Here is a 51,619-nt window from a genome sequence, read left to right on the forward strand (position 1 = left end):
GCATCTGCGTTCCGGCGCGCCAGGTCTCGACCTTGGCGGCAACCACGCCGAGCGCGCATAGCATCGCAGCCATGCAGCACAGATGCATCTTCGGCCTAGATCGCGTGGCGAGAGCACAAAATGCAGCCAACGCCACAATGGCGATTGGCTGGGCGAAGCCCGGCTCGCTGGCCAGCGAGAAATAGACAATGACCCCGGCGGCCAGGAAGACCGGCACCAGCAGGAAGGCAACGCCACGGTCGAGTTCCGTGCCGGCGGCCACGGCAACGCTGCGGCGGATTGCGGACCATGACGGACGGCGGAGCAGCCTGCGCAGACGGATGGCGGTTCCAGGCACGGCGACAGGCGCCGATGCTACGTCATCCGGCGCCAAAGGCAGAATGCCGGGGCTCAGTTCCAGCAGCGCAACGGGCATCGGCTCGGCATAGGGAGTATCGGCAAACAGCGACCGTTCGCTGACGCTTGCTTCAGCGCCCTCGCCTTGATCCTCGCCCCGGCCACGTCCAGCCATCGGGTCTGCCCCTTGCGCCCCAGACCCCCTATGCTACATGAACGCGCAAAGCGCGAAAGTCCGCGCGATCATGCCTCGCTTTTCCAGAATCCCTGAGAGTTCCATGCCCGACAAGGTCGTCACCCGTTTTGCCCCCTCGCCCACCGGCTATCTGCACATCGGTGGCGCGCGCACGGCGCTGTTCAACTGGCTCTACGCCAAGCACACCGGCGGCACGATGGCGCTGCGCATCGAGGACACCGACCGCGAACGCTCCAGCGCTGCGGCAACCCAGGCCATTCTGGATGGGTTGACCTGGCTCGGCCTGTCCTGGGACGGCGAGGCCGTCTCACAGTTCGAGCGCGCGCCGCGCCACCGCGAGGTGGCCGAGGAGTTGGTGCGCCTGGGCAAGGCTTATTACGCCTATGAGACACCCGCAGAGCTTGAGGCGATGCGCGAGGCTGCCCGCGCCAAGAGCCTGCCGCCGCGCTACAATGGCGCGTGGCGCGACCGCGACCCCTCACAGGCGCCCGCCGGCGTCAAGGGCGCCATTCGCATCAAGGCGCCGATCTCGGGCGAGACCGTGGTGCATGACCGCGTGCAGGGCGAGGTGCGCTTCCCCAACAAGGATCTCGACGATTTCATCATCCTGCGTTCGGACGGTGTTCCGACCTACATGCATGCCGTCGTTGTCGACGACCATGACATGGGAGTCACCCACATCATCCGCGGCGACGACCACCTGACCAATGCGGCGCGCCAGACGGTGATCTACCACGCCATGGGCTGGGACGTGCCGTCCATGTCGCACATCCCGCTGATCCATGGCGCCGACGGCGCCAAGCTGTCGAAGCGGCATGGCGCGCTCGGCGTCGAGGCCTACCGTGCCATGGGCTATCTACCTGAGGCGCTGCTCAACTATCTGGCACGGCTCGGCTGGAGCCATGGCGACGACGAGGTGATGTCGATCAAGGACATGATCGCCTGGTTCGATATTGGCGACGTCAACAAGGGCGCGGCGCGCTTCGACTTCGCCAAGCTCGATGCGCTGAACGGCGTGCATATGCGCAAGATGGACGACGTTCAGCTGCTCGACATCTTCGTCGCCACTTTGCCCTATCTCGAAGGCGGCCCTGCGCTTGCCGCCCGCCTCGACGACACCAGGAAAGCGCAGCTGCTGGCCGCGCTGCCTGGCCTGAAGGAGCGCGCCAAGACGCTGGTGGAACTGGTCGATGGCGCCGGCTTCCTGTTCGTCAAGCGGCCGCTGCCGGTCGACGAGAAGGCGGCGGCACTTCTCAGTGCCGATGCGCGTACGATCCTGCGCGGCGCGCACGCGGCCTTGCAGACCGTTTCCGGCGAATGGACGGCCGCTGCGGCGGAAGCCGCCGTGCGCGAGTTCGCGACGGCCGGTGGCCACAAGCTCGGCGCCGTGGCCCAGCCGCTGAGAGCGGCGCTTACCGGCCGCAGCACCTCGCCCGGCGTTTTCGACGTGCTTGCCGTGCTCGGCCGCGAGGAAAGCCTGGCGCGGATTGCGGATCAAATCGATTAGGAGCGAACTGGCCCAAGAAGATTGGCATTGAAAGGCGCGTTTCGCAGTGCAACATTAGGCCCTGGCCCAATCTGGCACGCACCTCCCAAAATGCGGTGGCGAGTTCGCGCATTCCGGTGATTTCGACGTGTCGTTTGCAGGACTTGCCTTGCCGGCATAAGGAAGATGAAGGAGTTTGAGAATGAGCGAAGCTGCGACAAAACTGGACACCGGCAGCAAGACGCATCCGTCGACTGCCACGCTCGAACTGGCCGGCAAGACGCACGAACTCAAGGTGCGAAGCGGGTCGGTCGGGCCTGACGTCATCGATATCGGTGCGCTCTACAACACCACCGGCGCCTTTACCTACGACCCCGGCTTTACCTCGACGGCAAGCTGCGAGTCGGCGATCACCTTCATCGACGGCGATGCCGGCATCCTGCTGCACCGCGGCTACCCGATCGACCAGCTGGCCGAACATGGCGACTTCCTCGAAGTCTGCTACCTCCTGCTTTACGGCGAACTGCCGACCAAGGCGCAGAAGGACGATTTCGACTACAGGGTGACGCGCCACACCATGGTGCACGAGCAGATGTCGCGCTTCTTTACCGGCTTTCGCCGCGACGCGCACCCGATGGCTGTGATGTGCGGCGTGGTCGGCGCGCTGTCGGCCTTCTATCACGACTCCACCGACATTTCGGACCCATATCAGCGCATGGTCGCCTCGATGCGACTGATCGCCAAGATGCCGACCATCGCGGCGATGGCCTACAAATACCATATCGGCCAGCCCTTCATTTACCCGAAGAACGAGCTGAACTTCGCCGCCAACTTCCTGCATATGTGCTTTGCTGTGCCGTGCGAGGAATACAAGATCAACCCGGTGCTGGCGCGCGCCATGGAGCGCATCTTCATCCTGCATGCCGACCACGAGCAGAACGCCTCGACCTCGACGGTGCGTCTCGCCGGCTCGTCGGGCGCCAACCCGTTCGCCTGCATCGCCGCCGGCATCGCCTGCCTGTGGGGCCCGGCGCATGGCGGCGCCAACGAGGCGGCGCTCAACATGCTGGGTGAGATCGGCCATGTCGACCACATCCCGGAGTTCATCGCCCGCGCCAAGGACAAGAACGACCCGTTCCGGCTGATGGGCTTTGGCCACCGTGTCTACAAGAACTACGACCCGCGCGCGAAAATCATGCAGAAGACGGCGCATGAGGTGCTGGGCGAGCTCGGTATCAAGGACGATCCGCTGCTCGACATCGCCATGGAGCTGGAAAAGATCGCGCTGACCGATTCCTACTTCATCGAGAAGAAGCTCTACCCGAACGTCGACTTCTATTCAGGCATCACGCTGAAGGCGCTGGGCTTCCCCACCACCATGTTCACCGTGCTGTTCGCGGTCGCCCGCACCGTCGGCTGGATCGCGCAGTGGAAGGAAATGATCGAGGATCCGCACCAGAAGATCGGCCGCCCGCGCCAGCTCTATACCGGCGCGCCGGAACGCGACTACGTGCCGATCGCAAAGCGCTGATCGAGGCCGCATCCGGCTTTGCCAATGACAATGCAAAAGCGCCCGCAAGGGCGCTTTTTAGTTGGAGTGACGAAGCTTGATGTGGCGAAGAACGACATCCGCCGCGATATCGCCCGAGGGTTTGTCGGTCGCCATGCGCCGTGCAACCTCGGCAAAGCCGTCCTTTTGCCAGGTGCGATAGGCTGTGTCTGAAAACAGACCCTCGACTTGCCGCGCCAGATAGCGCGGTCGCACATATTGGTTGTAGTGCTCCGGCACGATCGCCTGGTCGGCGATCAGATTGGGCAAGGCGGCGCTCCATACCGTGACCAGCCCCTGGACCATGCGCATCACCGGATCGAGCCGGTAGCAGGAGATCATCGGCACACCAGACAGCGCCAGTTCCAGCGATACCGTTCCCGAAGCAATCAGCGCCGCATCGGCCTTGCCGAAGGCCTGCCATTTGCGCTCGGCATCGAGGATGATCTCAGGCTTTTCATCCCAGCGCGCCACCGATGTTTTGACCAGATCAGCGACATGCGGCACCGTGGGCAACAGCAGACGCAGGCGGTGTCCGCGCGCGCGCAGCGCCGAGACCGTCTGGCCGAACGGTTCTATAAGCCGGCTCACCTCGCCGCGCCGCGAGCCGGGCAGAACGAGCAGCGTCTTGACGCGGTCACCCGAGAGATTGCGCGGCTGGGCTTGCGCCCTCGCCGCGCCAAGCACACCCGGATCGTGCGTGAGACGATGTCCGACATAGGTACCGGGCGGACCGCCGAGGCGGCTCAACTCCTTCACCTCGAAAGGCAGGATGCACAAGATGTGGTCGACATAGGGCTTCATCGCCACCGCCCTGCCCGGCCGCCATGCCCAGACACTCGGGCAGACATAGTGGATGATCGGGATGGAAGGATCGGCAGCGCGGACTTTCTTGGCGACGCGCAGCGAAAAATCCGGGCTGTCGATGGTGATCAGACAGTCGGGTTTCTCGGCAGCGACCGCACTTGCCGTCTGGCTGATGCGCCGCATCAGGCGCGGCAGATCGCGCAGGATGGCGCTGAGCCCCATCAGCGCGATCTCGGCCCCGTCGAACAGCGGCACCAGCCCGAGCGCCTGCAGATGCCGTCCGCCAATGCCGACCAGCCTGATATCGCGCCCGGTCTTGCGCTTCAGCGACTGGACAATGTCTGCGCCCAACAGGTCACCGGACTCTTCGCCGGCGACGATGGCGATCTTCAGCGGCTTCTCAGCTGCCATGGCCAGGCTCCGCGGCCGGCAGGCCATACACGAATAGCCCAAGCGCGTTGGCGCGCGCGACAACGACGGGACCTTCGAGGATCAGCGAACGGCCGGCCTCGACGGCAATACCGGCAAGCCCGGCGGCGTGTGCTGCCTCGACCGTCTGGGGGCCGATGGACGGCAGATCGGCGCGCAGTTCCTGGCCGGGTTTGGCGCATTTGACCAGGACGCCGCGCGTCTTGCCGGCGAGCCTGCCATGGCCGCGCAGCTGCTGCGTCCGCTCGAGCAGTCCATGGGTGCCCTCGACGCCTTCCAAAGCGATCGCGCGGCCGCCTATCGCAATCGCCGCCTGGCCGATGTCGAGTGCGCCGATGGCCTTTGCCGCTGCATGTGCCGCTTCGATATCGCGCCAGTCGGACTTTCGCGGCACTGCCTTGGTCAGCGGCCCTTCTGCCGCCACGAGCCGGGGCACGACCTCGTGCGCGCCGACAACCTTGACGCCGCGCGCCTCCAGGCCGCGGGTCAATATCTTCAACAGGCCGTCATCGCCGCGCGCAAGCGCCATGGCGAGGGAGGGCATCAGCGCCACCAGCCCAAGGCTCGGGCGCATGTCGACCAGCCGCGGCCGGCGCCTGATCTCGCCGGCAAGCACCAGATGGGTGATCCGTCGCCGCCTCAACAACGGGACCAGCGAGCCGACGTCTTCCAGCGCGAGGCTTTCATGCTCGTAGACGGTGAGGTCGGGCTGACGGTCGGCCTGACCTTCGACCAGGATGATGACGGGCGGATGTCCAGCCTCTGCCAGGCCGGCGGCAACTTCGACCGGCAGGCTGCCGCCGCCGGCAACGATGCCAACCCTGGCGTCCGGCGCGAGATCGAGGCCTGCCGAGGTGGCCTCAGCCTGCGTCATCGGCATCATCGCCGTCGCCACTTCCAAGCGACGGGACGGCAAAATGCCGCTTGCCGCGACTGGTAATGAAATCGATGATTTTCATGGCGGTCGGCGACGAGGCGAACTCGGCCTTGGCGAATTCGATGTTCTCGCCGACGGTGCGGGAGCGGTCGAAGATCGTCTTGTAAGCCTTGCGTAGCAAGTAGATTTCAGCGCGCGGCAACCCAGCGCGCTTGAGGCCGATGATGTTAAGCCCACGCAGGCTGGCGCGGTTGCCCACGGCAATGGCGTAGGGAATGACATCGCCGACAAACGCCGAGCAGCCGCCGAGAAAGGCGTTGTCGCCAACACGTACGAACTGATGAACGGCGCTGAGGCCGCCAATATAGACGTTGTCACCGATCTCGCAGTGTCCGCCGAGCGTTGCGCCATTGGCGAAGGTTGCGTTTTTGCCGACGACGCAATCGTGAGCGATATGGGCATAGGCAAGGAAATTGCCATTGTCGCCAATGGTCGTCTCGCCGCGGCTGGAATCGGTGCCGAGATGCATGGTCACGCCTTCGCGGATCGTGCAGTTCTGGCCGATGACCAATGTGGTGCGGCCGCCCTTGTGCTTGGTGTTTTGTGGCGGCCCTCCCAGTGTCGCCATCGGATAAACCTTGGTCCCGGCGCCGATGGTGGTCGCACCCAGCACCGAGACATGGCTGACCAGTTCGACGCGGTCACCGATAACGGCGTCAGTGCCGACATAGCAGAAAGGCCCGATGGAGGCGCCTTCGCCGATTTGGGCACCGGCCTCGATAACGGCCGAGGAATGGATTGAAGTCTGTATTTTCATAAGCATTTCGAACCGTCAGCCGGTAACCATCATTGCCGAGATCTCGGCTTCGGCGGCCTTTGCGCCTTCCACCATGGCCTCGCAGGCGAATTTTAGCAGGTTGCCGCGCATCTTGATTTTCTTGACGTGGATCTTCAGCTGGTCGCCCGGAACGACCGGCTTGCGGAATTTCGCGTTGTCGATGGTCAGGAAATAGACCAGTGACGGCTTTTCCGTGTTGAGGCTGCGAATGCAGATCGCACCAGCCGTCTGGGCCATGGCCTCGACGATCAGCACGCCCGGCATCACCGGCTGGTCAGGGAAATGGCCCTGGAAATGCGGCTCATTGATGGTCACGTTCTTGATGCCGATGGCCGAGTCGTTGCCATCGATTTCGACGATTCTATCGATCATCAGGAAGGGATAGCGATGCGGCAAAAGCTTCATCAAACCCAATATATCGACCGCTTCGAGCGTCGCCGGCACCATCTCAGCTACTTCCCCCCTCGCCCTGCTTGCGCGTCCTGGCGAGCTTGCGCAGCATGGCGATCTCGCGCATGGCTTCCGCCATCGGCTGCGCCGGATAGCCTCCCCAGATCTCGCCCGCCGGCACGTTGCTCATAAACCCGCTTCTCGCCGCAAGCTTGGCTCCCGATCCTATGGTCAAATGATCGGCAAGGCCAACGCCGCCGCCCATGGTGACACCATCGCCGACGACGACGGAGCCGGAGATACCCGAAAGCCCTGCTATAATGCAATTGCGGCCGATGCGAACGTTATGGGCGATCTGCACCAGATTGTCGATCTTGGTGCCCTGGCCGATGACCGTATCCGACATGGCGCCGCGATCGACGGTCGTGTTCGATCCGATTTCAACATCGTCCTGGATGATGACACGGCCGATCTGCGGCACACGCTCGGGCCCTTTGGCACCGCCGACGAACCCGAACCCGTCCTGGCCGATGCGGGCGCCGCCATGGATGATGACGCGGTTGCCGATCAGCGCATATTGGACGCTGACGCCTGGACCAATATAGCCGTCGCGGCCGATCTGGCAGGAAGGGCCGATAACGGCGTGGGGCGCAATGACGGTTCCGCTGCCGATGGAAGCGCGCGGGCCGATGACTGCTCCGGCCTCGATGATGGCACCGGCCTCGACATGCGCCGACGCATCGACGTGAGCCTGCGGCGAGACACCGGTTTCGCTGGTCATCGGTCCCGGAGTGGCCGCCGTCGGGAACAGCAGCCGGCCGACCATGGCGAAAGCCTGTTGCGGTCGAGGATGGACCAGAACCGCAATGCCGGCCGGCGCCTTGGCGGCGAATTCGCTGGGACAAAGCACTGCCGCCGCCTTCAGCGACTGCATCAGCGCGAAATTGCGCTTGCCGTCGACGAAGACGAGCGCACCCTCGCCGCCTTCACTGGCTGGCGCCAGGGCGTCGATCGATATGTGGGCAAGGTCGGAATCGACAAGCGACGCGCCGGTCAGATTCGCGACTTCGCCAGCCGTATACCGGCGTGATGGCGCGAAGAACACCGGATCGGTCATTCCAGAAGCAATATCCAGCTAGGTCGGATCAATTCACTCCCGAACCCCAACGGCCCGGAAGCATCGTTACCCGCGCATTAGAAGCGGCTCGACATGCCGAAGTTGAACTCCTGCACGTCGTCGGTCTTTTCCTTCTTGACGGGCATCGCGTAGTCAATGCGGATCGGGCCGAAAGGCGATGACCACAACAAGCCGACACCAACCGAGGCGCGCAGCTTCATGTCAGTTGAGGTTTGGGTGACACCAGCGGTGTCAATCGCGCTGCCATACAGTGTAGCGGCATCTGCAAACACGGCTCCGCGCAAACCAAAGCTTTCCGGAATGACCGGTACCGGGAACTGCATCTCCGCCGAGGCATTGAAATAAGTAGTGCCGCCGAGATGGTCACCCGTTGCAATATCCGCAGGACCGATACCACCATACTCGAAGCCGCGGATCATGCGGTCGCTGCTCTGGAACTGATCGAAGATACGCAGGCCGTCATCGCCATAGCCGGCAATATGGCCAGCGCCGCCTGAGATCAGGCCGACCAGATCCAGCTGTTCGGACAAGGTCTGGTAGACAGTGCCGCGACCCGTAACTTTGACGAATTTGGCATCACCACCAAGGCCGGCCACTTCCACACCCGTGGTGGCATAGATGCCCTCATGCGGGCTCTTCATGTCGTCGATGGTGTTGTAAACCAGCCCAAGGCTGACCGACGACTTGATCCACGGGCTATCGTCAATTCCCTCGACGATCGCCGGAGATATGTCGCAGTCGGCGTCGGGAACGCCATCGTGAGGTGTGTCGTCGCAACCGTCGTCGAGCTTGTACTTCTCCTGGGCGATATTGTACGCCAGCTGGGTCGAGATATTGTCGGTGATCGGTAGACCGAAGCGAACGGTCGCGCCCAGCGTCTCGCTGTCATACTTGGAGTAGTTTCGCGTCTGTTGGTAGATGTCAAAGCCCGCTGCGATGCGCCGCCCGAGGAAATAGGGCTCAGTGAAGGAGAGGCTGTAGTCGCGCGAATTCTTGCCGCCACCGGCCGAGACCTTGATGTACTGGCCGCGACCGAGGAAGTTGCGCTCCGCGATCGATCCTTCGACGGACGGACCTGCGGTCTCGCCACCGGTCGAATAACCGGCGCCGACCGAGAACTCGCCGGTCGACTTCTCGACCACGTCAACCACGAGCACGACCTGATCGGGTTCGGATCCCGGAACGGTCGAGATGTCGACTTTCTCAAAATAATCCAGCGCTTCCAGCCGCTTCTTCGCACGCTGGATCAAAACCTGGTTGAAGGCGTCGCCTTCACTGACGTCGAATTCGCGCCGAATGACATAGTCGCGCGTGCGATCGTTGCCGCGGATCTCGATGCGCTCGATATACGCCTTGGTGCCCTGGTCGATCGTATAGACAACCGAAATTGTGTGATTTTCGAAATTACGGTCGCCGCGCGGCGTGACCTGGGCGAAGGCATAGCCCGAACCCGCGACCGTCTCGGTCAGCGCGATGATGGTGTCCTCGACATCCTTGGCGTTGTAGACGTCGCCCTTGTGGGTCTGGACCACCGATTCCAGCGACTTCGAGTCGACCTCGGGAATGGTGCTCTCGACACTGACGTCGCCGAACGTATAGCGGTCGCCTTCCTGCACGGTGATGGTGACCGTGTACTGGTTGGTGGTGTCGTCGAGCTCGCCGACAGCGGAGACCACCTGGAAGTCGGCATAGCCGTGATTGTAGTAGAAACGACGCAGCGTCTCCTGGTCGGCGCGCAGCTTGTCCTCGTCATAGACGTCGTCGCGCAGCACAAAGGACAAGATACTCGAGCGCTTGGTGGCGATGACGTCGGACAAACGGCGGCTCGAATAGGCGCTGTTGCCGACGAAATTGACCGCAGCGATCTTGGTGCGACCGCCTTCGTTGATGTTGAAGACCACGTTTACCCGGTTGTCGCCGAGATCCATGATCTGCGTTGTGACGGCGGCATCGTCACGGCCGATACGCCTGTAGGCGGCCTTCACCGCCTCGACATCGGAATCCAGCGTTGCCTGGGAGAAGGTGCCACGCGGCTTCAACTGCACCGCAATTGCCAGGGCATTGTCCTTGAGCTTCTTGTTGCCCTGGAACAGCACCTGGTTGACGACCTGATATTCTGCGACCTTGACCACCAGCGTCGAGCCGACCTGGTTGATCTGGACGTCGGAGAACAACCCGGTGCCGAACAGCGCCTTGACCGCATCGTCGATATCGGCGCTGGAAAACGCCTTGCCGGGCTTGATCGTGATGTAATTGCGAATGGTGTCGGCGTCGACACGCTGGTTACCGCTGACCTCGACTCTCGAGACAACGGCCGCCTGCGCCGCAGATGTGGCAACGAACTGCACTGCGAGCGCGCCTGGCACAACCAGAGCGGCGGACATAGCCACCGCGGACGCGGCGCTCAAAAACTTGGATGCTGCCTTCATCGGGCTTTTGTACCTTTTCTCGAAGTCCCCACGGCGAGAAAACCGGACGTGCGGTAATTTCCCCTACCGTATTAACCGGATTTTCCCTACACGCAAGGCTTCTGGTTAATTTGTAATTACTTAACCCTGATGCGTGGCTTTCGCGTCACGCATACCCCCGTGCATGGTAAACGGCGTCTCAACATTGCCCGTGCCGAAGCCGAATTTCTTCATGATTTCAGCACCCAAACAGATCGTTCCAGAAAACGAAGCCCATAAATCCCAGCACCAGAAAGAGGCCGGCCCGGTACCCCATCTCCATCATCCGCTCCGATACCGGACGTCGGAAAACGGCTTCGATGGCGTAGAACAGGAGATGGCCGCCGTCGAGGGGGGGAATCGGCAAAAGGTTCAGAATTCCGATCCCGACTGACAGCAAAGCAACAAGTTGCACCAGCCATTCGAAGCCAAGTTTGGCCGCCTGCCCCGACATCTTGGCGATCTTGATCGGGCCGCCCAGCTGGCATTTGTCCTCGCGGCCGACAACGAAACGTTGCAGGAAGTGACCAGTGCCCTGAATGGCCTGCCCCGTCTGCTCAACCGCTGCACCGAGCGCGCCAATCGGGCTATAGGTGATCACCCTTGGCTGGCCGAGTTCCTTGTTGTTGACGACGCCGATGACGGCCACCCTGGTTTTGTTGCCCAGCGCGTCCTGCTGTTCCATCAACTCCGGCGTCGCGGTGACGGTGATCTCCTTGCCATCGCGCAGCATGGTGAAGGTGAGCGAGTCGCCGGCGCGGCCCTGCACAAGGCGCTGGACGTCGGCGAAGGTCTCAACCTTGCTGCCGTTGACGGAGACGAATCGATCGCCGGGCAAAATGCCGGCCTTTTCCGCCGGGCTACCGGCGGTGACTTGAGCCACCATCGGCTCCAGCACCGGGCGGCCATAGAGAGAAAACATCACGGTGAAGACGGCGATGGTCAAAAGGAAGTTGAACAGCGGCCCGGCAAACACCGTGGCCGCGCGTTTCCAGATCGGCCGGGTGTGGAAGGCAACTTCGCGTTCGGCATCGGTCAGCTTCTCCAGCCCTTCCGTGCCGGGCTGGCTCGACGTGACGCTCATGTCGCCGACGAATTTGACATAGCCGCCGAGCGGTATGGCGCAGAGCTTCCAGCGCGTGCCGTGGCTGTCGTTGAAGCCGAAAAGCTCGGGGCCGAAGCCGATCGAGAAAGCTTTTACGCCGATGCCGCACCAGCGGCCGACGAGATAGTGGCCCATTTCGTGAACGAAGACGACGACGGTCAGCACGAACAGAAACGGCACCAGCGTGCCGAGGACAAAGCCTTCCGTGCTGAAAAACGCGTGAAGAATCTCGTTCAAGTCGTGCCCTCAAAATTCACCCACGGCGAAAAGGTGACGCCGCGACTGTGACATCAATCCAGGCGAATCCGTGGCGCGCGCCATTTCTTCGCCGTTAAATACCGCTCAAGCCGGAAACAGCCCCTGCGCCGGATGATCGGCGCCCGCCGAAATCCAGCCGATGACGTATAGGGCGAAAGCCGCCGCGACAAGCCCGTCCACTCTGTCCATGACGCCGCCGTGCCCCGGTATCAATGCGCTGGAATCCTTACGGCCGTGGCGGCGCTTGACCCAGGATTCGAAGAGGTCGCCAGCCTGGGCAACAATCGACAACACCAACGCGACCAAAGCAAGCACGCCAAGATTGCCGGCCCCGGCGGCGGCAGCCAGAAGCACGCCGGCGACCACGCCGCCGACAGCACCGCCAAGTGCGCCGCTCTGCGTCTTGCCGGGCGATATCGATGGAGCGAGCTTGGGACCGCCGACGGCGCGGCCGACGAAATACGCAAAGATGTCGGTCGCCCAGACCACGGCGAACAGAAACAGGATCGCCACCAGGCCGGAACGGTCGCCGTCGCGCAGCAGCGCCAGCGACAGGCCCGACAGCGCCGCGTAGGCAAGGCCGGCGGCATCCCATTGCGCGGCTGCGCGCATGCGTGCGCCGACCGCCGCGACGACGACCATCGCCACGACAAGAAACAGCAGCCACGACGCCGGCACGCCGGCGACAAGGGCGCCGACGAAAACCAGAAGCAACGCTTCCGGAACGAATCCGAGGGCCGCACCGGCCGCAGGGCGCGACATGCGCGCCCACTCATAGAAGATGACCGCCACTATTCCCGCGCAAAGCAAGCGGAACCACAGCCCGCCCAACCAGGTCAAGCCAAGCGCCATCGCGGCCAGCACCAGCGCCGAAACGATGCGAAGCTGAAGATTGTTCATCCCGCCGCCGGTCACGAGGCGGCGACGTCTTGGGCGGTAAGCCCGCCAAAACGGCGCTCGCGGCCAGCAAAATCGCGCAGTGCGTCGGCCAGGTGCTCGCGGCTGAAATCGGGCCAGTAGCAAGGCAGGAAGACCAGTTCGCTGTAGGCGGCCTGCCACAAAAGGAAGTTCGACAGCCGAAGTTCGCCGCTGGTGCGAATGACCAGCTCCGGATCGGGAATGCCCGCGGTGTCGAGGGCGCCGGCAAAACTGTCTGCCCCGATCGCGTCGCTGTCGATCTCGCCGCGCGCCACTGCGGCCGCGAGCTTGCGCGCCGTGCGCACGATCTCGTCACGACCGCCATAGTTGAAGGCGATGACCAGCGTCAGCGCTTCATTGCGGGCGGTCAGCGATTCGGCCTCCTCCAGCAGGCCCCTGATGTCCGGCTGCAGCCCTGCCCTGTCACCGATTATTCTGACGCGCACGCCGCTCTGGTGCAGATCGGCCAGATCGCGGCGGATAAACAGCTTCAAAAGCCCCATCAGATCGCTGACTTCGGATTTGGGCCGCGACCAGTTCTCCGACGAAAAGGCGTAGACGGTCAGGAAGGAAATGCCGAGACCGGGTGCTGCGCGCACCGTCTTGCGCAGCGCCTCGACGCCGGCGCGATGGCCGGCAAGCCGCGGCATGCCGCGCGCCTTGGCCCAGCGTCCGTTTCCATCCATGATGATCGCGACATGCGCGGGCGTTGCCATAGTCTCGCTTTCGGGCCGGTGTAGGCCGACCCTAAACCTGCATGATTTCAGCTTCCTTATCGGAAAGCAGGTGGTCGATGGTGCTGATCGTCTCGTCGGTCAGCTTCTGGACCTGATCGGAGCGCTTGCGCTGATCGTCCTCGCTGATGTCGCCGTCCTTTTCCGCTTTCTTCAAGAAGTCCATGCCGTCGCGGCGGACATGGCGCACCGCAACGCGGGCGTTCTCGGCATAACCGTGCGAAATCTTGACCAGTTCCTTGCGGCGTTGCTCGTTGAGTTCAGGCAGCGGAATCCGCAGATTCGTACCATCGACGATCGGATTGAAGCCGAGATTGGATTCTCTGATGGCACGGTCGACAGCGCCGACCATCGACTTGTCCCAGACCGAAACCGAAATCATGCGCGGCTCCGGCACCGACACGTTCGCCACCTGGTTGATCGGCATGGCGGTGCCATAGGCCTGGACCTGGATCGCGTCGAGCAGATTGCTGGAGGCACGGCCGGTGCGCAGCGAAGCCAGATCGTGCTTGAACGCAGCAATCGCGCCGTCCATGCGCCGCTTGAGGTCGTCGAACTCACCACTCATCTTGGTCTCCTCGACCCGTTTGATCCGGGTTCACTGCTTAGGGCCCGTGTTTAAGCCCGCTTTGGAAAAACTGATCCCCTTTTCCGGAGAGTATATACTCCGGATCACTCGTCGGCGACGATCGTGCAACGGCCGCCGCCCCTCAGAATATCGCCGAAACCACCCTTTTCGTGGATCGAATAGACGATTATCGGGATGTTGTTTTCGCGCGCAAGTGCAATTGCGGCGGTATCCATGATCGAAAGCCCCTTGTTGATGACCTCGGCATGGCTGATGCGCTCAAAGCGGGTCGCATCCGGATCCTTCTTGGGATCGGCCGAATAGACACCGTCGACCTGGGTGCCTTTGAACAAGGCGTCGGCGCCGATCTCGGCGGCGCGCAGGGCTGCGGCCGAATCGGTGGTGAAGAACGGATTGCCGGTGCCGCCGGCGAAAATGACGACCTTGCCCTGGTTCATATAGGCGGTGGCCTGGCGCTGGGAAAAGCTTTCGCACAGTTCAGGCATGGCGATCGCCGACAGCACGACGGCGTCGACGCCGATCTTGTTCAGCGAAGTGCGCAGCGCCAGCGAGTTTATGACCGTGGCTAGCATGCCCATATGGTCGCCGGTGACGCGATCGCCGCCCTTGGACGCCACAGCCACGCCGCGAAAGATGTTGCCGCCGCCGATGACGACGCCGACCTCGATGCCGAGCGCGCGGGCTTCGGCGATGTCAGCCGCGATGCGGTCGACGACCGAGACATCGATGCCGAAATGCTGCTCGCCCATCAACGCTTCGCCCGACGCTTTCAGCAAGACACGTCGATAGAGGGGCTTTGCCGTCATCTGGACCTCGTCATTTTGCGTGTGGCGCGCCTGGGCAGGCCACCCCCGCGCGGGCGGCGCCGCTGGCGCGATGCCGAGTTCCGATACACGAAGGGCGCCGCGATGTCACGCGGCGCCCCATGCCCAATTCCGCCTCCCTCGTCGCGCTCCGTCAGTTGCTGGTGATGCTGACGGCGTCACCTTCGATCAGCAGCGGCGGCGCATAGAAGGGCGGCTTGTCGCCGGTCACGGCGCTGCCGGTAACACGAGCCTGGATCTCGGAACCGAAAAAGGAATAGGGGAAGGGCGGCGGCGTCTTGCTGACCGTATCCAGCCGCGCGCGAAGCTCGGCGGGAATCTCGAAATCCAGCGCCGCCAGATTGTCCTGCAGCTGCCCCAGTTTCGTGGCGCCAAGGATAACCGAGGCGATGCCCGGCTGCGTTGCCACCCAGTTGACCGCGACCTGAGCCATGCTGTGTCCGAGCTCGGCGGCGACCTTTTCGAGCTCCGCCACGATCGCCCAGTTGCGCTCAGAAAATTTCTGGAAGCCCGGATGGGTGGTGTTGCGAAAGCCGTCGAGGCGGCCGGCGTTGCCATCCTGCACCGGTCGGTATTTGCCGCTGAGCAGGCCGCTGGCCAGCGGGCTCCACACCATGATGCCGGCGCCATGGCGGGTGCCGAACGGCACGAATTCATGCTCGATCGAACGCTCCGCCAGCGAATATTCGAGCTGCAGGGCCGACACCGGCTCATAGCCGCGCAACTCGGCGATCGTTTGCGCGCGACCCGCATACCAGGCCGGCACATCGGACAGGCCGACATGGCGAATTTTGCCCGCACGCACGAGATCGTCCATCGTGCGCATGACCTCCTCGGCCGGCGTCAGCCGATCCCATACATGCAGGAGATAGAGGTCGATATAGTCGGTGCCCAACCGTTTCAGCGAGGCGTCGACGGCGCGCAAAATGTTCTTGCGGCCGTTGCCGCCGCCATTCGGGTTGCCAGGTTCCGCGTTGAAGGCGAATTTTGTGGCGATCACCGCACTGTCGCGCAAGCCCCGCTCGGCGATGAATTCGCCGAGCCAGGTTTCGGCGGTGCCACCGGTATAGAGGTCGGCGGTGTCGAAGAAATTACCACCGGCGTCGACATAAGCGTCGACCATGGCACGTGCCGTCTCCCTGTCCGCGCCCCAGCCCCATTCGGTGCCGAAGGTCATGGTTCCCAGCGCCAGCCGGCTGACCCGCAAGCCGCTGTTGCCGAGGGTGTAATAGGTCATGGTCATGGCGTGATTCCGATCCTGATTCTCTTGATGCCGGCTCACTGGCCGGGCGTGGTCTTGACCCAGGGATTGCCGCGCTCATGCGTGGCGCGGAAAATGAAGCCGTCGACCTTCCAGCCGGTGCCGGAGCGGACGAGACGGTGCTCGTAGGTGCCCCAGACTTCCCAGAGCGGGTCGCCATTGCCTTCCATCCGGTTCCAGGCATAGCCGTTGGAGGAGACGGTGGCCGCATCCGCTTCAAGCACCACCTGATGGTTGGTGCGCAGATGCAGGCTCGTCTTGCTGCCCCGGAGGTTGCCGGCCCAGGTGGCGATCACATCGTCGGAGGGGATGGTCGCCGCGGGCTGTCCCGACAGGCTGCTAAAGTCGACGGTAACACGGTCGGCGAAATAGGAACGCGCAAGCTTCCAGTCCTGCGCATCGACGGCACGGTCAATGGCGTCGGCGATGCGGATGACGGCGCGTTCGTCGGCGAGCGCGCGCCAGCCGGACGGCTCGGCGCCACCGGCATCGGCCGGCGCCAGGGCCAAGCCTGCCGCGAAGGTTAGTTGTTTCAAGGCGTTCATGTTTTTCTCCGCGCATCTGCCCACCGCCGATGTGTTGGCGACAATATGGTCCGCCACGCTGGCATCGGTAAGATTGCATTGTTTGCAAAGACTATGCGATATCATGCATGAATGGATCGCGCCCTGCTGAGCCATCTGCCTGTTGTCATTGCCGTCGCCCGGCGCGGCGGCTTCGCGCTTGCAGCGGCCGAACTCGGCATGAGCCCGTCCGCGGTCAGCCACGCCGTTCGCCTCGTGGAGGAGCGTATCGGCCAGCCGCTGTTTGCGCGCACGACGCGCAGCGTCTCATTGACGGAAGCCGGCAAGGTGCTGGTGGAGACGGCGGCCCCTGCCCTTCAGGACATTGCCGAGCGGATGGATCGCATCCGCGCCATCAGGGGCCGGCCCTCAGGCCTGCTCAGGCTCAACGTTCCCAACATCGCGATCCCACTTGCCGTCACGCCTGTGGTCGCGGCGCTGGCGGAGCGTTATCCGGATGTGACGGTCGAATTGCTTACCGACCAGGGCCTCATCGACATTGTTGGCGAGGGTTTCGACGCCGGCATCCGGCTGGGCGAAATGATCGCGCAAGACATGGTCACGGTCCGGCTGACGCAACCGTTCAAGGCCATCATCGTCGCCTCTCCCGCCTATGTCGGCCGGCATGGCCGCCCACGCGGCGTGGCCGATCTCGCGAACCATAATTGCATCGGCTACCGCCTCGTCCGCTCCGGCGCGCTTTATCGCTGGGACCTGACCGAGGATGGCAAGGATGTCGTGGTCGAGACGAAGGGCACCGTCATCGTTACGGATTCTCTGGCCGCGATCGACCTTGCGCTTGCCGGTGTCGGGCTGACCTATGTGTTCGAACCGCTGGTGCGCGCGGAGTTGGCCGCTGGCCGCCTTGTTCAGATCCTGCCGCAGACGGCAATCGAAGAGCCAGGCCTCTTCCTTTACTTCCCGCGCCGCGCATCGATGGCGCCGAAGCTCAGGGCCTTCATCGATACGGCACAAGAAATCGGCCGGGCATCCTTGCGGACACCCGGCCGAGTTGCCTGAGCTGAGAAGCCCCTTCAGGGGCTATTTCCAAGGATTATTTCTTCACCGCAGCCGCGACTTCCGCCGCGAAATCGGTCTCTTCCTTTTCGATGCCTTCGCCGAGCGCAAAACGCAGATAGGCGGAGATCTTGGCCGGGGCGCCGATTTCCTTCTCGGCATCCTTCAGCGCCTTCTCGACAGTGATGTCGGGATTGAGCACGAAGGCCTGCTTCAGGAGCACGACTTCCTCGTAGAACTTGCGCAGGCGGCCCTCGACCATCTTTTCGATGATCGCTTCCGGCTTGCCGGACTGGCGTGCCTGATCGGAGAAGATCGCCTTTTCGCGCTCGATCAGCGCCGGATCGACTTCCTCGACGGTCAGCGCGACCGGATTGGAGTTCGCGACATGCATGGCGACATGGCGGCCAAACGCGTTTGCGGCCTCCACGTTGCCCGTGGTTTCGATGGCAACCAGCACGCCGAGCTTGCCGAGACCGTCAGCGACCTTGTTATGCACATAGTTCGCCACGACGCCGTGCGCGACCGAGAGCTTGGTCGAGCGGCGGAAGCTCATGTTCTCGCCGATGGTGCCGACCGCGTCCTTGATGGTGTCGGCGACCGACTTGTCGGAACCCGGATACTTCGCGGCCGCCACGGCTTCGGTAGCGCCATAGGCAAGCGCAACCTTGGCAACGTTGGTGACGATCTCCTGGAAAGCGGCGTTGCGAGCAACGAAATCGGTCTCGGAGTTGACCTCGACAATGGCGGCCTCGCGCAGGCCGGCATCGACGCCGATCAGGCCTTCGGCGGCGGTGCGGCCGGCCTTCTTGTCGGCCTTGGAGATGCCCTTCTTGCGCAGCCAGTCGACGGCCTCTTCCATGTTGCCGTTGGTCTCGGTCAACGCCGCCTTGCAGTCCATCATGCCCGCGCCGGTCAAGTCGCGGAGTTCTTTGACCTGTGCAGCCGAAATGCTCATTGTCGCCTCTTTGTTTTAAATACACCGACGCACCACCGGTACTCGGTGATGCGTCTGCTTTGTTTTATGCATGTCGTCATCCCAAAACCGCTGCGCACTTTTGGGCGACATGCATTAGCGTGCCAAAATATTAGAAAGATGAAGGCCGGGACCGGCCTCCGCTATCAGGCTTCCGGGGTCTCGGCCGCCGGGGTCGGATCGAGCGCCGGCTCTACCGGAGCCTCGACCGAGGCGCCGATGTCGACGCCGAGCGCGCCCTGCTGGCGAGCGATTCCGTCGATCGCAGCCTTGGCGATCAAATCGCAATAGAGCTGGATGGCGCGGGCCGCATCGTCGTTGCCGGGGATCGGGAAGTCGATTTTGTCCGGATCGCAGTTCGAATCGATGATGGCGACGACCGGGATGCCGAGGCGCTTGGCCTCGAGGATGGCGATCGCTTCCTTGTTGGTGTCGATGACGAACATCAGGTCGGGCGTTGAGCCCATATCCTTGATGCCGCCGAGCGCCTTGTCGAGCTTCTCGCGCTCGCGGTCGAGGTTGAGGCGTTCCTTCTTGGTCAGGCCCTGAGCCTCACCCGCCAGCATCTCGTCGAGCTTGCGCAGGCGCTGGATCGAATTCGAGATCGTCTTCCAGTTGGTCAGCATGCCGCCGAGCCAACGCGAGTTGACGTAGTACTGGGCCGAACGCTGCGCCGCGTCAGCGACGATGTCCGACGCCTGGCGCTTGGTGCCGACGAACAGCACGCGGCCGCCCTTGGCGACGGTGTCGGAAACCTGCTTCAGCGCCTGGTGCAGCAAAGGCACCGTCTGCGAGAGGTCGATGATGTGGATGTTGTTGCGGGCGCCGTAGATGTAGGGCGCCATTTTCGGGTTCCAGCGGTGGGTCTGGTGGCCGAAGTGAATGCCAGCTTCCAAAAGCTGGCGCATGCTGAAATCAGGCAGTGCCATTCTTAGTTCCTTTTCCGGTTAGCCTCCACGGACACAGGCATTTTTGGACTTTGTCCTCGAACGCCACCGGAGGTTTCAGCCGGATTTCTCCCGGGCAGACACCAAAGTCCGTGTGTGGAATGAGCGCGCATATAGAGGGGAAGTGCTGCAAACGCAAGCGGTGAGGCGCGTTAGCGCTTAGCGTGCGGCAATCAGCGCTCCGGTGCCGATCATGGCACTGCCGGCAAACCGGTTCATCAGCCGCATGCGTTTGGGTGTCCTGAACCAGCCGGATGCCCTGCCCGCCAGCGCGGCGTAGGTGCCCATGGTGAGGATGTTGACGCTGACGACGACAGCCACCACCAGCACGCCATCGGCAAATGTCATGGTGTCGAGGTTGAGAATGAGGGGCATGATCGAAGCATGGAACAGAATCGCCTTCGGGTTTCCAAGCGCCACGGACGCGCCAAGCAGGAATGACCGCGACAATCTGGCTTGAGGCATCGCCTGCGCGATCGATTGCGCGGCGGCGGCCCGCCACATCCTGACGCCGAGAAAGATCAGGTAAGCCGCACCGGCATATTTCAAGGCGAGAAACACCCATTCGAAAGTCTGGGCCAGCGCCACCAGTCCAAGCAGCGCCAAGGTAACCAGAACCGCATCGCCAGCGGCTATGCCAATTCCGGCGACGAAGGCGCGCAGGAAGCCGCGCGATACGCCGTTGGTGATTACCGTGAACATCGCCGGACCCGGCGTTGCAGCGGCAAGCGTGATGGCAAGGCAATACGCCAGGAATGCCGTTAAAGTCACGATCGGCCCTTTCCGTTGGGTACCCGCACGCGCCGGAAGATCGCGACGATCTCCTCGCGGCTGCATTCGATGGCGCCGAGCCGCACCGCGCGGTCGCGCTCGAAGCCGGTTATGTCATAGTGCGGAGCCGATGTCTTGGGCGGTCCCTGGTAGGACGAACGCTTGACGCCAAGCTCGGTGGCGAAACGATGCAGTTCGTCGGTATCGTCGGCCATCAGGTGGCACCAGCGATGGCCGGCCCACTTCCAGATCGCTGCATCGACATAAACCGCCATCAAGCCTGCCGTGGCCAGCTCCATCCTGTTGCTATTTCGAGACCGGGCAGGGCTTGGTCTGGTCGAACAGCGACAAGTTGACCAGCTTGCCGGTCATCGAGAACTCGCCATAGTCCATGGTAAGGTCGCGGGTGATGCCGTTCTCATGCAGCTTGAAGCTGATGCGGTATTCCGGCACCTCTTCGCCCGATTTGTCGGTCTCGTCGAAATAGGCGATGTCTACTGGCCAGTATTTGTCGCCGGCAAGCTTGGCAAGCGCCGGCGCTTCGGGGTCGGCCTTGTCGCCCTCGGTCTTCTTGCCGACGATGACGGTGGTGGTCATCACCTTGTTGGCGTCCTCCGAACCGTCGAACAGGCTGGTTTCGTAGAAATTCTCACCCTTTTCGGCCTTGCCGATCAGCTCGACCAGATGCTGGGTCGGGAACTGGGTGGCGGCAAGTTCGAGGCTGTTTTTCTCGGGCTTGTCGATGTCGACCTTGAGGCCCTTGGTCTCTTTGGTGGCCGTGCCCTTGACCTCCTTGTCGAGGTTCTGGTCGGAGAAGGATTTGGTCACGAACGAAAAGGTCTTGCCTTCGGCGTCCTCAAAGGTGGTCGTCTGCTGGTCTGTCAACTTCGTACCGTCGGCGGTGACGATCTGGGTGACGAAGCGGAATTTCACCGTGTAACCCTCGCAGGACGAGCCATTGAACTCGTAGACCATGCGGCCGGTGATGCCGGTGATTCCCGAGCGGTCCGAGGCCTTGTCGAGGGTAAGATCATAGACGGCTCGATGCGCCTGCAGCGCCGGCACGGCAAAGGCGGGAGCCACCGAGAAGATCGCCGGCCACAGGACGGCATGGAAGGCAAGGCGCGTTGCGCGCATATGGGGCTCCGATCGTCGCGGCTGATGGCAGGCCGCAGGTAAAGATGGTCCAGCTTAAAAAAAGTCGTGGCGGAAGCGAGGCAAAAATAGCAATTTCGGCCCCGGCCAGCGCGGCGTCTCCAAGCAATAGGGAAATACCATGAGTGAAACAATCGAAAAGCGGCTAAGCGATCTCGGCGTGACGTTACCGGCCGCCGCGGCGCCCGCCGCGAACTATGTGCCCTATTGCAGGTCCGGCAATCTTTTGTTCACCGCCGGGCAGCTGCCACTCAAGGACGGCAAGCTGCAGGCAAGCGGCCTGCTCGGCCGCGACATCGACACGGCAGCCGGCAAGGAAGGTGCAAAATACTGCGCAATCAACATCTTGGCGCAGGCCAAGGCGGCGCTTGGCGATCTCGAAAAGATCCAGCGTCTGGTCAAGATCACCGTCTTCGTCGCATCGGTGCCGGATTTCGTCGAGCAGCATCTGGTCGCCAACGGCGCCTCCGATTTCCTGGTCGCCGTCCTTGGCGAACGCGGCAAGCATGCCCGCTCAGCCGTCGGCACCGCCTCGCTGCCGCTTAATGCCGCAGTGGAAATCGAAGCCGTCTTCGAAGTCGCATAAGCAGGGACTGAGCGATGACCGACCTTTCCTGGCTGACTGCCCGCCCCGTGGCGCATCGCGGCCTTCACGACATGAACAAGATGCGCTGGGAGAACACGCTCTCGGCCTTCACTGCTGCCGCCGAGCGCGGCTACGCGATCGAGTGCGACGTGCATTTGTCGTCCGACCGCGTTCCCGTCATCATGCATGATGGCGACCTCAAACGGCTGACCGGTCAGGACGGCTTTGTCTGGCAGCGCACGGCGGCGGAACTGGCGGCGCTAAGGATCGGCGGTACCAAGGACCATGTGCCGACGCTGCAGGAAGCGCTCGACCTTGTCGACGGCCGCGTGCCGATGGTTGTCGAACTGAAGGGCGTGCCCGGCTATGACGAGGGGCTGGTGGCCAGCGTCGGCAATATGCTCAGACGCTACAAGGGCAAAGCCGCGATCATGTCGTTCGACCACTGGCTGGTCCGCGATTTCCCCAAGGACGCGCCTGGCATTCCTGGCGGGCTGACGGCCTATGGCAGGGATAACCAACTGATCGAGGCCCATTTCGCCATGCTGGCACATGACCTTGCCTTCACCTCCTATGCCGCGGGCGATTTGCCGAATCCGTTCGTCAGCTTCGTGCGCGAAAAGTTGAAAATGCCCGTCATCACCTGGACGGTGCACGACCAGCCGGCGGTCGATCTCACCTTCAAATACGCAGACCAGATGACGTTCGAAGGGTTCGAACCCGATCTGGTCAAAGTCGCCTGACACAAGTGCCTGAAACGTGACTTGTAGCGGCCCGGACAGAGCTTAAATAAGGCTCATGGATCAAGGTGACGAAGGCGATGGGCAAACGGCGAATGCGGAGTTTTCCATCCGCATCGCCGCCGGCATCGGCGCCTTCACCTGCGATGAGTGGAACGGCTTTGGCGGCACCACGCGCGGCGATGCAGAAACCAGCTACAACCCTCTCGTTTCCTTTGCTTTTTTAAGTGCGCTCGAGGATTCCGGCTGCGCCGTTCGGCGCACCGGCTGGCAGGGCCATCATCTTCGGCTGGAGAATGCGCAAGGCAGGCTGCTAGGCGCGGTGCCTTGCTATCTCAAATCGCACAGCCAGGGCGAATATGTCTTCGACCATGGCTGGTCGGATGCTTTCGAGCGCGCCGGTGGCCGTTACTACCCAAAACTGCAGTGCGCCGTGCCGTTCTCCCCGGTCACCGGCCCACGCCTGCTGGTCAGCAGGGGCGAGGACAACGCTACTGTTAAAGCCGGTCTCGCGGCAGGCCTGAAGGCGCTGACGGAAAAGCTCGGTGTCTCGTCCGCGCACGTCACTTTTGCGCAAGAAAGTGATATCGAGACGCTGGAGGCGGCGGGCTTTCTGCATCGCACCGACCAGCAGTTCCACTTCTTCAACGAAGGCTTTTCGACCTATGATGACTTCCTTGCCACGCTGGCGTCGCGCAAGCGCAAGGCGATGAAGAAGGAGCGTCGTGAGGCGCTCGCAAACGATATCTCGATCGACCGGCTGACCGGCAAAGACCTGACCGAAAAGGCCTGGGATGATTTGTTTGCCTTCTACATGGACACTGGCAGCCGCAAATGGGGCCGCCCCTATCTCAACCGCAAGTTCTTCTCGCTGATCGGCGAGCGCATGGCCGACGATATCCTGCTGGTCATGGCCAAGCGCAATGGCCGCTATATCGCCGGCGCCATCAACTTCATCGGCTCCGACGCGCTTTACGGGCGCAATTGGGGTTGCATTGAGGACCACCCGTTCCTGCATTTCGAAGTCTGCTATCATCAGGCGATCGACTTCGCCATCGAGCGCAAGCTGAAGGTGGTCGAAGCGGGCGCGCAAGGCGAGCACAAGCTGGCGCGTGGCTACCGTCCCGTGACCATGCATTCGGCGCACTACATCGCACATCCCGGCCTGCGCAATGCGGTGGCCGACTATCTCCGGCGCGAACGGCGCGAAGTCGAGCGGATGGGCGAAATTCTGGAAGAACATACGCCGTTCCGCAAGGATCTTGAGGAGTAGCAGTCTGTCGTCCCGGGTGCGACTTGATCCGGTCTTCACCACCCGTGCCGCTTTGCTAGACGACGACCCGATCGTCTATTTCGACCGCCTCTCGACGAAAAAGCGGCACTTCCATCGAGCGCTGGTCCAAGCCGCGATGGTCGATCTCGCCTGACCGACTTGCCGGTCCGGGACAGCTTCGCTACACCGGGAGCATACTCCCGGAGTAACGCCATGACCGAGGCTTACGACCCCAGCAATATCTTCGCAAAGATCCTGCGCGGCGAAATTCCCTCGCACCATGTCTACGAGGATGACGCGGTGGTCGCCTTCATGGATGTCATGCCGCAAGGGCCCGGGCACACGCTGGTGGTGCCTAAGGCGGCGTCGCGCAATCTGCTCGATGCCGATCCGTCGACGTTCGGCGCGCTGTTCACGGTCGTCCAGAAGGTGGCGCTGGCGGTCAAAAGAGCTTTCGGCGCCGACGGCGTCACCATCCTGCAGTTCAACGAACCGGCCTCTGGGCAGACCGTCTATCACCTGCACGTCCATGTCATCCCGCGGTTCGAAGGCATCGCGCTGAAGCCGCATACGGGACAGATGGAGAAGCCCGAAGTCCTGGCCGAGAACGCAGGCAAGATCCGGGCAGTGCTGAACGGTTGAAGCTGGGTTGCCTTAAGGCGATGGGCTCGGCGATGGTGGTGCTTTTCGCGCTTTATGCAACGCGCCGCTCTCGGTTGGTTGGCCTGTTGATGTGGGCATACGCCGCCATCATCATGATCGGTTCAGTTGTCCTTGGCTGGCACTATGCCATGGATGGCTACGCGAGCGTGCTGATCTCGATCGCCATATGGAAGGCGTGCGGTCGTGTCCTGGCTCGCTTCGCACCCGACGGCGCTACCGCCTGACCTCAAGGCGCCCTGTTTCGGCAAACCGGCCAGCCAACGAAAAAAGCCCCGTTGCCGGGGCTTTTCTTTGTTTTTCGAGCCTGTCAGCCCTTGCGTGGCAGTTGCGGCACCAGGCTGCGCTTGCCGCCATCCTTGCCTTTGGGCTCAGGCTTCTGCGCCACCGCCTTCTTGGCGACCGGCTTCTTGGCCACCGCCTTGCGGGGTTTCGGCGCCTCCGCCTCTTCCGGCTCCTGCTTCGGCTGCACCGGCGCTTCGTCGGCCAGCGATTCGAGCTTCAGGCCGGTTTCGCCGGTTTCCTTCTTCTCGACGGTGACCCGCACCGTGCCGCCCTTCTTGAGCTTGCCGAACAGCACCTCGTCGGCCAACGGCTTCTTGATGTGCTCCTGGATGACCCGGCCGAGCGGCCGCGCACCCATGCGCTCATCATAGCCCTTGTCGGCGAGCCAGGCGATCGCGTCCGGCGACAGGTCGAAGGTGACACCACGCTCGGAGAGCTGGGCCTCGAGCTGCATGACGAACTTCTGCACCACCTGATGGATGACCGGCACCGGCAGCGAGCCGAACGGGATGATCGCATCGAGACGGTTGCGGAATTCCGGCGTGAACAGCCGGTTAATCGCCTCGACATCGTCGCCTTCGCGCTTGGTCGAGCCGAAACCGATCGCCGCGCGCTGCGCATCGGATGCGCCCGCATTGGTGGTCATGATCAGGATGACATTGCGGAAGTCGATCTGCTTGCCGTTGTGGTCGGTCAGCTTGCCGTGGTCCATGACCTGCAACAGGATGTTGAACAGGTCCGGATGCGCCTTCTCCACCTCGTCGAGCAGCAGCACGCAGTGCGGATGCTGGTCGACGCCGTCGGTCAACAGGCCGCCCTGATCGAAGCCGACATAGCCGGGAGGCGCGCCGATCAGCCGCGAGACGGTGTGGCGTTCCATATATTCCGACATGTCGAAGCGGATCAGCTCAACGCCGAGCGAGGCGGCGAGCTGCTTGGCCACTTCGGTCTTGCCGACGCCGGTCGGGCCCGAGAACAGGTAAGAGCCGATCGGCTTTTCCGGTTCGCGCAGGCCGGCACGCGCCAGCTTGATCGCCGAGGTCAGCGCGGTGATCGCGGTGTCCTGGCCGTAGACGACGCGCTTCAGCTCGACATCGAGGCCTTGCAGCACCTTCTCGTCGTCGGCCGAAACCGTCTTCGGCGGGATGCGGGCCATGGTGGCGATCGTCGCTTCGATCTCCTTGATGCCGATGGTCTTCTTGCGCTTGGCTTCCGGCACCAGCATCTGCGAAGCGCCGGTCTCGTCGATCACGTCGATCGCCTTGTCCGGCAGCTTGCGGTCGTTGATGTAGCGCGCCGACAGCTCCACCGAGGCCTTGATCGCCTCGTTGGTGAACTTCACCTTGTGGAATTCCTCATAATAGGGCTTGAGGCCCTTCATGATCTCGATGGCGTCCTCGACGGTCGGTTCGTTGACGTCGATCTTCTGGAAGCGCCGCACCAGAGCGCGGTCCTTCTCGAAGAACTGGCGGAACTCCTTGTAGGTGGTCGAGCCAATGCAACGGATGGCACCCGAAGACAGCGCCGGCTTCAACAGGTTCGACGCATCCATGGCGCCGCCCGAGGTTGCGCCGGCACCGATGACGGTGTGGATCTCGTCGATGAACAGCACGGCGCCCGGATAGTCCTCGAGCTCCTTGACGACCTGCTTCAGCCGCTCTTCGAAATCGCCGCGATAGCGGGTGCCGGCCAAAAGCGTGCCCATGTCGAGCGCGAAGATGGTGGCGTCCTGCAGCACTTCCGGCACATCGCCTTCGACGATGCGCTTGGCCAGACCTTCGGCAATCGCCGTCTTGCCGACGCCGGGATCGCCGACATAGAGAGGGTTGTTCTTGGAGCGGCGGCACAGCACCTGGATGGTGCGGTTGATCTCGCTCTCGCGGCCGATCAGCGGATCGATCTTGCCGGCCTTGGCCTTGTTGTTGAGGTTGACGCAATAAGCCGTCAGCGCATCCTGCTGCTGCTTCTTCTTGCCACCTTCCTCCTGCGGCTCGGCGCCGTTCTGGCCGCCCTGCTCGTCATCGGCGCCGCGCGGCGAGCGCGTCTCCGAAGCTCCGGGGCGCTTGGCGATGCCATGCGATATGTAGTTGACCGCGTCGTAACGGGTCATCTGCTGTTCCTGCAGGAAATAGGCGGCATGGCTCTCGCGCTCGGCAAAGATGGCGACGAGCACGTTTGCGCCGGACACTTCCTCGCGGCCCGACGACTGCACATGGATCACTGCGCGCTGGATGACGCGCTGGAAGCCGGCGGTCGGCTTGGAATCCTCATCGTAACCGGTGACGAGGTTGTCGAGCTCGGTGTCGATATAGGTGAGAACGGTGTGCTTCAGCTCGTCGAGATCGACGTTGCAGGCGCGCATGACTGCGGCCGCCTCGGTGTCGTCGATGAGCGCGAGCAGCAGGTGTTCAAGGGTTGCATATTCATGGTGCCGCTCATTGGCGAGCGTCAGCGCCTGGTGAAGCGCCTTTTCCAGGCCTTGGGAGAAAGCCGGCATGTTACCTCACTTCTTCTCCATCACGCATTGCAGCGGATGCTGATTCTGTCGGGCGAAATCCATGACCTGGGACACTTTGGTCTCGGCCACCTCGAATGTATAGACCCCGCACTCGCCCACTCCATGATTATGAACATGAAGCATGATGCGTGTGGCGGCTTCGCGGTCCTTTTGAAAAAAACGCTCCAGGACGTGAACCACGAACTCCATGGGCGTGTAGTCGTCGTTGAGGATAAGGACCCGATAAAGGCTGGGCTTCTTGGTCTTGGTTTTCGTGCGCGTAATGACAGCCGTGCCGCGACCGGCCTCATTGCCGTCGCCGTCACTTTGCATCCGCACCACGCTTGTCGTGGCAGTCAAACCGATCGTCACGTAATCCTGCCTTTTCGAATCCCCATGCGAGTTCGACATGTAGGTGTTCGATGGACGATTTTAAGCCCTTCTTGTTAGCTGACAATATGGCTAGGTGGGCAAACCGAGGCGTTTTTCAAAATCGTGAACCGCCAAGGCCGCGGAATTGAAACCGGCATGAAAAAACCCGGCCGCGCATCCGCGACCGGGTCTGTTTTGCAAGCCCGAAAGGCCGTGCCTGGTATTTTGGCGCGAAATTACTTCGCCTTGGCGACAATCGATTCGAAGGGCTTGTAGGCCTCCTTGGCGAGCTCGGCGTAGAGATCGCCGAACTTGGTCGCCTCGGCGACGAAGCTCTCATAGCTCTGCTTGGCGAAGTCGGACTGGATCTCGATCGCCTTTTCCAGCGACTTGGCGGTGAACAGCTTTTCGACCGCGGCGCTGCCGGCTTCGAAGCTCTTCTTGGTGTATTCGCCGGCTTCGGTGGCGATCGCCTGCGCGCTCTTGGAGAGCGAAGCGAAGCTCTTCAATCCGGTGTCGGCAAACTCTTTCCCGTATTTCGAGAAGTCCTCATAGGTCTGGGTCATTTCACGTCTCCCTTGGCGGTTTTAAGGCGCCCTTGCCTGAGCGCAGTTGTGCAATGCAGGAGAGTATATTGTGCGCTGCACAAAAGTCAAGATTTCCGCGGCATCGGGGCCGTGCTGCGCCGGCAACCGCTAAAATTCGAATAAAGAAAGCCTCAAGCCCGAGGAAAATGGTGAACGCGCCGGTTACCATAAACGGATTGGTAACGCAGGCTGCGATAGTTTGACGACAAGTGAGGCCGGATCCCTTTGCCGCCTCCGGGGCAATGAGTTTCAAAGGAACTATCAGTGCGTCAGGCGTTGTCGGTCTTCGGTTCAAAATCCGCATCTTCCCTCAAAACGATCATGATCCTCGCTTTGGCGATGTCATTCGTCGTTGCGGATGCCGCATCGTCGATGGCCGCCAGGTCGTCGGCGATCGTCGTCGATGCCAAGACCGGCAAGGTGCTTTATTCGTCCGATGCCAATGGCCGGCGCTACCCGGCGTCGCTGACCAAGATGATGACGCTCTATCTGACCTTCGAGGCCATGGCGAAGGGCAGGATCAGCAAGAACACGCCGGTGCCGTTTTCTGCCAAGGCTGCGGCCGAGCCGCCGACCAAGCTTGGCGTCAAGGCCGGCGGAGCGGTTTCCGTCGAGACCGCCATCCTGTCGATGGTGACCAAGTCGGCCAATGATTCGGCGACCGCGCTCGGCGAACTGCTCGGCGGCAGCGAGAGCAATTTCGCCCGCATGATGACGGCCAAGGCGCGGCAGCTCGGCATGGACGGCACCGTGTTTCGCAATGCCAACGGCCTGCCCGATCCCGGCCAGTTCACCACCGCCCACGACATGGCGATGCTCGGCATCGCGCTCAGGGAACATTACCCGCAATATTACGGCTATTTCTCGCAGCGCTCCTTTCTCTATGGACGCCAGCGCATCAACGGCCACAACCGGCTACTCGGCCGCATCAAGGGCGTCGACGGCATCAAGACCGGCTATACCCGCGCCTCAGGCTTCAATCTCGTTTCGTCGGTTTCCGACGGCAATCGCCGCCTCGTCGCCGTCGTCATGGGCGGCACGTCGGGGCGCAGCCGCGACAACCAGATGGCCGGATTGATCAACGCCTACATGCCGCGCGCATCGACACGCGGTGACGGCGCCCTGGTCGCCAAGGCCGGCGGCGACAATCCGATCAAGGCGCTGGCCAAGGTTTTCCTTCCCAAGCATGACGCGCCGACGCCGGACGACAAGCCGGTGGTTGCAGACGATGCGGTGGCGTCCAACGACGATCCGACATCTGTCGACGAGCAGTCTGCCGACGAACAGACGGTGGCCGCGGTCGAAGAGCCCGCCCCCGTCGTCAAGACCAGGAAGGTCAAGACCGTCATCGTGACGGCGCCCAAGGTCGAAACGGCACAAGTGGTTGCGGCTTACGCCGAACCCGCGCCAGCAGCACCTCCGGCGGTCGACCCGGTAAACACTGCCTCGGTGCCGTCCGGCTGGGCGGTGCAGGTGGCGTCCTCGCCCAAGCAGTCCGAAGCGCAGGCTTTCCTCGACAAGACCGCCAAGCAAGCGCCGAAGATCCTTGCTTCCGCCTCCGGCTTCACGGTCGCTTTCGACAAGGATGGCGAGACCTATTACCGCGCCCGCTTCGGCGGTTTCGGTTCGAAGGATGCGGCCTGGAATGCCTGCAATGCTCTGAAGAAGAAGAAAATTACCTGTTACGCCGTCCAGCAATAGGGCGACGTCGAAACCATCTCCCGGAAATTTACTGCGTCGAAGGAGACTAATTGTGATTGGAGAGCAAGACGTCCTTGGCTTCGTTGATCCGCGCCGCCAGGAAAGACGTGCCGCCGATGTCGGGGTGCAGGCGTTGCATCAGGCGGCGGTGCGCCTTGCGGACGTCCGCCGCGGCGGCCCCCGCTTCAAGACCAAGGACCTTGTAGGCCTCCTCCTTAGTCATGGCGCCCGCACCTGGCGCAACACCCAGCCCTTCGCCACCGTTCGCCTCAGCGTCTTTGCGCCAGACGGGAAAACGGCCGTCAAGATACGTCTCTAGCAATTGACGGCTCTCCGGGTCGCCGGGGAGCTCGCGGTAAAGCTGCTGCAGTTCGGCCAGGCCCATCGCACCCAGCATCTTGCCTTCATGGCGGCCTGCCAAAACCAGGCCCTCAAGCCCGCCCGTATCGTGATCAAGCTCCATTTCCAGTGCGGCGGTTCGCACCGTCGAACGCTTGCCGGGCGCCAATCCGGCTGTGGGCCGCTTCATCCGCATCGACCCATACCAGGCAAGGGCCGCGGCCAGGATGAGGCCGGCAATGCCTTCGCGACCGACCACCAGCACGGCGAGGCCGACCAGCGCCAGAAGCAGCGGGCCAAGCGTGCGCATGCTGCTCGCCAGTTTTGCCGCATCGGCGCGCACGAAAATTGTCGCCGCGCCAAGCAGCACCAGAAACAGTGCTAAGACCGCAATGATTGCGCCCATCAATTCCCGCCGCCCCGCAGATGCTCGATCAACAGCCGGTCTCCCGGCCTGTCCCTTGCCTCGAGCGCCTTCAATCCACCGGTCGCATAGACGGCGACGGCCGAAAGCAGTCCGGCCAGGGTCGCGGCGGCCCGTCGGTCAAATCGAAACCACGCCCCTTTGGACAGCCGCGCGATCTCCTTGAACGCCTTTTCTGCGCCGGAATCATGACCTTCCTGGAAGACGAAGACGGGAACACCGTGCAGACCGAGGTTGCCGGCCTTCTGCGCCAGGTCGTCGATATCCTCTTCCATGGCGTCGCCGATATAGACCAGAGCATTGACCTTGGCTGTCGCCGTTTCCTTCAACGCATGCGCCAGCACCTTGCCGATCTGGGTGTGGCCGGCGCGGCAATCGATTCGGGTCATCAATTGCTTCAGGGCGTTGGTATTGGCGACAAACGCCGATGACCGGCACTCGCCCAGTCCACGAAAATAGACGAGTTGGACACTGAGGGTTCCGGCCTTGCCGACGGCATCGAACATTTCGCCTTGCAGCTTGGTGGCGAGATCCCAAGTCGGCTGGCGACTCATCGTTGCGTTGAGCGCAAGGATCAGCCGCCCGGAGCCGATCGCGGACGCGGCAAGTGTCCGCGCCTGACGGATAAAGGCGTCGATCTCGCCAGCATTGGATTGAGGCTTGACCGGCGCAGGATCGACCCTCGCGGGCACTGGCTGCTTCTTGTCGCTCATGAGAAGCAAGATGTGGCGTTGCCGGGCTGCTTGCAAGTCCAGCCTCGGACAACATGAAGGGCCAGCGATCAGCATGGCTGAGAGAAGCGGGGTGCCTTGGCGCTAGAGCAGACCGAGATCGGCGAGCTCGCGCTTCAATTTCGGCGGCATCTCGACCGTTCCGGCCTTGCCCTTGCCGATATCGGCCGGCGCATCCGACGGTTTCAGGTAGCGCCAGCCCTGGAAGGCGCGGCGCGGCTGCCAGTCGGTGCGCACGACCTCTGGATCGAGCATCAAATGGCAGCGGCCGATACCTTCATCGTCGGTGAAGGGGCGGATTTCGGTGATCAGCTGGCGGCATTGCACGCTGCCCTTGATCACCCAATAAAGCGACCCCCCATCGGTGACCTCGGCGCCGCGCGTCGGCACCATGCGGGTGGTGTGCCAATGCTCGGCCGGCTCACGGGCACGCCGCCGCTCGTCGAGACGGAAGGCGATCCACTCTTCGAGATCCTCGACGCTGTCGCAACCGACGCACAGTTTCAGGAGATTGAGTGTCATGGCTTAAGGTTTAGTCCGACGCGCGATTGCGTCAACGGCCCTGCCCGACTTCTCCACAGAGCCAGCGCCGTTGAGCGTTCAGCATTCAACAACATTGACGGCCAGGCCGCCAAGGCTGGTTTCCTTGTACTTCTCGTTCATGTCGAGGCCGGTCTGGCGCATGGTTTCGATGGCCGCATCGAGCGGCACGAAATGGACGCCATCGCCCTTGATGGCCAGCGAAGCGGCGGTCACCGCCTTGACGGCGCCGAGCGCATTGCGCTCGATGCAAGGTACCTGCACCAGGCCGCCGACGGGGTCGCAGGTCATGCCGAGATGATGTTCGAGCGCGATCTCGGCGGCGTTCTCGACCTGCTCGGGCGTGCCGCCCATGACGGCGCACAGGCCGGCCGCGGCCATTGCCGAGGCAGAACCAACCTCGCCCTGGCAGCCGACCTCAGCGCCGGAGATAGAGGCATTTGTCTTGATGATGCCGCCAACTGCGGCAGCGGTCAGCAGGAAATCGCGGATGCTCGGCTGGTCGGCCTCGGGGTGGAAATGCAGCCAATAGCGCAGCACCGCCGGCAACGTGCCCGCCGCGCCATTGGTCGGCGCGGTGACGACGCGGCCACCGGCGGCATTTTCCTCGTTCACCGCCATGGCGTAGATCGACAGCCAGTCATTGGCGAGCAACGGGTTTGGCTTGTTCTGCTGCCATTGTTCCTGCAACTTGTCGTGCAACATGCGGGCGCGGCGGCGCACTTTCAAGCCGCCCGGCATGATGCCGTCCTGTGACAGGCCGCGGTCGATGCAGCCCTTCATGGCGCCCCAGATGGCATCGAGGCCGGAATCGAGTTCCTCGCGCGACATCTGCGTCTCTTCGTTGATGCGCTTCATGTCGGCAATCGACAGGCCGCTTTTGCCGGCCATCTTCAGCATCTCGACGGCGTTCTTGAAGGGATAAGGCACTTTCTTGCCTTCGGTCGTCACCGAGCCCTTCACCTTCATCCGCTGCAGCTCTTCCTCGGAGACGACGAAGCCGCCGCCGATCGAATAATAAATGCGCTTGAGCAGCAACCTGTCGCCGGCATCATAGGCGTAGAACGCCATGCCGTTGGCGTGGCCGGTAAGCGGCGTTTTCCTGTCGAGCACCAGATCCGTCGCCGGATCGAAGCGATAGGAGGGATGGCCGGGCGGCGAAATCCGCTTGTCGGCGGCGATGCGCGTGGCGATGGTATCGGCCTCATCGGGGTCGACCGTCTGCGGTGTCAGGCCGGCGAGGCCGAGGACAACGGCGCGATCGGAGCCGTGGCCGATGCCGGTATAGGCGAGCGATCCGTGCAGGCTGGCGCCAATCCGATCGACCTTGACGCCGGCCGGGCGTGGCCAGTCGTCGCTGGCGATCTCGTCGAGAAACCGCCGCGCCGCCGTCATCGGTCCCATCGTATGCGAACTCGACGGTCCGATGCCGATCTTGAACAGGTCGAAAACCGAAAGGAACACGCTGCGCCATCTCCGGAAGCGAGATCAAGACCCACATATAGGACTTTCCATGATGTTTGTGCTGTTTTGACGAATGCGGCGCTGCACCCGCCGACCTTGTTTGCTCCGGCAGCGACATTGATTGCTCGACCATGACGGCGCGGCTATTCTAAACATTGCTCCCGGGTGCGCCCGCAGCGTTGTTTCTCGCGTCTGCCCAGGGAGAGAGCCGTGCTTACGTTGGATGCCAGGCCGCAGCCGGTGCGTATCGCGCCTGCCGAGACTGCCGTCGTTGTGGTGGACATGCAGAACGCCTTTGCCTCAAAAGGCGGCATGTTCGACCTCGCCGGCTTCGACATTTCCGGCGCCGCGCCGGCAATAGAGGCAAACAGGCGCCTGCTCAAGGCGGCACGCGAGGGCGGCGTCAGCGTCATTTACCTGCAGATGTCGTACAAGCCCGATCTCAGCGATGCGGGAGACGCCTCGTCCCCGAACCATCACAAGGAACTGGGGATGGTCATGATGCGCGAGCGTCCCGACCTTGCCGGCAGACTGTTGATCGACAACAGCTGGGACTGGCAGATCGTCGACGTGCTGAGGCCCGAGCCCGGTGACCAGATCATCCGCAAATCGCGTTACAGCGGCTTTTGCAACACTGGCCTCGAGGCGCATCTGCGCGCCCGCAAGATCCGAAATCTGCTGTTCACCGGGGTCGCCACCAACGTCTGCGTCGATGCCACCGCGCGCGACGCCTACATGCGGGAATTCTGGCCGATCCTGGTCGAGGACGCGATGAACCATTCTGGTCCCGATTTCAATCGCCAGTCGACTCTGTGGAATTTCGAACACGCTTTCGGATGGATCACCCAGACTGACAGCGTCGTTGAGGCGTTGCACATGGAAGCCACCGCGTCTTTGCCGGCCTGAGCCAGCCGTCGAGACGGGCGCCCAGCCTGTGGTAAAAGGGGGCATGGGCGATTCCTTCCATCTGTCGACGGCCGATCTCGCGGCGCTGGCTTTCTTCCTCCTTGCATGGGTGGTGCATACGCTGGCGTCCGACGGCAAGCTGGTCAATCGCGTGTCGTTGACGATGGCCATGAATGTGCAGCGCGAGGCCTGGATGCGCACCATGGCCGAGCGCGAGATCCGCATCGTCGACACCGCCATCATGAGTGGCCTGCAGCAAGGCACCGCCTTTTTCGCCTCCAGTTCGCTGATTGCGCTCGGCGGCTGTTTCGCGCTGCTTGGCGCCTCCGATCAGGTGCTTGCCGTGCTCAGCGATCTGCCGCTCAGTGCCACATCGTCGCGCGCAGCCTTCCAGATGAAGGTTTTTGGCCTGGTGCTGATCCTAGCCTTCGCCTTTTTCAAATTCGGCTGGGCCTACCGTCTGTTCAACTACTGCTCGATCCTGATCGGCGCGGTGCCGATCCCGCATGGCGAGGCCTCGCGCAACCCGGTCAGCGAAATGGCGGTGTGGCGCGCGGCGCGCATGAACATGTTGGCCGGCAAGCATTTCAATTCAGGCCTGCGCGCCGTGTTCTTTTCGATCGGCTATCTCGGCTGGTTCGTCGACCCGATCGTGTTCGTACTGTCGACGCTGCTGCTCCTGGCGGTGCTGGTGCGGCGTCAATTCTTCTCGGCGGCTCGGCACGCGGTGATCGGTCAGCCGCCCGGCCCGGGGAAAAGCTGGTCGATCCGGCCCGACAGCCGATAGGCGGTAAGCCCGACCCATTCGCGGATGGCCATGGTAGTGGTCTGCAGGGAATCCGGCGCGTTGTCGCGGAATAAACCAAAGCCCTCCTTGCCCGACGTGCGATAGTCGACAGGCCACGGGATCGTCTGAAAGCCAGCCTTGTCGAACAGCGCCTTGGAGCGCGGCATGTGGAAGGCGGAGGTCACCAGCAGCCAAGTCTCGCCCGGCTTCGGCGTTACAAGTTCCCGGGTGAAGACGGCATTCTCATAGGTGTTGCGGGATTTGTTCTCGAGCATCAGACGATCGGCGCTCACGCCGAGCGAGTCAAGCAGGCGTGGTGCGGTGGCCGCGTCGCCCTCGCCGTCAATGAACAGTTCGCCGGTACCGCCCGAGACAACCACCTTCGCGTCCGGAAAGCGCCGGGCAAGGATCGCGGTCTCGACCATGCGGTCGCCGCCGGAATTCAGTTCATAGCCGCCGCGCACCAGATTGATGGCGCCTTCGAATCCGCCGCCGAGCACGACGATGCCGTCGACCTTCTGCGGCAGCGTTGGCCTTGGGAAGCGCTCCTCCAGCGGATTGAGCATCATGGCGCCAAGCGACGTCCAGGCCGAAAGCGCGAGAATGAGGAAGGCGAACACACCGCCAGTGGCCGCCAACCGCCGGCGGCCGACCAGCGCCGCGAGCAAGCCGGCCAACAGCAGGAAGATCGCCAGGTTGAGTGGCTGGACGAAGAACCAGAAAATCTTGGAGAGATAGAAGAACATTGCGTGCCTATCGCCAGCTTGAATTTTGACGGCCGATGAAGTGCTCGACCGCATTCGCTACTGCCTCGGCCTCGGGACGGCTCAACTCCCTGCCGAAAAGGAGGACGCCGTTCGCGTTGGTCAGGCTGATGACTTCCGACAGTCCCGCTTCATCGGTTGGATAGGCATGCTCGAGGATTTCGACCCTAAGATGCCCTTTCAAAGCCAGTGACGAACGATTTCGCAAAGAACCCCTGACGTCGCGCACGGCTGCGGCACTGGTCAGCCTGAGCGTTTCCTTGCCGAACACCAGCCAGATGAAATCCTTGCCGAGGAAATAGGTGAAGAGGGCAATGATAGCCACGAACGACAGCAGGCCGAGAGTGCCGCTGGTGACGGTTGCGGGCGACGTGTCGGTCAATCCCATATAGCCGGTGTAGGCAACGATCGCGGCCCCGATCAGGACAAAGACCGTCCTGAAATCCGAGGTACGCGGCGGGTTCGTGATCAGCAGTTCGTCTCTCGTCTCGACGATGGCAATGCGAGACGAAGGCGGCATGCTACCACCATTTCTCCGGCTGGAAGGTTCCCGCCGCCTGCTCGATGACGGCAGCGGTCTGGAACAGGGTTTCCTCGTCGAACGGACGGCCGATCAGCTGCAGGCCGAGCGGCAGGCCCTTGGCATCGAGGCCGGCTGGCACGGCGATGCCCGGCAGACCGGCCATGTTCACGGTCACCGTGAAAATGTCGTTGAGATACATCTTCACCGGATCGGCGGCCATGTCCTCGTCGGCGATGCCGAAAGCGGCGGACGGCGTCGCAGGGGTCAGGATGACGTCGACGCCGGCGGCAAAGACGGTCTCGAAGTCGCGCTTGATCAGATTGCGCACCTTCTGCGCCTGCAGATAATAGGCGTCGTAGTAGCCGGCAGACAGCACATAGGTGCCGATCATGATGCGGCGCTTGACCTCGCGGCCGAAACCGGCGGCGCGGGTCTTTTCATACATGTCGACGATGTCCTTGCCGGGCACGCGCAGGCCGTAGCGGACGCCATCATAGCGCGCGAGGTTGGACGACGCTTCGGCCGGCGCGACGATATAGTAAGCCGGCAAAGCATACTTGGTATGCGGCAGCGAAATGTCGACGATCTCGGCGCCAGCGTCCTTCAGCCAGGCAATGCCCTTCTGCCACAACGCCTCGATCTCTTCCGGCATGCCGTCGACGCGGTATTCCCTTGGAATGCCGACCTTCATGCCCTTGATCGGCTTGCCGATCGCCGCCTCGTAGTCCGGCACCGGGCGATCGACCGAGGTGGTGTCCTTGGCGTCGACGGATGCCATGGACTTCAACAGGATCGCGGCGTCGCGCACGTCGCGGGCGATCGGGCCGGCCTGGTCGAGCGACGAGGCGAAAGCGACGATGCCCCACCGCGAGCAGCGGCCATAGGTCGGCTTGATGCCGACGGTGCCGGTGAAGGCGGCGGGCTGGCGGATCGAGCCACCGGTGTCGGTGGCGGTGGCGCCGGCGCACAGGAAAGCCGAAACGGCTGAAGCCGAGCCGCCGGACGAGCCGCCGGGCACCAGCTGGGCGTTGTCCAGCGTGCGCGCGGTCCTGGTGCCGCCGGCCGAAACAAAACCACCATCGCCCTGGTGCGTGGTCGGCATCACCACCGTGTCGAGGCGCGAACGCCGCCACGGATTGACGACCGGGCCGTAGTAAGACGTTTCGTTGGACGAGCCCATGGCGAACTCGTCCATGTTGAGCTTGCCCAGCATGACGGCGCCGTCGGCCCACAGATTGGATGTGACGGTCGATTCGTAGCGCGGCTTGAAGCCGTCGAGCACATGGCTGCAGGCCTGGGTGTGGACGCCTTCGGTGCCGAACAGGTCCTTGATACCAAGCGGGATGCCTTCCAGCGCGCCGCCCTCGCCCTTGGCCAGCCTGGCGTCGGAATCCCTGGCCATGTCGCGCGCCTTGTCGCCGGTGACGACGATGTAGGCGTTGAGCACCGGATTGGCGCGCTCGATTGCCGAGAGATAGGCCTCGGTAATCTCGGCGGCAGAAATCTCCTTGCCGCGCAGCTTGGCGCGGGCCTGCGAAATCGTCAGATGGGTCAGTTCGCTCATCAAAGGCTCTTTTCGTAAAACACCGACCACTCGGAATCGGGATAATCCAGCACCGGGCCGCAGCGCGAGAAGCCGGCGCGTTCGTAGACGGTCCATGCCGCAGGATGGCGGTCGCCGGTTTCCAGCACCAGCCGCTTCAGCCCTTCGCTGCGCGCCAGCGTCTCGACATGCTCGACGATCTTGGCGCCGATCTTTTTTCCGCGATGCGAGGGCCGCGTGTACATGCGTTTGACCTCGCCAACGCTGGCGTCATGGCGCTTCAGCGCGCCACAGCCGATAGCCCGGCCTTCGTCGCGGGCGATGAACACAGTGGTGTCTTCGCCGGCCATCTGCTCGACCGTCAAATGATAGCAATGCTCCGGCGGCGTCAGTTCGAGCAGCGTCGCGTTGAGCTCCTCGACCAAAGCGCGGACATCGTCCTGTAGCGGTGTTTCGATGGCGATCTCGATTGCCATCGGCCGCCTACTCCACGACCTTCGGCACGAGGAAGAAATTCTCTTCAGTGGCCGGCGCGTTGGAGACGATATCGGCGGCCTTGTTGCCGTCTGTGACAATATCGTCGCGCTTCTTCATCTCCATCGGCGTCACCGAGGTCATCGGCTCGACGCCGGAGACATCGACCTCGTTCAGCTGCTCGACAAAGCCCAGAATGGCGTTCAGCTCGCCGGTCATGCGCTCGGCATCCTCCTCGCTCACCGCAATGCGGGCGAGACGCGCAACGCGCTTCACTGTCTGGAGATCAACGGACATGTCTTTAGCCTTTGGGAAAACCAGATGGCGCTATAGCGGCGCGGCGCGTGCCGCGCAACAGATCGGCGAACATTTGACGCTTCAGCGGCGCTAACCTTACTGAAAGGCATAGCTTGCGCGTCTGCGGCTTTGGTCTCGAAGAGCGTTGGTGACCGCGTTCATGTTTCCGGGTGTGTCTTCAAGGATCATTGCCGGCGCGCAAGGTTGCTGTATCACCTGAATGAATGGCGCTCCGTGACGATCAATTGCGGCGCAAACCTACGATCACATTTTCCGGGCCAACAACACCGCGAATGCCAACACTGCATTCAGCTTTAAAGCCCTGTTCACATCGCTCTCCATGCCGTCTCAGAGTTTAGAGACGGTCGTCGACGATCAAGGCAAATTGACGCCATCGCACAGATAATAGCTACCGCCGTTGCCGGCCTGTTCGCCTTCGTCGGCGGTCGGGCGCACCGAGACGATATCGATTTGAGTGTCATTCATCTGCGTGACCGACAGCACGTCGGGGAAAAGATAGCCCGGTTCCTGGCAGATGGCGGTGACCGCCCAGCTCGGCGAGCGCGTCGCCTTGGTGACCTGGACGAACTCGCAATTGTACTCAACGCTTTGCAGGCCGTCCGCCGACAACACGATGTTGCCGGCGTCGATCAGGGTTTGCAACGGTGACGCCGCAACCAGCATCGACACGCAAAGAGTCCTTCTCAAACCCATGGTTTCATTCCCTTTTGCGACAAGGGATCGTCCGAATGATCGCCCTACAGCGTGATCGTTTGGCCGATGGCTGGCAAGGCCACATTCACACCCGATCCTTCGAGGCCCGCAACGAACTTTTCCGCCGTCGGGTCGATGATCGGGAAGGTGCCGAAGTGACAGGGCACGACCGTGTCGAAGTGGAAGAAGCGCCGGCAGGCAAGGGCCGCCACCGCACCACCCATGGTGAAGCGGTCGCCGACCGGCACGATGCCGATCTTCGGTTCATGCAGTTCATTGATCAGCGCCATGTCGGAGAAGATGTCGGTGTCGCCCATATGGTAGAGCGTCTTGTCTTCCGGAAAATGCAGGACCAAGCCGCCGGGATTGCCGAGATAGACGTTCTGGCCACCATCGAGGCTGAACGATGAGGAATGCAGCGCCTGCACGAAGGTGGTGGTGAAAGCCCCGCAATCGACGGTGCCGCCGAGATTGCCGGGGTTGATCTTGTTGCCGTCGACGCCCTGGCCGACCAGGTACATGCAAATCTCGTAGTTGGCGGCGAGCTGGGCGCCGCTCTTCTTCAGCACCTCCACCGCGCCGCTGACATGGTCATTGTGGCCGTGGGTCAGCAATACATGGGTCACGCCTTCCGCCGGCCCTTCCCAACCACCAGTCCATGACGGATTGCCGATGAGATAGGGATCGATGAGGATGGTCGCGCCTGATGTCTCGATGCGAAAGGCCGAATGTCCGTACCAGGTCAATTTCATCAATCGTGTTCCTCGATTTTGGTTGCGCCGGAAGATAGAACGCCGGCTGCGAAATTAAAGTGACATAGTGTGCTCGCGGTTCAAAAGAGCGTGTCAGGATCTTTGTCACGGTAAAACTGGTTTGGGGAAGCCGTTGGGCATCATAGCAATCGAGGATCTGCCGGCACACCTGGAAGGCGGCAGGACGCTGGCCGGGCTCGACCTCGGCGACAAGACGATCGGCGTCGCCGTTTCCGACCGAGGGCTTTCCTTCGCCCATCCGCGCCCGGTAATCCTGCGCAAGAAATTTTCGCTGGATGCGGCAGCGCTGCTTGCCCAGTTGCAAAAGGACAATGTCGGCGCGTTTGTGCTCGGCCTGCCCATCAACATGGACGGTTCGGAAGGTCCACGTGCCCAGAAATCGCGCGCCTTCGTGCGCAATATGGCTGGGATGACCGACCTGCCCTTCGTGCTGTGGGACGAACGGCTGTCGACGGTTGCAGCAGAGCGGACGCTGATCGAGATGGATTTCTCGCGCGCCAAACGCGCCGGCAAGATCGATTCGGCCGCCGCCGCCTTTATTCTGCAGGGAGCTTTAGATCGACTCCAATCGCTTGGCTCATCCGATCGGACGGAACCCGATTTCCCCACCGGCGCCTGATCCAGGCGGCGATGTTGCGGCGACGGCGGAACGCCCACAATGCCATCAGCAGGAAGCCGTCGAAAATGCAGGCCCTGGCCACCATGCCCGGAATGATCGCCGGATCGATGCCCAGCATCTGGCCGTAGAGCTCGAACACCACATCATGCAGCCGCCGGCTGAGCATAACGTAGCCGAAATTGATGTCGTTGAGCGACAAGAAGAACCAGCCCCAGAACAGAGCGAGCGGTGCGGCCCACAATGCGAACAGGGTGCGCATCAGTGACCGTCCCTGCGGCTGGAGCCGCCTCTATGGCCACTATCTCTGGGACCGCCGTCTTGGTGACCAATCTCCGGCCGGCCGGAAATGCGCGACAGCAAGGAGCCGTGCGCGGCGCCTTCGGCCATGGCATGCGCAGTGGCGCGGCTCTCGGCCTCGCGCGAAACCGCGCCGGCGAAGACCGACCTCCGCTCGGCAAGCATTGCGACGTAGGAGGCCAGAAGTGCCGCCAGTTGCACAGCCACAACCATGAACAGGCCGTTGATGCCTTGCGCGGCGCCGCCGATCAGGATCAGCGACAGGACGGCGGACGCCGAAATGAAGGCGGTCCGCGCCACACTGTCGACACCGTCGGGGCTCCCCGCGGCGTTAACCAAACTCTCGACGAAGACCCAGCAAAACAGCACCGCGACCACCAGCAGCGCAATGGCCAACGGCGCCACGACGGCAGCGTTGTCGAGATCGACCAGACGGGTGTTTTCCATGACGACGCCGAGCACCCCCAGAGCGCCGGCAACACCGCGGTTTCCATCCATGCAGATGAACGCCAGCAGGGCGAAAACCACCGCCCAGTGCAAGGCCAGAAAAGAGGTCAAAATGGGCCGCATGGCATCCCTGCTTTGTAACAAAGACAGTGGGCTTTGCGGCCCGCCGCTGCAATGGAAACCATTTGTTAAGGTTAACGTCCATCCACAGGCGGCGGTAAATTCGTGGTGATAGGCTGTGCAGCCGGCCTCAGCTTACTGGTGGATAGAGGGTGTCGATGATCATGCGCGCGTCATGGCGCGAATCGAGCATACCGTAGGTGTTGCGCCACTGGCCGGCGAGCCGCGTCTCGACGAAAGCATCAGCGATCCGCCCTGCCCCCAGCCGGCGCAATTCCGCCGCTGCCGCCGACAGCGCCAGCTGCTCGGTAAGCAACCGGGCCGACCCCTCATCGGTGCCTGCGACCTGCATGGCTGCCTTGAGCACGCCGATGGTGCCGCGTCCGCCGGCGCCGAGATCGCGGTCGATGCCGGCCAGCACCTCCTCGAACAGGCCGGGCGCGCGGCCGAGCACGCGCAGCACGTCGAGCGCCATGACATTGCCCGACCCTTCCCAGATCGCATTGACCGGAGCTTCGCGATAGTAGCGGGCGAGCGGCGCTTCCTCGACATAGCCGTTGCCGCCGAGGCATTCCATCGCCTCATAGAGCAGCGGCGGCGCGATCTTGCAGACCCAGTATTTGACCACCGGTGTCATGGCGCGGGCAAAGGCCGCCTCGCCGCGGTCGCTGGCCGCTTCGTCGAAGGAGCGCGCCAGCCGGAACGAAAGGGCTGTGGCGGCGGCGACATCAAGCGCCATGTCGGCCAGCACACGCTGCATCAGCGGCTGTTCGATCAGCGTCGAACCGAACACCTGGCGGTGGCGGGTGTGATGGACGGCCTCGGCGAGCCCTGCCCGCATGATCGCCGACGAAGCGACGGCGCAGTCGAGCCGGGTCAGCGTAACCATGTCCATGATGGTCTTCACGCCGGCGCCGGGCTCGCCGACCATCTCGCCGATGGCATTGACGAACTCCACCTCCGAGGACGCATTCGAGCGGTTGCCGAGCTTGTCCTTCAGCCGCTGGAAGCGGAAGCCGTTACCGGAGCCGTCGCCGAGGATGCGCGGCACGAGAAAGCAGGAAAGCCCTTCCGGCGCCTGTCCGAGCACGAGGAAAGCGTCCGACATCGGGGCCGACATGAACCATTTGTGGCCGGTCAGGCGATAAAAACCGCTGCCGGCGCGCTCGGCCCTTGTGGTGTTGGCGCGCACGTCGGTGCCACCCTGCTTTTCGGTCATGCCCATGCCGAGCGTCAGCCCGGTCTTCTCGACCGGCGGCTTCTGGCTCTGATCGTATTTGCGCGTCGTAACGCGCGGCGCCCATTCGCGAAACAGCTTTGGGCTGGCCATCAGCGCGGCCAGCGAAGCGCTGGTCATGGTGATGGGGCAGAGATGCCCTGTCTCGAGTTCGGCGGTCAGATAGAAGCGCGCGGCGCGCACCTGATGGCGACGGCCGATCTCATTATCGCCATTCTCCCAGATCGAGGAATGTAGCCCGCCAGCGACCGAGCGGCGCATCAGTGCATGATAGGCCGGATGAAACTCGACCTGGTCGATGCGCCGGCCCTGGCGGTCATGCGTGCGGAGCTTCGGCGTCTCGACGTTGGCTAGACGGGCGAGCTCCTGCGCTTCCTGCGTCAGGACGAACCGGCCAAGCCCGTCGAGATCCTTGCGCACCGGATCGGAAAAGCGCTCGGCGAGCTGGATCAGCAACGGATCGCCCCGCCAGGCGTTGCCGCCCGTCAGCGGCGGCGGCTGGTTGGTTACGTCGTCGGTCACGCCCAGTCCTTCTATCGGGAGAAAGGTCCTTATCATCGCAGGGCCTCGAATCCGAAGCCATCGGCTAGATATAGCCCAAGCTTGCCGGCGCACGCGACGAAAATACCGGGGAGAAAGGCCGCAATCCCAAGCTGGCGCTTGCGGCAAGGAATTCTCCCCCCTATAGCAGCGCCTTGAGATGACCGACGCTTCGTCCCTGCCGCTTTATCCTCATCGCCATCTTCTGGGCATCCGCGATCTTTCCCCCGGAGATATCGAGCTTCTGCTCGACCGGGCCGATCGCGCCGTCGCCATTTCGCGGCAGTCCGAGAAGAAGACCTCGACGCTGCGCGGCCGCACGCAGATCAACCTCTTCTACGAAGCCTCGACGCGCACGCAGTCGTCGTTCGAGTTGGCCGGAAAGCGGCTTGGCGCCGATGTCATGAACATGTCGGTGGCGAGTTCTTCGGTGAAGAAGGGCGAGACGCTGATCGACACGGCGATGACGCTGAACGCCATGCGCCCCGACATTTTGATCATCCGCCACCAGTCGGCCGGCGCTGCTGCCCTTCTGGCGCAGAAAGTCGGCTGCTCCGTGGTCAATGCCGGCGACGGCGCGCATGAGCACCCGACACAGGCACTGCTCGACGCGCTGACCATCCGCCGTGCCAAAGGACCGCTGTCGAAGCTGATCGTGGCGATCTGCGGCGACATCCTGCATTCGCGTGTCGCGCGCTCCAACATCATGCTGTTGAACGCGCTCGGCGCGCAGGTGCGGGTCGTCGCGCCGTCCACGCTCTTGCCGTCCGGCATCGAGAAGATGGGCGTCATTGTCTCGCGCTCGATGGCCGAAGGGCTGAAGGGTGCCGATGTGGTGATGATGCTGCGCTTGCAGCGCGAGCGCATGGAGGGCGCCTTCGTGCCCTCGGTGCGCGAATATTTCCGCTATTTCGGCCTCGACGCGGAAAAGCTGAAGGCAGCCAAGGACGGCGCGCTGGTCATGCATCCCGGACCGATGAACCGCGGCGTCGAGATCGCGTCCGAAATCGCCGACGGCCCGCAAAGCGTCATCCAGGAACAGGTCGAGATGGGTGTCGCCGTGCGCATGGCGGTGATGGAAGCGCTGCTCGACCCGCGCCGCAACGCAGAGGGCCGCGGCGCATGAGCACGACGGTCTTTGAGCGCGCCCGCATCGTCGATCCCTCACGCGGCATCGATGAGATCGGTACCGTCATCATCGAGGGCAAGAAGATCGTTGCCGCCGGCAAGGCCGCCTTGAACCAGGGCGTACCGGCCGGAGCCATCGTCGTCAACTGCGCTGGCAAGGCGATCATTCCTGGCCTGATCGACACGCGCGTCTTCATCGGTGAGCCTGGTGGCGAGCATCGCGAGACCATTGCCTCGGCAAGCGTGGCCGCGGCGGCCGGCGGCGTTACATCCATTGTGATGATGCCCGACACCGACCCGGTGATCGACAATGTCGCCTTGGTCGAATTCGTGCTACGCACCGCGCGGGACACTGCGATCGTCAACATCTTTCCGGCGGCGGCGATCACCAAGGGCCTGGCCGGCCGCGAGATGACCGAGTTCGGCCTGCTGCGCGAGGCCGGCGCCGTCGCCTTCACCGACGGTCGCCACACCATCGACAGCGCACTGGTGATGCGCCGCGCACTGACCTATGCCCGCGATTTCGGCGGCGTCATCGCGCATGAGACGCAGGATGACGACCTCGCCTCGGCCGGCGTCATGAATGAGGGCCTCTATGCCAGCTGGCTCGGCCTTGCCGGCATTCCGCGCGAAGCGGAGTCCATCCCGCTGGAGCGCGACCTGGCGCTGGCGCGGCTGACGCGCGGCGCCTATCACGCGGCCAAGATCTCAACGGCGATGGCCGCACAGGCGATGACGCGGGCGAAGGCCGACCACGCCAATGTCACGGCGGGCGTCGCGATCCACAATCTGTCACTCAACGAGAACGATGTCGGGGAATATCGCACCTTCTTCCGGCTGACGCCGCCGCTGCGCGCCGAGGAAGACCGGCTGGCGATGATCGAGGCGGTCAAGGACGGCACGATCGACATCATCGTCTCCTCGCACGACCCGCAGGACGTCGACACCAAGCGCCTCCCCTTCGCCGATGCCGCGGCAGGGGCGATTGGACTGGAAACGCTTCTTGGTGCAGCGCTGCGCCTTTACCACAATGGCGATGTGCCGCTGCTCAGGCTGATCGAGACGCTGTCCACCGCGCCGGCCAAACTGTTCGGCCTGCCGGGCGGATCGTTGAAGCCGGGAGCGTCGGCCGATCTTGCGGTCGTCGACCTCGAAGAGCCCTGGATCGTCAGCGAAAGCGGCATCCGATCGCGTTCGAAAAACACCTGTTTCGAAGGTGCGCGGCTGCAAGGCATGGTCTTGCAAACACTGGTGGCGGGCCGCACAGTGTTTTCGAACTAGAGTGACCGCGGCACGTCGCGGGTCGATCTGCTGCCAGGGAAATGCGGGGGGAAACAATGAGTTACAACGCCATCCTGGCATTGCTGTTCGGCTATCTTCTCGGTTCGATTCCCTTCGGCCTGCTGATCACCCGCGCCGCGGGTCTGGGCGATGTGCGAAAGATCGGCTCCGGCAATATCGGCGCCACCAATGTGCTGCGCACCGGCAACAAGGGCCTCGCCGCTGCGACGCTGATGCTCGACGCACTGAAAGGTACGGCGGCGGTGATGATCGCGCGCCATTATGGGCACGACTTCGGACCGTGGGCCGGCCTTGGACTCTGGGCGGGCCTTGGCGCCTTCCTTGGCCATCTGTTTCCGGTCTGGCTCGGTTTCAAGGGCGGCAAGGGGGTGGCGACCTATCTCGGCGTTCTGATCGCGCTCGGCTGGCATGTGGCGCTGATCTTTATCGTCGTCTGGCTGGCGACGGCTTTCATCTTCCGCTACTCGTCGCTGGCAGCGCTGACGGCGGCGGTCATCGTGCCGATAGCGCTCTATTTCTGGAGCACGCCTGAGATTGCCGGGCTGTTCCTGGTGATGAGCCTGATCGTCATCTTCAAACATCGCGCCAACATTTCGCGCCTTCTTGCCGGCACGGAAGGCAAAATCGGAGCCAAGGGTTGAGCAAGCCAGCCGCCGGGCCGCGCCTAAGCGACCGGCAGCGGCTGAGCTGGCTGCGCCTGATCCGTACGCAAAATGTCGGCCCGGCCTCATTTCGCGAACTGATCAACCGTTTCGGCTCGGCCGAGGCGGCGTTGGAGATGCTGCCGGAGCTGATGATTTCGGGCGGCGCCAAAAGGATCGTGCGCATTCCCTCCGTCGAGGAGGTCGAAGCGGAGTTGGAAGCAGCCAGCGAGAACAGCGCCCGTTTCGTCGGCATCGGCGAGGCCGACTACCCGCCTATGCTGAAAAACATGGACAATCCGCCGCCGCTGATTGCCATGAAGGGCGAGGCTGCGGTGTTTCGTCTGCCGGCGGTCGCCATTGTCGGCGCCCGCAACGCATCGCTCGCCGGCATCAAGATGGCGCGCATGCTGGCGCAGGATCTTGGCCGCGACGGCTACGGCATCGTCTCCGGCCTGGCGCGCGGCATTGATACGGCGGCACATCAGGGAAGCCTTGCGACAGGCACGATCGGGGTGCTGGCCGGCGGGCTCGATGTCCCCTACCCGCCTGAAAATATCAGCTTGTGCGACGACATCGCCGAACGCGGAGGTGCCGTTATTTCCGAAATGCCGTTCGGCTGGCAGCCGCGGGCGCAGGACTTTCCGCGCCGCAACCGGCTCGTCGCAGGCGCGGCACTCGGGCTGGTCGTGATCGAGGCCGCGCAACGCTCCGGCTCGCTGATCAGCGCCCGCCTGGCCGGCGAAATGGGCCGGCTGGTCTTTGCCGTACCGGGTTCGCCGCTCGATCCGCGCTGCGCCGGCTCCAACGGCCTGCTCAAGGACGGCGCCACCCTGGTCACGGAAGCAACCGATGTTTCCGGAGCGATCGCGCCTTTGGCCGGTACACGGGCGCCACGGGCTACGCGCCCGGAAAAGGCACCCGACTTTTCGGCAACGCCGCCGCCCGGCGAGGACGAACGCAGCGGCGTGCTCGAAGTGCTGGGCCCAACGCCGGTGGCTGTGGACGAGATCATCCGCCATACCGGCCTCAATGCCGCGCAGGTGTCGATGGTGCTTTTGGAACTCGACCTCGCGGGTCGCATCGAGCGCCACGCCGGCGGCAATGTCTCGCTGGTGATTGGTGGCTCCTGAATTCCGTCGGCTAGCGGAACAGGTACTTCGACACTTCCGGATTGCCACGGCGCCACATCACGTTGTCCAGAAAATAGTGATGCACGTTGATGAAGATCAGCACGATGAAGAAGAACAGCGATGATCCCAGCACTTGCCGGTCATACGGTATCAGGGCGGTCAGCGCAGACGGGATCAGCCAGAAACCGAGATAGCCAAGGGCGGTGCCGCCAACGATAAATCCGAGGAGCCGAAACCTGTAGAGGGGGCCAAGAAACGACAGGACTTTCGGCTGCGGATCGCTTTCGGCATCGGAGCTGTCACGCTCGACGTTCGTCTGGTAGCGCCAGACCACGGCGAGGTACTGCAGCGAGTGGAGCGCCGGCACGATCAGCAGCCAGAGCGGATTTACTCTGGCAATCAGGATCCAGAGATAAAGCGACGCGACATAAGCCACCAGACCGTTATAGGGCAGACCGCCGCCGTTCTTTCGCCAGCGATTGACCAACATCAAAAGCGTGGCCGCCGTCGACGCAACGGCCGCCAGCATGGCGATGTCGGTTATCCAGGAAGGGGCGGCGAATGTATAATAGTCCAGCCCGTAATATTTGCCCTGAGTGACCGCCGTGTTGGTCTGCAGCCACGCCAGGATCCACACGGCATAGGAGTTGAACAGCAACACCTTCTTGTCACGATCGTCGAAGAATTTGCGCTTCAGCACCGCGTCCACCATCAGCATGCCGTAGCCCTGCTTGACGTAGTGCCAGCCGACAAAAAAGAACATGGCGTTGGTTGCATAGCCGAGCAGGCGCGTGTTCGCCGCCGCCGCGCCATAGGCAAAGAACCCGGCCATGACCAGGGGCACGACAATGCCCGCGAAGATGTAGCGGAGTTGCAGGCTCCGGTCGTAGCCGTCGCCAGATACCTTGCGCCCGAAATTGCGATAGAAAAGCTGATAAGAGTGCGCGAAGTGGGGATAGTTCACGAGATAGGCAACGAAGACCATCGTCGCGGCTACCGGACCCTCATACTCGAGCGGCACCAGAAACAGCACCGGCAGAATGAGAAACGCGCTGCCGCCCAGCATCAGGAAATCGGCGACCGGGCCGAAGAGGTATTTTTGAGGTGTCGCCGCCTTAGGGGCTACAGCGTCCGCCGAAAGCTGAAGTGTCATACGAGAACCCTCCCCTGGGAAGGCCCGAGTTTAGCCAGCGGCGGGAGTGGCGACAAGGTTGGAGGCGCGCCCTGGGCCGATGCAGGCACAGCGCTATGGGATTCCGACCCATGACGTACTGATTGCAAGCACTACGATCTCGACACCGCGAGCGGGAAGGAGATCACTCGGCAGTCATGGGCCTGAAGGCAAGGCTCAAGCGGTTCGCAGCAGACGAGAAGGACGCTGCCAACATAATCGGGCGGGTTGAGGGTCCGGCCGAGTGCTCGCGCATTCTCAAGACGAGCAGGCGCGTAGCTGCGAATGGTGCCATAGCGATAAACGCTATCGTGACACCGACGAAAACCGACAAGAGACAAATCCCGCCGGGGACGGAGCAAACTGTTTCCATGAACTACCCCTTTCCACCGTTAACTTCGTGGCCTTCCCCGCTCGCGCCTGTAAGGATGCTCCAGCTTCAAGAGAAATACAAGCGTATGCTAATGGACGCGGACCGGAAGCGGATCAGGTGAGCTTTCTTCGTCCTAGCCCAAAGCCCAAAAAGGCATACCCCAACAGCGACCGTTTCGAGGAAGATGGTCGGCGCATTTACAGCGCCTACGATGCCGCGACAGTGGCTAGCCCTAGGCGCAAAATGTGGGCGAAGCGTATTCGGATCGCGGCGATCGTGATTGCAGTGATCGCCGTGGTGCTGGCGGCCATCGTCATCAGCGTCTTGCCGCATTAGCCTCGCCCCAATGCACGACAACGAACTTACAGAACGCCCTGGCAATGGTTTGACGGGCCTAGCAGCAATCTCCGGGTGAGCACGATACGAAAAAGGCTGACGGGCGCACGGGGCGTCTTACAGGTGCTAGGCAACGGCCAACGGCAGCGCGCTCCGGCGGACCACAAGAAACCAAGTCAAGGCTCAATCGTTCTAGTAGGGTATGGCGCCAATCGGGTGTGCGCATGAACCCTCGTGACAAGGCTATTTCTCCGTTTGAGGAGGAACAACACCAGGTCCAACTCGCAAAGAGCGCGCGCCTCCGAGAGCTTCGATCTCATGCGTCCTGGCTGGCCTTCGATCCTCATGCACAGTTTCATGATGAGATAGACCTCTCAGCCATTTTTGAGGGAAACGCGTTGCGCCCACGCTTATAGAGCGACGTACGTCCCAGGGACTTCAGTCGTAATTGAGTCATTCCTAATATGCCTATAGCTTAGGCAGTGCGGGGACCCCCGAATTCCAAACCCGCAATGGCCGGTGCGCCTGCTTGCCCAAGCAACCCCCCGCACCGGCCATTCCTACTTTCTGGGCTGAGGCGCTATCGCATCGCGGCGATTGAAGGAGACGGAGGGAAGGCCTTGCTGCCGAACAGCGCCGAAAATGATTTGGTTTAACCTCACACAATGGGTGTCTACCCGTAAGGAACCGACCGCCGTATCCATAAATTGAATATTCGGCAGATCACCAGATCTGCTGACTATCGAGGGCGGCAGGACAGACAGCAGGCTCGGGAACGTGGGGCGGCAGCACAACGAGTTTCAGGGCCCAGCAAAAGGGGTGGATATTCGGGCGGGTCAAAGCCGCGAAGGCTTCATCGACCTTCTACATCGATCCGAAGGTGACCCTCACCTAGCGCTTCATGAGGTCGCGGTTGAAGGTTATCCCAGGAGGAACGCCGCCAGTCCGCAGATCGGCCGCTGCCTGCCTGAAGCTGCGCTCAACATCGCCGGTATACCGGCCCTCGTTTGCAAAGCGGTCCCAAAAGACAAAACACACTGCCAGCGCGAGCATAAGCAGGATCATTCGCATCGGAACCTCCCTCAGAGTCCCCGACAAGTGCCGTTAGATTATACAACCGATTACTAATATACGCTAGCGGGCGCCCCCCGAAGCCGTAGAGTGTTAGCCAGCGATGGCGTGGACGATGGCGAAGCCCACGCAGCAACCATACACCATAAGGACTAATTGCCCCCAATGTGAGCGTTTGCTAATTTATACTGCGACGAGAATTCAAACCCCTCTCGTCAGCCTTTGATCTTCCGCCCGCCGGCTCTCCCCGGCGGGCTTTTTGTATCTTAGCGGAACCTAAAATAAACCGGCTCGTTGCAGCATTACCAGTCTAGTCCCCTCGACTGGCATCACTAGGAGCCCGTCACCTTCGCTCTGAGGGTGGCGGGCTTTTTGCGCTGCATGTTGCCGCTCGGCCACAGCGGACTCAATCAAGCCTGTAGTACAAGCTGTCTTGCTGTGGGGTGCCTGGATATCTTTGGCGGGCCATCCAGGAACAAGGCGCAGTTTGAGGGAAGATGGCCCGTCGGCATTGCCGGCGGGTTTTTCTTAATATCAGCCGCCAAGGGAACCGGCACCGACCGCCGGAATTAGGTGAATGGTAGGCGGTGTAACTTTCTTCGGGGAGTAAGCC

The 51,619-nt window shown here is 62.6% G+C and carries 56 protein-coding genes (1 of these 56 running past the window's edge); 18 read left to right on the forward strand and 38 right to left on the reverse strand.

Annotation, left to right across the window (positions count from 1 at the left end; translation table 11 throughout):
• Positions 1 to 511: the start of a ComEC/Rec2 family competence protein gene (locus ACWTU9_RS13405; RefSeq protein WP_455858671.1), read on the reverse strand. It extends 1,946 nt beyond the left edge of the window; the window shows 511 of its 2,457 coding nt (coding positions 1–511); its start codon is at positions 509 to 511; its stop codon lies beyond the left edge, outside the window.
• A gap of 103 nt (positions 512 to 614) precedes the next feature.
• Between ACWTU9_RS13405 and gltX the strand changes: the two genes are divergently transcribed.
• Complete coding sequence (gltX, locus tag ACWTU9_RS13410) at positions 615 to 2,039, forward strand: glutamate--tRNA ligase (RefSeq protein ID WP_455858672.1); 1,425 nt, start codon at positions 615 to 617, stop codon at positions 2,037 to 2,039.
• Between the two features lie 181 nt (positions 2,040 to 2,220).
• The gene (gene gltA, locus ACWTU9_RS13415) at positions 2,221 to 3,549 is read left to right on the forward strand and encodes a citrate synthase (RefSeq protein WP_454575021.1); all 1,329 of its coding nucleotides are present in this window, start codon (positions 2,221 to 2,223) and stop codon (positions 3,547 to 3,549) included.
• A gap of 57 nt (positions 3,550 to 3,606) precedes the next feature.
• Here gltA and lpxB read toward each other — a convergent pair whose 3' ends face one another.
• From lpxB to ACWTU9_RS13480, 13 genes are all read right to left on the reverse strand, one after another.
• Positions 3,607 to 4,785, reverse strand: coding sequence for a lipid-A-disaccharide synthase (gene lpxB / locus ACWTU9_RS13420; protein WP_455858673.1), 1,179 nt, complete (start codon positions 4,783 to 4,785; stop codon positions 3,607 to 3,609).
• A complete protein-coding gene (locus tag ACWTU9_RS13425; RefSeq protein ID WP_455858674.1) occupies positions 4,775 to 5,677 on the reverse strand; it encodes an LpxI family protein in 903 nt (300 codons plus the stop codon). Before ACWTU9_RS13425 ends, lpxB begins: the two co-directional genes overlap by 11 nt.
• Positions 5,664 to 6,497 (reverse strand): acyl-ACP--UDP-N-acetylglucosamine O-acyltransferase, encoded by an 834-nt coding sequence (gene lpxA, locus ACWTU9_RS13430; RefSeq protein WP_455858675.1) that lies wholly within the window; start codon positions 6,495 to 6,497, stop codon positions 5,664 to 5,666. Before lpxA ends, ACWTU9_RS13425 begins: the two co-directional genes overlap by 14 nt.
• Positions 6,498 to 6,512: 15 nt before the next feature.
• Complete coding sequence (gene fabZ, locus ACWTU9_RS13435) at positions 6,513 to 6,965, reverse strand: 3-hydroxyacyl-ACP dehydratase FabZ (protein WP_142865736.1); 453 nt, start codon at positions 6,963 to 6,965, stop codon at positions 6,513 to 6,515.
• A gap of 1 nt (position 6,966) precedes the next feature.
• Positions 6,967 to 8,025 carry a UDP-3-O-(3-hydroxymyristoyl)glucosamine N-acyltransferase gene (gene lpxD, locus ACWTU9_RS13440; protein WP_455858676.1) on the reverse strand — a complete coding sequence of 353 codons (1,059 nt, stop codon included), beginning with the start codon at positions 8,023 to 8,025 and terminating at the stop codon, positions 6,967 to 6,969.
• 77 nt (positions 8,026 to 8,102) lie between these two features.
• Positions 8,103 to 10,475: an outer membrane protein assembly factor BamA gene (gene bamA / locus ACWTU9_RS13445; RefSeq protein WP_455858677.1), complete on the reverse strand. Its 2,373-nt coding sequence runs from the start codon at positions 10,473 to 10,475 to the stop codon at positions 8,103 to 8,105.
• Positions 10,476 to 10,692: 217 nt separating this feature from the next.
• Positions 10,693 to 11,835, reverse strand: a complete 1,143-nt coding sequence (gene rseP / locus ACWTU9_RS13450) for an RIP metalloprotease RseP (RefSeq protein WP_455858678.1) — start codon at positions 11,833 to 11,835, stop codon at positions 10,693 to 10,695.
• Between the two features lie 105 nt (positions 11,836 to 11,940).
• Entirely contained in the window at positions 11,941 to 12,756 is an 816-nt protein-coding gene (locus ACWTU9_RS13455; RefSeq protein WP_455858679.1) for a phosphatidate cytidylyltransferase, read from the reverse strand.
• Positions 12,757 to 12,767: 11 nt separating this feature from the next.
• Positions 12,768 to 13,490, reverse strand: coding sequence for an isoprenyl transferase (locus ACWTU9_RS13460; protein ID WP_455858680.1), 723 nt, complete (start codon positions 13,488 to 13,490; stop codon positions 12,768 to 12,770).
• Between the two features lie 31 nt (positions 13,491 to 13,521).
• The gene (gene frr, locus ACWTU9_RS13465; RefSeq protein WP_454575013.1) at positions 13,522 to 14,076 is read right to left on the reverse strand and encodes a ribosome recycling factor; all 555 of its coding nucleotides are present in this window, start codon (positions 14,074 to 14,076) and stop codon (positions 13,522 to 13,524) included.
• A 104-nt stretch (positions 14,077 to 14,180) separates the two neighbouring features.
• Complete coding sequence (gene pyrH, locus ACWTU9_RS13470) at positions 14,181 to 14,903, reverse strand: UMP kinase (RefSeq protein ID WP_455858681.1); 723 nt, start codon at positions 14,901 to 14,903, stop codon at positions 14,181 to 14,183.
• Positions 14,904 to 15,054: 151 nt separating this feature from the next.
• The gene (locus ACWTU9_RS13475) at positions 15,055 to 16,164 is read right to left on the reverse strand and encodes an aldo/keto reductase (protein ID WP_455858682.1); all 1,110 of its coding nucleotides are present in this window, start codon (positions 16,162 to 16,164) and stop codon (positions 15,055 to 15,057) included.
• Between the two features lie 35 nt (positions 16,165 to 16,199).
• Entirely contained in the window at positions 16,200 to 16,727 is a 528-nt protein-coding gene (locus ACWTU9_RS13480) for a nuclear transport factor 2 family protein (protein WP_455858683.1), read from the reverse strand.
• A gap of 111 nt (positions 16,728 to 16,838) precedes the next feature.
• On the opposite strand from ACWTU9_RS13480, the gene ACWTU9_RS13485 reads away from it, so the two are divergent.
• Complete coding sequence (locus tag ACWTU9_RS13485) at positions 16,839 to 17,765, forward strand: LysR substrate-binding domain-containing protein (RefSeq protein WP_455858684.1); 927 nt, start codon at positions 16,839 to 16,841, stop codon at positions 17,763 to 17,765.
• A gap of 34 nt (positions 17,766 to 17,799) precedes the next feature.
• On the opposite strand, the gene tsf is transcribed toward ACWTU9_RS13485, so the two are convergent.
• The 5 genes from tsf to ACWTU9_RS13510 all read right to left on the reverse strand — a co-directional run bounded on the left by tsf (position 17,800) and on the right by ACWTU9_RS13510 (position 21,593).
• Entirely contained in the window at positions 17,800 to 18,720 is a 921-nt protein-coding gene (gene tsf / locus ACWTU9_RS13490) for a translation elongation factor Ts (protein WP_455858685.1), read from the reverse strand.
• A 164-nt stretch (positions 18,721 to 18,884) separates the two neighbouring features.
• Positions 18,885 to 19,667: a 30S ribosomal protein S2 gene (rpsB, locus tag ACWTU9_RS13495; RefSeq protein WP_142865747.1), complete on the reverse strand. Its 783-nt coding sequence runs from the start codon at positions 19,665 to 19,667 to the stop codon at positions 18,885 to 18,887.
• A gap of 177 nt (positions 19,668 to 19,844) precedes the next feature.
• Positions 19,845 to 20,456 (reverse strand): LysE family translocator, encoded by a 612-nt coding sequence (locus tag ACWTU9_RS13500; RefSeq protein WP_454587008.1) that lies wholly within the window; start codon positions 20,454 to 20,456, stop codon positions 19,845 to 19,847.
• The gene (locus ACWTU9_RS13505) at positions 20,453 to 20,731 is read right to left on the reverse strand and encodes a DUF4031 domain-containing protein (RefSeq protein WP_454587009.1); all 279 of its coding nucleotides are present in this window, start codon (positions 20,729 to 20,731) and stop codon (positions 20,453 to 20,455) included. Before ACWTU9_RS13505 ends, ACWTU9_RS13500 begins: the two co-directional genes overlap by 4 nt.
• 31 nt (positions 20,732 to 20,762) lie before the next feature.
• Positions 20,763 to 21,593 carry a cell envelope integrity EipB family protein gene (locus ACWTU9_RS13510; protein WP_455858686.1) on the reverse strand — a complete coding sequence of 277 codons (831 nt, stop codon included), beginning with the start codon at positions 21,591 to 21,593 and terminating at the stop codon, positions 20,763 to 20,765.
• A gap of 139 nt (positions 21,594 to 21,732) precedes the next feature.
• Between ACWTU9_RS13510 and ACWTU9_RS13515 the strand changes: the two genes are divergently transcribed.
• The 6 genes from ACWTU9_RS13515 to ACWTU9_RS13540 are packed head-to-tail and all read left to right on the forward strand — an operon-like array spanning position 21,733 to position 25,097.
• The gene (locus ACWTU9_RS13515) at positions 21,733 to 22,197 is read left to right on the forward strand and encodes a RidA family protein (RefSeq protein WP_454587011.1); all 465 of its coding nucleotides are present in this window, start codon (positions 21,733 to 21,735) and stop codon (positions 22,195 to 22,197) included.
• Positions 22,198 to 22,211: 14 nt separating this feature from the next.
• Positions 22,212 to 22,940, forward strand: coding sequence for a glycerophosphodiester phosphodiesterase (locus ACWTU9_RS13520; RefSeq protein WP_455858687.1), 729 nt, complete (start codon positions 22,212 to 22,214; stop codon positions 22,938 to 22,940).
• Between the two features lie 55 nt (positions 22,941 to 22,995).
• A complete protein-coding gene (locus ACWTU9_RS13525) occupies positions 22,996 to 24,210 on the forward strand; it encodes a GNAT family N-acetyltransferase (protein WP_455858688.1) in 1,215 nt (404 codons plus the stop codon).
• Positions 24,200 to 24,364: a hypothetical protein gene (locus tag ACWTU9_RS13530; protein WP_455858689.1), complete on the forward strand. Its 165-nt coding sequence runs from the start codon at positions 24,200 to 24,202 to the stop codon at positions 24,362 to 24,364. The genes ACWTU9_RS13525 and ACWTU9_RS13530 overlap by 11 nt, the downstream gene beginning before the upstream one ends.
• Positions 24,365 to 24,423: 59 nt before the next feature.
• Positions 24,424 to 24,852 carry an HIT family protein gene (locus ACWTU9_RS13535; RefSeq protein WP_455858690.1) on the forward strand — a complete coding sequence of 143 codons (429 nt, stop codon included), beginning with the start codon at positions 24,424 to 24,426 and terminating at the stop codon, positions 24,850 to 24,852.
• A gap of 32 nt (positions 24,853 to 24,884) precedes the next feature.
• Complete coding sequence (locus ACWTU9_RS13540) at positions 24,885 to 25,097, forward strand: phosphatase PAP2 family protein (RefSeq protein ID WP_455858691.1); 213 nt, start codon at positions 24,885 to 24,887, stop codon at positions 25,095 to 25,097.
• Between the two features lie 83 nt (positions 25,098 to 25,180).
• On the opposite strand, the gene clpA is transcribed toward ACWTU9_RS13540, so the two are convergent.
• From clpA to ACWTU9_RS13555, 3 genes are all read right to left on the reverse strand, one after another.
• A complete protein-coding gene (clpA, locus tag ACWTU9_RS13545; RefSeq protein WP_454574999.1) occupies positions 25,181 to 27,652 on the reverse strand; it encodes an ATP-dependent Clp protease ATP-binding subunit ClpA in 2,472 nt (823 codons plus the stop codon).
• Between the two features lie 6 nt (positions 27,653 to 27,658).
• Positions 27,659 to 27,985 (reverse strand): ATP-dependent Clp protease adapter ClpS, encoded by a 327-nt coding sequence (gene clpS, locus ACWTU9_RS13550; RefSeq protein WP_023671012.1) that lies wholly within the window; start codon positions 27,983 to 27,985, stop codon positions 27,659 to 27,661.
• Positions 27,986 to 28,260: 275 nt separating this feature from the next.
• Entirely contained in the window at positions 28,261 to 28,590 is a 330-nt protein-coding gene (locus tag ACWTU9_RS13555) for a phasin family protein (RefSeq protein WP_454574998.1), read from the reverse strand.
• A 342-nt stretch (positions 28,591 to 28,932) separates the two neighbouring features.
• On the opposite strand from ACWTU9_RS13555, the gene ACWTU9_RS13560 reads away from it, so the two are divergent.
• The gene (locus tag ACWTU9_RS13560; protein ID WP_455858692.1) at positions 28,933 to 30,312 is read left to right on the forward strand and encodes a D-alanyl-D-alanine carboxypeptidase; all 1,380 of its coding nucleotides are present in this window, start codon (positions 28,933 to 28,935) and stop codon (positions 30,310 to 30,312) included.
• 46 nt (positions 30,313 to 30,358) lie between these two features.
• Here ACWTU9_RS13560 and ACWTU9_RS13565 read toward each other — a convergent pair whose 3' ends face one another.
• The 4 genes from ACWTU9_RS13565 to ACWTU9_RS13580 all read right to left on the reverse strand — a co-directional run bounded on the left by ACWTU9_RS13565 (position 30,359) and on the right by ACWTU9_RS13580 (position 33,810).
• Complete coding sequence (locus ACWTU9_RS13565; RefSeq protein ID WP_455858693.1) at positions 30,359 to 31,057, reverse strand: DnaJ domain-containing protein; 699 nt, start codon at positions 31,055 to 31,057, stop codon at positions 30,359 to 30,361.
• On the reverse strand, positions 31,057 to 31,788 hold the full coding sequence (locus ACWTU9_RS13570; protein WP_455858694.1) for a VWA domain-containing protein: 732 nt from the start codon (positions 31,786 to 31,788) through the stop codon (positions 31,057 to 31,059). The genes ACWTU9_RS13565 and ACWTU9_RS13570 overlap by 1 nt, the downstream gene beginning before the upstream one ends.
• A 102-nt stretch (positions 31,789 to 31,890) precedes the next feature.
• On the reverse strand, positions 31,891 to 32,328 hold the full coding sequence (locus ACWTU9_RS13575) for a DUF1489 family protein (protein WP_455858695.1): 438 nt from the start codon (positions 32,326 to 32,328) through the stop codon (positions 31,891 to 31,893).
• Positions 32,329 to 32,406: 78 nt separating this feature from the next.
• Entirely contained in the window at positions 32,407 to 33,810 is a 1,404-nt protein-coding gene (locus ACWTU9_RS13580) for an L-serine ammonia-lyase (RefSeq protein ID WP_455858696.1), read from the reverse strand.
• 210 nt (positions 33,811 to 34,020) lie between these two features.
• Between ACWTU9_RS13580 and ACWTU9_RS13585 the strand changes: the two genes are divergently transcribed.
• Entirely contained in the window at positions 34,021 to 34,716 is a 696-nt protein-coding gene (locus ACWTU9_RS13585) for a cysteine hydrolase family protein (protein ID WP_455858697.1), read from the forward strand.
• Positions 34,717 to 34,759: 43 nt separating this feature from the next.
• Complete coding sequence (locus ACWTU9_RS13590; protein WP_455858698.1) at positions 34,760 to 35,503, forward strand: DUF599 domain-containing protein; 744 nt, start codon at positions 34,760 to 34,762, stop codon at positions 35,501 to 35,503.
• Here ACWTU9_RS13590 and ACWTU9_RS13595 read toward each other — a convergent pair.
• From ACWTU9_RS13595 to ACWTU9_RS13625, 7 genes are all read right to left on the reverse strand, one after another.
• Entirely contained in the window at positions 35,452 to 36,249 is a 798-nt protein-coding gene (locus ACWTU9_RS13595) for a YdcF family protein (protein ID WP_455858699.1), read from the reverse strand. The two genes, ACWTU9_RS13590 and ACWTU9_RS13595, sit on opposite strands and share 52 nt — an antisense overlap.
• Before the next feature lie 7 nt (positions 36,250 to 36,256).
• The gene (locus ACWTU9_RS13600) at positions 36,257 to 36,787 is read right to left on the reverse strand and encodes a hypothetical protein (protein WP_455858700.1); all 531 of its coding nucleotides are present in this window, start codon (positions 36,785 to 36,787) and stop codon (positions 36,257 to 36,259) included.
• 1 nt (position 36,788) lies between these two features.
• Positions 36,789 to 38,354 (reverse strand): amidase, encoded by a 1,566-nt coding sequence (locus tag ACWTU9_RS13605; protein ID WP_455858701.1) that lies wholly within the window; start codon positions 38,352 to 38,354, stop codon positions 36,789 to 36,791.
• A complete protein-coding gene (locus ACWTU9_RS13610; protein ID WP_455858702.1) occupies positions 38,354 to 38,809 on the reverse strand; it encodes a GNAT family N-acetyltransferase in 456 nt (151 codons plus the stop codon). The genes ACWTU9_RS13605 and ACWTU9_RS13610 overlap by 1 nt, the downstream gene beginning before the upstream one ends.
• 7 nt (positions 38,810 to 38,816) lie before the next feature.
• Complete coding sequence (gene gatC, locus ACWTU9_RS13615) at positions 38,817 to 39,104, reverse strand: Asp-tRNA(Asn)/Glu-tRNA(Gln) amidotransferase subunit GatC (protein WP_455858703.1); 288 nt, start codon at positions 39,102 to 39,104, stop codon at positions 38,817 to 38,819.
• Positions 39,105 to 39,479: 375 nt separating this feature from the next.
• Complete coding sequence (locus tag ACWTU9_RS13620; protein WP_455858704.1) at positions 39,480 to 39,818, reverse strand: hypothetical protein; 339 nt, start codon at positions 39,816 to 39,818, stop codon at positions 39,480 to 39,482.
• Between the two features lie 44 nt (positions 39,819 to 39,862).
• A complete protein-coding gene (locus ACWTU9_RS13625; RefSeq protein ID WP_455858705.1) occupies positions 39,863 to 40,570 on the reverse strand; it encodes a metal-dependent hydrolase in 708 nt (235 codons plus the stop codon).
• 133 nt (positions 40,571 to 40,703) lie between these two features.
• Here ACWTU9_RS13625 and ruvX point away from each other — a divergent pair, with 133 nt between their 5' ends.
• Complete coding sequence (ruvX, locus tag ACWTU9_RS13630) at positions 40,704 to 41,210, forward strand: Holliday junction resolvase RuvX (RefSeq protein WP_455858706.1); 507 nt, start codon at positions 40,704 to 40,706, stop codon at positions 41,208 to 41,210.
• Here the strand turns inward: ruvX and ACWTU9_RS13635 are convergent.
• From ACWTU9_RS13635 to ACWTU9_RS13645, 3 genes are all read right to left on the reverse strand, one after another.
• On the reverse strand, positions 41,128 to 41,469 hold the full coding sequence (locus tag ACWTU9_RS13635; protein ID WP_454587031.1) for a DUF6105 family protein: 342 nt from the start codon (positions 41,467 to 41,469) through the stop codon (positions 41,128 to 41,130). The two genes, ruvX and ACWTU9_RS13635, sit on opposite strands and share 83 nt — an antisense overlap.
• Positions 41,469 to 42,077 carry a hypothetical protein gene (locus ACWTU9_RS13640; protein ID WP_455858707.1) on the reverse strand — a complete coding sequence of 203 codons (609 nt, stop codon included), beginning with the start codon at positions 42,075 to 42,077 and terminating at the stop codon, positions 41,469 to 41,471. The genes ACWTU9_RS13635 and ACWTU9_RS13640 overlap by 1 nt, the downstream gene beginning before the upstream one ends.
• 127 nt (positions 42,078 to 42,204) lie before the next feature.
• Positions 42,205 to 43,869, reverse strand: coding sequence for a DNA alkylation response protein (locus ACWTU9_RS13645; protein ID WP_455858708.1), 1,665 nt, complete (start codon positions 43,867 to 43,869; stop codon positions 42,205 to 42,207).
• A 142-nt stretch (positions 43,870 to 44,011) separates the two neighbouring features.
• Between ACWTU9_RS13645 and ACWTU9_RS13650 the strand changes: the two genes are divergently transcribed.
• Genes ACWTU9_RS13650 through dprA form a run of 4 tightly spaced genes read left to right on the forward strand, consistent with a single transcriptional unit; the run spans position 44,012 to position 48,055 of the window.
• Entirely contained in the window at positions 44,012 to 44,977 is a 966-nt protein-coding gene (locus ACWTU9_RS13650; RefSeq protein ID WP_023806087.1) for an aspartate carbamoyltransferase catalytic subunit, read from the forward strand.
• Complete coding sequence (locus ACWTU9_RS13655; RefSeq protein WP_455858709.1) at positions 44,974 to 46,260, forward strand: dihydroorotase; 1,287 nt, start codon at positions 44,974 to 44,976, stop codon at positions 46,258 to 46,260. Before ACWTU9_RS13650 ends, ACWTU9_RS13655 begins: the two co-directional genes overlap by 4 nt.
• Positions 46,261 to 46,316: 56 nt before the next feature.
• On the forward strand, positions 46,317 to 46,922 hold the full coding sequence (gene plsY, locus ACWTU9_RS13660) for a glycerol-3-phosphate 1-O-acyltransferase PlsY (RefSeq protein WP_455858710.1): 606 nt from the start codon (positions 46,317 to 46,319) through the stop codon (positions 46,920 to 46,922).
• A complete protein-coding gene (gene dprA, locus ACWTU9_RS13665) occupies positions 46,919 to 48,055 on the forward strand; it encodes a DNA-processing protein DprA (RefSeq protein WP_455858711.1) in 1,137 nt (378 codons plus the stop codon). Before plsY ends, dprA begins: the two co-directional genes overlap by 4 nt.
• A 10-nt stretch (positions 48,056 to 48,065) precedes the next feature.
• On the opposite strand, the gene ACWTU9_RS13670 is transcribed toward dprA, so the two are convergent.
• On the reverse strand, positions 48,066 to 49,208 hold the full coding sequence (locus ACWTU9_RS13670; protein WP_455858712.1) for a hypothetical protein: 1,143 nt from the start codon (positions 49,206 to 49,208) through the stop codon (positions 48,066 to 48,068).
• A gap of 262 nt (positions 49,209 to 49,470) precedes the next feature.
• Between ACWTU9_RS13670 and ACWTU9_RS13675 the strand changes: the two genes are divergently transcribed.
• Positions 49,471 to 49,935 (forward strand): hypothetical protein, encoded by a 465-nt coding sequence (locus ACWTU9_RS13675; RefSeq protein WP_455858713.1) that lies wholly within the window; start codon positions 49,471 to 49,473, stop codon positions 49,933 to 49,935.
• A gap of 891 nt (positions 49,936 to 50,826) precedes the next feature.
• Here the strand turns inward: ACWTU9_RS13675 and ACWTU9_RS13680 are convergent.
• Complete coding sequence (locus ACWTU9_RS13680) at positions 50,827 to 51,006, reverse strand: hypothetical protein (protein WP_455858714.1); 180 nt, start codon at positions 51,004 to 51,006, stop codon at positions 50,827 to 50,829.
• Between the last annotated feature and the right edge of the window lie 613 nt (positions 51,007 to 51,619).

This window comes from Mesorhizobium sp. 128a (assembly GCF_053848025.1).

Coding starts and splice junctions, on each gene's coding strand:
- gltX (WP_455858672.1), top strand. CDS start 615: ATGCCCGACAAGGTCGTCACCCGTTTTGCCCCCTCGCCCACCGGCTAT.
- gltA (WP_454575021.1), top strand. CDS start 2,221: ATGAGCGAAGCTGCGACAAAACTGGACACCGGCAGCAAGACGCATCCG.
- lpxB (WP_455858673.1), bottom strand. CDS start 4,785: ATGGCAGCTGAGAAGCCGCTGAAGATCGCCATCGTCGCCGGCGAAGAG.
- ACWTU9_RS13425 (WP_455858674.1), bottom strand. CDS start 5,677: ATGACGCAGGCTGAGGCCACCTCGGCAGGCCTCGATCTCGCGCCGGAC.
- lpxA (WP_455858675.1), bottom strand. CDS start 6,497: ATGAAAATACAGACTTCAATCCATTCCTCGGCCGTTATCGAGGCCGGT.
- fabZ (WP_142865736.1), bottom strand. CDS start 6,965: ATGGTGCCGGCGACGCTCGAAGCGGTCGATATATTGGGTTTGATGAAG.
- lpxD (WP_455858676.1), bottom strand. CDS start 8,025: ATGACCGATCCGGTGTTCTTCGCGCCATCACGCCGGTATACGGCTGGC.
- bamA (WP_455858677.1), bottom strand. CDS start 10,475: ATGAAGGCAGCATCCAAGTTTTTGAGCGCCGCGTCCGCGGTGGCTATG.
- ACWTU9_RS13455 (WP_455858679.1), bottom strand. CDS start 12,756: ATGAACAATCTTCAGCTTCGCATCGTTTCGGCGCTGGTGCTGGCCGCG.
- ACWTU9_RS13460 (WP_455858680.1), bottom strand. CDS start 13,490: ATGGCAACGCCCGCGCATGTCGCGATCATCATGGATGGAAACGGACGC.
- frr (WP_454575013.1), bottom strand. CDS start 14,076: ATGAGTGGTGAGTTCGACGACCTCAAGCGGCGCATGGACGGCGCGATT.
- pyrH (WP_455858681.1), bottom strand. CDS start 14,903: ATGACGGCAAAGCCCCTCTATCGACGTGTCTTGCTGAAAGCGTCGGGC.
- ACWTU9_RS13475 (WP_455858682.1), bottom strand. CDS start 16,164: ATGACCATGACCTATTACACCCTCGGCAACAGCGGCTTGCGGGTCAGC.
- ACWTU9_RS13480 (WP_455858683.1), bottom strand. CDS start 16,727: ATGAACGCCTTGAAACAACTAACCTTCGCGGCAGGCTTGGCCCTGGCG.
- ACWTU9_RS13485 (WP_455858684.1), top strand. CDS start 16,839: ATGGATCGCGCCCTGCTGAGCCATCTGCCTGTTGTCATTGCCGTCGCC.
- tsf (WP_455858685.1), bottom strand. CDS start 18,720: ATGAGCATTTCGGCTGCACAGGTCAAAGAACTCCGCGACTTGACCGGC.
- rpsB (WP_142865747.1), bottom strand. CDS start 19,667: ATGGCACTGCCTGATTTCAGCATGCGCCAGCTTTTGGAAGCTGGCATT.
- ACWTU9_RS13505 (WP_454587009.1), bottom strand. CDS start 20,731: ATGGCGGTTTATGTCGATGCAGCGATCTGGAAGTGGGCCGGCCATCGC.
- ACWTU9_RS13510 (WP_455858686.1), bottom strand. CDS start 21,593: ATGCGCGCAACGCGCCTTGCCTTCCATGCCGTCCTGTGGCCGGCGATC.
- ACWTU9_RS13515 (WP_454587011.1), top strand. CDS start 21,733: ATGAGTGAAACAATCGAAAAGCGGCTAAGCGATCTCGGCGTGACGTTA.
- ACWTU9_RS13520 (WP_455858687.1), top strand. CDS start 22,212: ATGACCGACCTTTCCTGGCTGACTGCCCGCCCCGTGGCGCATCGCGGC.
- ACWTU9_RS13525 (WP_455858688.1), top strand. CDS start 22,996: ATGGATCAAGGTGACGAAGGCGATGGGCAAACGGCGAATGCGGAGTTT.
- ACWTU9_RS13535 (WP_455858690.1), top strand. CDS start 24,424: ATGACCGAGGCTTACGACCCCAGCAATATCTTCGCAAAGATCCTGCGC.
- ACWTU9_RS13540 (WP_455858691.1), top strand. CDS start 24,885: ATGGTGGTGCTTTTCGCGCTTTATGCAACGCGCCGCTCTCGGTTGGTT.
- clpA (WP_454574999.1), bottom strand. CDS start 27,652: ATGCCGGCTTTCTCCCAAGGCCTGGAAAAGGCGCTTCACCAGGCGCTG.
- clpS (WP_023671012.1), bottom strand. CDS start 27,985: ATGCAAAGTGACGGCGACGGCAATGAGGCCGGTCGCGGCACGGCTGTC.
- ACWTU9_RS13555 (WP_454574998.1), bottom strand. CDS start 28,590: ATGACCCAGACCTATGAGGACTTCTCGAAATACGGGAAAGAGTTTGCC.
- ACWTU9_RS13560 (WP_455858692.1), top strand. CDS start 28,933: ATGATCCTCGCTTTGGCGATGTCATTCGTCGTTGCGGATGCCGCATCG.
- ACWTU9_RS13565 (WP_455858693.1), bottom strand. CDS start 31,057: ATGGGCGCAATCATTGCGGTCTTAGCACTGTTTCTGGTGCTGCTTGGC.
- ACWTU9_RS13570 (WP_455858694.1), bottom strand. CDS start 31,788: ATGAGCGACAAGAAGCAGCCAGTGCCCGCGAGGGTCGATCCTGCGCCG.
- ACWTU9_RS13575 (WP_455858695.1), bottom strand. CDS start 32,328: ATGACACTCAATCTCCTGAAACTGTGCGTCGGTTGCGACAGCGTCGAG.
- ACWTU9_RS13590 (WP_455858698.1), top strand. CDS start 34,760: ATGGGCGATTCCTTCCATCTGTCGACGGCCGATCTCGCGGCGCTGGCT.
- ACWTU9_RS13595 (WP_455858699.1), bottom strand. CDS start 36,249: ATGTTCTTCTATCTCTCCAAGATTTTCTGGTTCTTCGTCCAGCCACTC.
- ACWTU9_RS13600 (WP_455858700.1), bottom strand. CDS start 36,787: ATGCCGCCTTCGTCTCGCATTGCCATCGTCGAGACGAGAGACGAACTG.
- ACWTU9_RS13605 (WP_455858701.1), bottom strand. CDS start 38,354: ATGAGCGAACTGACCCATCTGACGATTTCGCAGGCCCGCGCCAAGCTG.
- ACWTU9_RS13610 (WP_455858702.1), bottom strand. CDS start 38,809: ATGGCAATCGAGATCGCCATCGAAACACCGCTACAGGACGATGTCCGC.
- gatC (WP_455858703.1), bottom strand. CDS start 39,104: ATGTCCGTTGATCTCCAGACAGTGAAGCGCGTTGCGCGTCTCGCCCGC.
- ACWTU9_RS13620 (WP_455858704.1), bottom strand. CDS start 39,818: ATGGGTTTGAGAAGGACTCTTTGCGTGTCGATGCTGGTTGCGGCGTCA.
- ACWTU9_RS13625 (WP_455858705.1), bottom strand. CDS start 40,570: ATGAAATTGACCTGGTACGGACATTCGGCCTTTCGCATCGAGACATCA.
- ACWTU9_RS13635 (WP_454587031.1), bottom strand. CDS start 41,469: ATGCGCACCCTGTTCGCATTGTGGGCCGCACCGCTCGCTCTGTTCTGG.
- ACWTU9_RS13640 (WP_455858707.1), bottom strand. CDS start 42,077: ATGCGGCCCATTTTGACCTCTTTTCTGGCCTTGCACTGGGCGGTGGTT.
- ACWTU9_RS13645 (WP_455858708.1), bottom strand. CDS start 43,869: ATGATAAGGACCTTTCTCCCGATAGAAGGACTGGGCGTGACCGACGAC.
- ACWTU9_RS13650 (WP_023806087.1), top strand. CDS start 44,012: ATGACCGACGCTTCGTCCCTGCCGCTTTATCCTCATCGCCATCTTCTG.
- ACWTU9_RS13655 (WP_455858709.1), top strand. CDS start 44,974: ATGAGCACGACGGTCTTTGAGCGCGCCCGCATCGTCGATCCCTCACGC.
- plsY (WP_455858710.1), top strand. CDS start 46,317: ATGAGTTACAACGCCATCCTGGCATTGCTGTTCGGCTATCTTCTCGGT.
- ACWTU9_RS13670 (WP_455858712.1), bottom strand. CDS start 49,208: ATGACACTTCAGCTTTCGGCGGACGCTGTAGCCCCTAAGGCGGCGACA.
- ACWTU9_RS13680 (WP_455858714.1), bottom strand. CDS start 51,006: ATGCGAATGATCCTGCTTATGCTCGCGCTGGCAGTGTGTTTTGTCTTT.